This is a genomic window from Proteus sp. Marseille-Q3619 (assembly GCF_965283115.1).
In genome coordinates this window covers 2,594,985-2,652,655 of sequence record NZ_CBDIMP010000001.1, presented here as the reverse complement: position 1 = coordinate 2,652,655, position 57,671 = coordinate 2,594,985, and the positions used below count along the sequence as shown (strand labels likewise).

At 39.7% G+C, this 57,671-nt stretch carries 49 protein-coding genes, 1 tRNA gene and 3 rRNA genes; 12 read left to right on the top strand and 41 right to left on the bottom strand.

Features of this window, described 5'->3' with window-relative positions; genetic code table 11:
* Positions 1-262 precede the first annotated feature (262 nt).
* The gene (locus ACWPWK_RS12245; protein WP_109374285.1) at positions 263-922 is read left to right on the top strand and encodes a GntR family transcriptional regulator; all 660 of its coding nucleotides are present in this window, start codon (positions 263-265) and stop codon (positions 920-922) included.
* A 144-nt stretch (positions 923-1,066) separates the two neighbouring features.
* Here ACWPWK_RS12245 and rrf read toward each other — a convergent pair.
* The 8 genes from rrf to pepQ all read right to left on the bottom strand — a co-directional run bounded on the left by rrf (position 1,067) and on the right by pepQ (position 10,674).
* Positions 1,067-1,182: ribosomal RNA gene (gene rrf, locus ACWPWK_RS12240) — 5S ribosomal RNA — on the bottom strand.
* A gap of 117 nt (positions 1,183-1,299) precedes the next feature.
* Positions 1,300-4,204, bottom strand: a 23S ribosomal RNA gene (locus ACWPWK_RS12235).
* A 366-nt stretch (positions 4,205-4,570) separates the two neighbouring features.
* Positions 4,571-4,646 (bottom strand) — tRNA-Glu (locus ACWPWK_RS12230).
* An 84-nt stretch (positions 4,647-4,730) separates the two neighbouring features.
* Positions 4,731-6,273: ribosomal RNA gene (locus tag ACWPWK_RS12225) — 16S ribosomal RNA — on the bottom strand.
* Together the 16S, 23S and 5S rRNA genes with 1 tRNA gene alongside form the textbook arrangement of a ribosomal RNA operon.
* A gap of 418 nt (positions 6,274-6,691) precedes the next feature.
* Positions 6,692-7,222 carry a menaquinone-dependent protoporphyrinogen IX dehydrogenase gene (gene hemG / locus ACWPWK_RS12220; RefSeq protein WP_109372592.1) on the bottom strand — a complete coding sequence of 177 codons (531 nt, stop codon included), beginning with the start codon at positions 7,220-7,222 and terminating at the stop codon, positions 6,692-6,694.
* 20 nt (positions 7,223-7,242) lie between these two features.
* The gene (trkH, locus tag ACWPWK_RS12215) at positions 7,243-8,694 is read right to left on the bottom strand and encodes a Trk system potassium transporter TrkH (protein WP_036914641.1); all 1,452 of its coding nucleotides are present in this window, start codon (positions 8,692-8,694) and stop codon (positions 7,243-7,245) included.
* A gap of 25 nt (positions 8,695-8,719) precedes the next feature.
* Complete coding sequence (locus ACWPWK_RS12210) at positions 8,720-9,340, bottom strand: IMPACT family protein (RefSeq protein WP_100158033.1); 621 nt, start codon at positions 9,338-9,340, stop codon at positions 8,720-8,722.
* A complete protein-coding gene (gene pepQ, locus ACWPWK_RS12205) occupies positions 9,340-10,674 on the bottom strand; it encodes a Xaa-Pro dipeptidase (protein WP_109372593.1) in 1,335 nt (444 codons plus the stop codon). The genes ACWPWK_RS12210 and pepQ overlap by 1 nt, the downstream gene beginning before the upstream one ends.
* Positions 10,675-10,941: 267 nt before the next feature.
* Here pepQ and fadB point away from each other — a divergent pair, with 267 nt between their 5' ends.
* Complete coding sequence (gene fadB, locus ACWPWK_RS12200; protein WP_109372594.1) at positions 10,942-13,122, top strand: fatty acid oxidation complex subunit alpha FadB; 2,181 nt, start codon at positions 10,942-10,944, stop codon at positions 13,120-13,122.
* 11 nt (positions 13,123-13,133) lie between these two features.
* The gene (gene fadA, locus ACWPWK_RS12195; RefSeq protein WP_109372595.1) at positions 13,134-14,297 is read left to right on the top strand and encodes an acetyl-CoA C-acyltransferase FadA; all 1,164 of its coding nucleotides are present in this window, start codon (positions 13,134-13,136) and stop codon (positions 14,295-14,297) included.
* 149 nt (positions 14,298-14,446) lie between these two features.
* Here fadA and fre read toward each other — a convergent pair whose 3' ends face one another.
* From fre to pepE, 3 genes are all read right to left on the bottom strand, one after another.
* Entirely contained in the window at positions 14,447-15,148 is a 702-nt protein-coding gene (gene fre, locus ACWPWK_RS12190) for an NAD(P)H-flavin reductase (RefSeq protein ID WP_109372596.1), read from the bottom strand.
* A 15-nt stretch (positions 15,149-15,163) separates the two neighbouring features.
* On the bottom strand, positions 15,164-16,633 hold the full coding sequence (gene ubiD / locus ACWPWK_RS12185) for a 4-hydroxy-3-polyprenylbenzoate decarboxylase (RefSeq protein ID WP_036914642.1): 1,470 nt from the start codon (positions 16,631-16,633) through the stop codon (positions 15,164-15,166).
* A 120-nt stretch (positions 16,634-16,753) separates the two neighbouring features.
* Positions 16,754-17,479: a dipeptidase PepE gene (gene pepE / locus ACWPWK_RS12180; protein ID WP_100158028.1), complete on the bottom strand. Its 726-nt coding sequence runs from the start codon at positions 17,477-17,479 to the stop codon at positions 16,754-16,756.
* A gap of 290 nt (positions 17,480-17,769) precedes the next feature.
* Between pepE and rfaH the strand changes: the two genes are divergently transcribed.
* A complete protein-coding gene (gene rfaH / locus ACWPWK_RS12175) occupies positions 17,770-18,270 on the top strand; it encodes a transcription/translation regulatory transformer protein RfaH (RefSeq protein ID WP_109372597.1) in 501 nt (166 codons plus the stop codon).
* Between the two features lie 62 nt (positions 18,271-18,332).
* Here rfaH and tatC read toward each other — a convergent pair whose 3' ends face one another.
* From tatC to udp, 10 genes are all read right to left on the bottom strand, one after another.
* Positions 18,333-19,118, bottom strand: a complete 786-nt coding sequence (gene tatC / locus ACWPWK_RS12170) for a Sec-independent protein translocase subunit TatC (RefSeq protein WP_109372598.1) — start codon at positions 19,116-19,118, stop codon at positions 18,333-18,335.
* 3 nt (positions 19,119-19,121) lie between these two features.
* Entirely contained in the window at positions 19,122-19,637 is a 516-nt protein-coding gene (gene tatB / locus ACWPWK_RS12165) for a Sec-independent protein translocase protein TatB (RefSeq protein WP_109372599.1), read from the bottom strand.
* A 3-nt stretch (positions 19,638-19,640) separates the two neighbouring features.
* Positions 19,641-19,910: a twin-arginine translocase TatA/TatE family subunit gene (gene tatA / locus ACWPWK_RS12160; RefSeq protein WP_109372600.1), complete on the bottom strand. Its 270-nt coding sequence runs from the start codon at positions 19,908-19,910 to the stop codon at positions 19,641-19,643.
* Between the two features lie 125 nt (positions 19,911-20,035).
* Positions 20,036-21,673 (bottom strand): ubiquinone biosynthesis regulatory protein kinase UbiB, encoded by a 1,638-nt coding sequence (ubiB, locus tag ACWPWK_RS12155; protein ID WP_109372601.1) that lies wholly within the window; start codon positions 21,671-21,673, stop codon positions 20,036-20,038.
* Positions 21,673-22,314: a ubiquinone biosynthesis accessory factor UbiJ gene (locus ACWPWK_RS12150; protein ID WP_109372602.1), complete on the bottom strand. Its 642-nt coding sequence runs from the start codon at positions 22,312-22,314 to the stop codon at positions 21,673-21,675. Before ACWPWK_RS12150 ends, ubiB begins: the two co-directional genes overlap by 1 nt.
* Position 22,315: 1 nt before the next feature.
* Entirely contained in the window at positions 22,316-23,071 is a 756-nt protein-coding gene (gene ubiE / locus ACWPWK_RS12145; protein ID WP_075672293.1) for a bifunctional demethylmenaquinone methyltransferase/2-methoxy-6-polyprenyl-1,4-benzoquinol methylase UbiE, read from the bottom strand.
* A gap of 83 nt (positions 23,072-23,154) precedes the next feature.
* Positions 23,155-24,495, bottom strand: coding sequence for a DNA recombination protein RmuC (gene rmuC / locus ACWPWK_RS12140; protein WP_109372603.1), 1,341 nt, complete (start codon positions 24,493-24,495; stop codon positions 23,155-23,157).
* Positions 24,496-24,597: 102 nt separating this feature from the next.
* Positions 24,598-25,128: a DedA family protein gene (locus tag ACWPWK_RS12135; protein ID WP_109372604.1), complete on the bottom strand. Its 531-nt coding sequence runs from the start codon at positions 25,126-25,128 to the stop codon at positions 24,598-24,600.
* Between the two features lie 71 nt (positions 25,129-25,199).
* The gene (locus ACWPWK_RS12130; RefSeq protein WP_109372605.1) at positions 25,200-25,982 is read right to left on the bottom strand and encodes a tyrosine-protein phosphatase; all 783 of its coding nucleotides are present in this window, start codon (positions 25,980-25,982) and stop codon (positions 25,200-25,202) included.
* 152 nt (positions 25,983-26,134) lie between these two features.
* A complete protein-coding gene (gene udp / locus ACWPWK_RS12125; protein ID WP_023583501.1) occupies positions 26,135-26,893 on the bottom strand; it encodes a uridine phosphorylase in 759 nt (252 codons plus the stop codon).
* A 475-nt stretch (positions 26,894-27,368) separates the two neighbouring features.
* Here udp and ACWPWK_RS12120 point away from each other — a divergent pair, with 475 nt between their 5' ends.
* A complete protein-coding gene (locus ACWPWK_RS12120) occupies positions 27,369-27,761 on the top strand; it encodes a YidB family protein (RefSeq protein ID WP_109372606.1) in 393 nt (130 codons plus the stop codon).
* A gap of 78 nt (positions 27,762-27,839) precedes the next feature.
* Here ACWPWK_RS12120 and ACWPWK_RS12115 read toward each other — a convergent pair whose 3' ends face one another.
* Together ACWPWK_RS12115 and metE are read right to left on the bottom strand one after the other, a co-directional pair.
* Positions 27,840-28,667, bottom strand: coding sequence for a hypothetical protein (locus ACWPWK_RS12115; RefSeq protein WP_109372607.1), 828 nt, complete (start codon positions 28,665-28,667; stop codon positions 27,840-27,842).
* 168 nt (positions 28,668-28,835) lie between these two features.
* Positions 28,836-31,109 carry a 5-methyltetrahydropteroyltriglutamate--homocysteine S-methyltransferase gene (gene metE / locus ACWPWK_RS12110; RefSeq protein ID WP_109372608.1) on the bottom strand — a complete coding sequence of 758 codons (2,274 nt, stop codon included), beginning with the start codon at positions 31,107-31,109 and terminating at the stop codon, positions 28,836-28,838.
* Between the two features lie 106 nt (positions 31,110-31,215).
* Between metE and metR the strand changes: the two genes are divergently transcribed.
* Positions 31,216-32,169, top strand: a complete 954-nt coding sequence (gene metR, locus ACWPWK_RS12105) for an HTH-type transcriptional regulator MetR (protein WP_109372609.1) — start codon at positions 31,216-31,218, stop codon at positions 32,167-32,169.
* Here the strand turns inward: metR and ACWPWK_RS12100 are convergent.
* The 6 genes from ACWPWK_RS12100 to ACWPWK_RS12075 all read right to left on the bottom strand — a co-directional run bounded on the left by ACWPWK_RS12100 (position 32,084) and on the right by ACWPWK_RS12075 (position 39,874).
* On the bottom strand, positions 32,084-32,956 hold the full coding sequence (locus ACWPWK_RS12100) for a carboxylate/amino acid/amine transporter (protein WP_109372610.1): 873 nt from the start codon (positions 32,954-32,956) through the stop codon (positions 32,084-32,086). The genes metR and ACWPWK_RS12100 overlap by 86 nt on opposite strands.
* Before the next feature lie 2 nt (positions 32,957-32,958).
* Positions 32,959-34,608: a Na+/H+ antiporter gene (locus tag ACWPWK_RS12095; RefSeq protein ID WP_109372611.1), complete on the bottom strand. Its 1,650-nt coding sequence runs from the start codon at positions 34,606-34,608 to the stop codon at positions 32,959-32,961.
* Positions 34,609-35,008: 400 nt separating this feature from the next.
* Positions 35,009-35,512, bottom strand: a complete 504-nt coding sequence (locus tag ACWPWK_RS12090) for a GNAT family N-acetyltransferase (RefSeq protein ID WP_109372612.1) — start codon at positions 35,510-35,512, stop codon at positions 35,009-35,011.
* A 127-nt stretch (positions 35,513-35,639) separates the two neighbouring features.
* Positions 35,640-36,986 carry an NCS2 family permease gene (locus ACWPWK_RS12085; protein WP_099075192.1) on the bottom strand — a complete coding sequence of 449 codons (1,347 nt, stop codon included), beginning with the start codon at positions 36,984-36,986 and terminating at the stop codon, positions 35,640-35,642.
* Positions 36,987-37,739: 753 nt separating this feature from the next.
* Positions 37,740-38,927 (bottom strand): MFS transporter, encoded by a 1,188-nt coding sequence (locus ACWPWK_RS12080; RefSeq protein ID WP_109372613.1) that lies wholly within the window; start codon positions 38,925-38,927, stop codon positions 37,740-37,742.
* Positions 38,928-39,127: 200 nt separating this feature from the next.
* On the bottom strand, positions 39,128-39,874 hold the full coding sequence (locus ACWPWK_RS12075) for a sulfite exporter TauE/SafE family protein (protein ID WP_109372614.1): 747 nt from the start codon (positions 39,872-39,874) through the stop codon (positions 39,128-39,130).
* Between the two features lie 184 nt (positions 39,875-40,058).
* On the opposite strand from ACWPWK_RS12075, the gene ACWPWK_RS12070 reads away from it, so the two are divergent.
* A complete protein-coding gene (locus tag ACWPWK_RS12070) occupies positions 40,059-40,637 on the top strand; it encodes a helix-turn-helix domain-containing protein (protein ID WP_069368071.1) in 579 nt (192 codons plus the stop codon).
* 94 nt (positions 40,638-40,731) lie between these two features.
* On the opposite strand, the gene ilvN is transcribed toward ACWPWK_RS12070, so the two are convergent.
* Positions 40,732-41,016: an acetolactate synthase small subunit gene (ilvN, locus tag ACWPWK_RS12065; protein ID WP_109372615.1), complete on the bottom strand. Its 285-nt coding sequence runs from the start codon at positions 41,014-41,016 to the stop codon at positions 40,732-40,734.
* A gap of 3 nt (positions 41,017-41,019) precedes the next feature.
* Positions 41,020-42,714, bottom strand: a complete 1,695-nt coding sequence (gene ilvB, locus ACWPWK_RS12060) for an acetolactate synthase large subunit (RefSeq protein WP_109372616.1) — start codon at positions 42,712-42,714, stop codon at positions 41,020-41,022.
* A 90-nt stretch (positions 42,715-42,804) separates the two neighbouring features.
* On the opposite strand from ilvB, the gene ACWPWK_RS12055 reads away from it, so the two are divergent.
* Positions 42,805-42,972, top strand: coding sequence for a hypothetical protein (locus tag ACWPWK_RS12055; RefSeq protein WP_432277941.1), 168 nt, complete (start codon positions 42,805-42,807; stop codon positions 42,970-42,972).
* A 190-nt stretch (positions 42,973-43,162) separates the two neighbouring features.
* Here ACWPWK_RS12055 and ACWPWK_RS12050 read toward each other — a convergent pair whose 3' ends face one another.
* The 9 genes from ACWPWK_RS12050 to rbsK all read right to left on the bottom strand — a co-directional run bounded on the left by ACWPWK_RS12050 (position 43,163) and on the right by rbsK (position 52,414).
* The gene (locus ACWPWK_RS12050) at positions 43,163-44,674 is read right to left on the bottom strand and encodes a YfcC family protein (RefSeq protein WP_109372618.1); all 1,512 of its coding nucleotides are present in this window, start codon (positions 44,672-44,674) and stop codon (positions 43,163-43,165) included.
* Positions 44,675-44,778: 104 nt separating this feature from the next.
* A complete protein-coding gene (gene arcC, locus ACWPWK_RS12045) occupies positions 44,779-45,726 on the bottom strand; it encodes a carbamate kinase (RefSeq protein WP_109372619.1) in 948 nt (315 codons plus the stop codon).
* Between the two features lie 15 nt (positions 45,727-45,741).
* On the bottom strand, positions 45,742-46,734 hold the full coding sequence (argF, locus tag ACWPWK_RS12040) for an ornithine carbamoyltransferase (RefSeq protein ID WP_109372620.1): 993 nt from the start codon (positions 46,732-46,734) through the stop codon (positions 45,742-45,744).
* A gap of 136 nt (positions 46,735-46,870) precedes the next feature.
* Positions 46,871-46,972, bottom strand: a complete 102-nt coding sequence (gene speFL, locus ACWPWK_RS12035; protein WP_109372621.1) for a leader peptide SpeFL — start codon at positions 46,970-46,972, stop codon at positions 46,871-46,873.
* Positions 46,973-47,274: 302 nt separating this feature from the next.
* Positions 47,275-48,063 carry a sulfite exporter TauE/SafE family protein gene (locus ACWPWK_RS12030; RefSeq protein WP_109372622.1) on the bottom strand — a complete coding sequence of 263 codons (789 nt, stop codon included), beginning with the start codon at positions 48,061-48,063 and terminating at the stop codon, positions 47,275-47,277.
* Complete coding sequence (locus tag ACWPWK_RS12025) at positions 48,063-48,914, bottom strand: MurR/RpiR family transcriptional regulator (protein WP_109372623.1); 852 nt, start codon at positions 48,912-48,914, stop codon at positions 48,063-48,065. The genes ACWPWK_RS12030 and ACWPWK_RS12025 overlap by 1 nt, the downstream gene beginning before the upstream one ends.
* Positions 48,915-48,938: 24 nt before the next feature.
* The gene (locus tag ACWPWK_RS12020) at positions 48,939-50,303 is read right to left on the bottom strand and encodes a PTS transporter subunit EIIC (RefSeq protein WP_109372624.1); all 1,365 of its coding nucleotides are present in this window, start codon (positions 50,301-50,303) and stop codon (positions 48,939-48,941) included.
* 42 nt (positions 50,304-50,345) lie between these two features.
* Positions 50,346-51,257 (bottom strand): N-acetylmuramic acid 6-phosphate etherase, encoded by a 912-nt coding sequence (murQ, locus tag ACWPWK_RS12015; RefSeq protein ID WP_109372625.1) that lies wholly within the window; start codon positions 51,255-51,257, stop codon positions 50,346-50,348.
* Between the two features lie 236 nt (positions 51,258-51,493).
* Positions 51,494-52,414, bottom strand: a complete 921-nt coding sequence (gene rbsK, locus ACWPWK_RS12010) for a ribokinase (RefSeq protein WP_109372626.1) — start codon at positions 52,412-52,414, stop codon at positions 51,494-51,496.
* Positions 52,415-52,593: 179 nt separating this feature from the next.
* Between rbsK and deoC the strand changes: the two genes are divergently transcribed.
* From deoC to prfH, 4 genes are all read left to right on the top strand, one after another.
* Entirely contained in the window at positions 52,594-53,262 is a 669-nt protein-coding gene (gene deoC / locus ACWPWK_RS12005) for a deoxyribose-phosphate aldolase (RefSeq protein WP_109372627.1), read from the top strand.
* Positions 53,263-53,317: 55 nt separating this feature from the next.
* On the top strand, positions 53,318-54,094 hold the full coding sequence (locus tag ACWPWK_RS12000; protein WP_109372628.1) for a DeoR family transcriptional regulator: 777 nt from the start codon (positions 53,318-53,320) through the stop codon (positions 54,092-54,094).
* Between the two features lie 315 nt (positions 54,095-54,409).
* Positions 54,410-55,546, top strand: coding sequence for an RNA ligase RtcB family protein (locus ACWPWK_RS11995; RefSeq protein WP_109372629.1), 1,137 nt, complete (start codon positions 54,410-54,412; stop codon positions 55,544-55,546).
* Positions 55,546-56,157 carry a peptide chain release factor H gene (gene prfH / locus ACWPWK_RS11990; protein WP_109372630.1) on the top strand — a complete coding sequence of 204 codons (612 nt, stop codon included), beginning with the start codon at positions 55,546-55,548 and terminating at the stop codon, positions 56,155-56,157. Before ACWPWK_RS11995 ends, prfH begins: the two co-directional genes overlap by 1 nt.
* 221 nt (positions 56,158-56,378) lie before the next feature.
* On the opposite strand, the gene ACWPWK_RS11985 is transcribed toward prfH, so the two are convergent.
* Complete coding sequence (locus tag ACWPWK_RS11985) at positions 56,379-57,653, bottom strand: MFS transporter (protein WP_109372631.1); 1,275 nt, start codon at positions 57,651-57,653, stop codon at positions 56,379-56,381.
* Between the last annotated feature and the right edge of the window lie 18 nt (positions 57,654-57,671).

Here is a 57,671-nt window from a genome sequence, read left to right as displayed (position 1 = left end):
TCATGACTCGTTAATTAGTCATGAATATGCACTTAAATGAGGCATAAAAAGATCAAATGCACAAAAATAGTGCGCTAATATAGAAGGAAAAATATGTTTAATCACTAAAATATCGTAAGGAAAAATTAATTTTTTTGATGGAAATAAATAGAAAGTTATATTCGATACAGTGAGAAGTACGACAGAGTGGCATAATAGAGGTTATATATTACAAAACACACTGATAGAATAGACGCTTCTATTAAGCTAATAGCAGAAGATAATGCAGAAAAAAACATCTCCACAAATTCTTTCTCAAAAAGTCGCAAATATTATTCGACAAAAAATCACTATTGGAGAATTACCTCCTGGCGAAAGATTGTCAGAAACTGCATTAAGTGAAACGCTAGAAATATCACGTAATACTTTAAGAGAGGTTTTCCGCGTTCTTACCCAAGAAGGGCTTTTGACTTATAAACCTAATCGTGGTGTTTTTGTTTCTGTACCAGATATGGCAAGCATCATGGATATTTATCGTGTAAGACGATTAATTGAATGTGATGCTCTACGACATTCTTATCCCATGCATCCCGCTATTGTTAGAATGCAAGATAATGTTAATCAAGCAAAAATTTTTCAAGAACAACAAGATTGGAGCGGTGTAGGAACTTGCAATATGCACTTTCATACCGCGATTGTTGAGCTTTCAGATAGCCCTAGATTGTTTAAACAATACCAACTTATTCTAGCTGAATTGCGTTTAGCATTTGGCTTACTCAATGATCCCCAATTACTACACGCACCTTATATTGAAAAAAATGAACAGATTTTAATGCTGTTGATGGATGGAAAAGCACAAGAAGCCGCAACAGCAATGGAAGACTATTTAGAAATTTCAGAAAGAACAGTACTCGCTGCATTTTCTCGTCATAACTTTTGTTAAAAGATCATAAAAAATGCCCTAATTTAGGGCATTTTTATATTCAGAATTTAGAATAATATTTAAAATTCACTCATTTTTGATCTTTTAAAAGCCCCAAACGCAAAAAAGCCAACCCATTGGGTTGGCTTTCTCGTCCTATTTAATGCCTGGCAGTTCCCTACTCTCACATGGGGAGACCCCACACTACCATCGGCGCTACAACGTTTCACTTCTGAGTTCGGCATGGATTCAGGTGGGTCCGCTGCGCTATGGCCGCCAAGCAAATTCGGTATCATTACCCGTTACTGTTGTTTCTTTCTCAGTAACCAGTAATCTCAATCTTAAACAAGCTTACTTCATCGATGTTCGTCTCTCAGACAAAACACCTTCGGTGTTGTCAGGTTAAGCCTCACGGTTCATTAGTACTGGTTAGCTCAACGTATCGCTACGCTTACACACCCAGCCTATCAACGTCTTAGTCTTAAACGTTCCTTTAGGTCACTCTAGGTGACAGGGAAGACTCATCTCGAGGCAAGTTTCCCGCTTAGATGCTTTCAGCGGTTATCTCTTCCGCACTTAGCTACCGGGCAATGCCATTGGCATGACAACCCGAACACCAGTGGTGCGTTCACTCCGGTCCCTCTCGTACTAGGAGCAACCCCTCTCAATCTTCCAACGCCCACGGCAGATAGGGGCCGAACTGTCTCACGACGTTCTAAACCCAGCTCGCGTACCACTTTAAATGGCGAACAGCCATACCCTTGGGACCTACTTCAGCCCCAGGATGTGATGAGCCGACATCGAGGTGCCAAACACCGCCGTCGATATGAACTCTTGGGCGGTATCAGCCTGTTATCCCCGGAGTACCTTTTATCCGTTGAGCGATGGCCCTTCCATTCAGAACCACCGGATCACTAAGACCTACTTTCGTACCTGCTCGAGCCGTCACTCTCACAGTCAAGCTGGCTTATGCCTTTGCACTAACCGCATGATGTCCGACCATGCTTAGCCAACCTTCGTGCTCCTCCGTTACTCTTTAGGAGGAGACCGCCCCAGTCAAACTACCCACCAGACACGGTCCCCGACCCAGATTATGGGCCTAGGTTAGAACATCAAACGTTAAAGGGTGGTATTTCAAGGTTGACTCCATGCAGACTGGCGTCCACACTTCTAAGTCTCCCACCTATCCTACACATCAAGGCTCAATGTTCAGTGTCAAGCTATAGTAAAGGTTCACGGGGTCTTTCCGTCTTGCCGCGGGTACACTGCATCTTCACAGCGAGTTCAATTTCACTGAGTCTCGGGTGGAGACAGCCTGGCCATCATTACGCCATTCGTGCAGGTCGGAACTTACCCGACAAGGAATTTCGCTACCTTAGGACCGTTATAGTTACGGCCGCCGTTTACTGGGGCTTCGATCAAGAGCTTCTCCCTAAGGATAACCCCATCAATTAACCTTCCAGCACCGGGCAGGCGTCACACCGTATACGTCCACTTTCGTGTTTGCACAGTGCTGTGTTTTTAATAAAAACAGTTGCAGCCAGCTGGTATCTTCGACTGGCTTCGGCTCCGTCCGCAAGGGACTTCACTTACCGCCAGCGTGCCTTCTCCCGAAGTTACGGCACCATTTTGCCTAGTTCCTTCACCCGAGTTCTCTCAAGCGCCTGAGTATTCTCTACCTGACCACCTGTGTCGGTTTGGGGTACGATTGTTGGTAACCTGAAGCTTAGAGGCTTTTCCTGGAAGCAGGGCATCAATTGCTTCACCACCTTAGTGGCTCGTCATCACACCTCAGCATTAAGTGACCGGATTTGCCTAATCACTCTGCCTACATGCTTGAACCGGGACGACCGTCGCCCGGACAACCTAGCCTTCTCCGTTCCCCCATCGCAGTTACCACCAGTACGGGAATATTAACCCGTTTCCCATCGACTACGCTTTTCAGCCTCGCCTTAGGGGTCGACTCACCCTGCCCCGATTAACGTTGGACAGGAACCCTTGGTCTTCCGGCGTGCGGGTTTTTCACCCGCATTATCGTTACTTATGTCAGCATTCGCACTTCTGATACCTCCAGCATACCTCACAGTACACCTTCGCAGGCTTACAGAACGCTCCCCTACCCAACAACACATAGTGTCGCTGCCGCAGCTTCGGTGCATGGTTTAGCCCCGTTACATCTTCCGCGCGGGCCGACTCGACCAGTGAGCTATTACGCTTTCTTTAAATGATGGCTGCTTCTAAGCCAACATCCTGGCTGTCTGAGCCTTCCCACTTCGTTTCCCACTTAACCATGACTTTGGGACCTTAGCTGGCGGTCTGGGTTGTTTCCCTCTTCACGACGGACGTTAGCACCCGCCGTGTGTCTCCCGTGATAACATTCTTCGGTATTCGCAGTTTGCATCGAGTTGGTAAGTCGGGATGACCCCCTAGTCGAAACAGTGCTCTACCCCCGAAGATGAGTTCACGAGGCGCTACCTAAATAGCTTTCGGGGAGAACCAGCTATCTCCCGGTTTGATTGGCCTTTCACCCCCATCACAAGTCATCCGCTAATTTTTCAACATTAGTCGGTTCGGTCCTCCAGTTAGTGTTACCCAACCTTCAACCTGCCCATGGATAGATCACCGGGTTTCGGGTCTATACCCTGCAACTCATTCGCCCAGTTAAGACTCGGTTTCCCTACGGCTCCCCTATTCGGTTAACCTTGCTACAGAATATAAGTCGCTGACCCATTATACAAAAGGTACGCAGTCACCTCACGAAGAGGCTCCTACTGCTTGTACGTACACGGTTTCAGGTTCTTTTTCACTCCCCTCGCCGGGGTTCTTTTCGCCTTTCCCTCACGGTACTGGTTCACTATCGGTCAATCAGGAGTATTTAGCCTTGGAGGATGGTCCCCCCATATTCAGACAGGATAACACGTGTCCCGCCCTACTCGTCGAGTTCACAATAACAGCATCTTCAGATACGGGGCTATCACCCTTTACTGCCGGACTTTCCAGACCGTTCTCCTGATGCTGCTATTGATTAAGACTCTGGGCTGTTCCCCGTTCGCTCGCCGCTACTAGGGGAATCTCGGTTGATTTCTTTTCCTCGGGGTACTGAGATGTTTCAGTTCTCCCGGTTCGCTTCATTAACCTATGTATTCAGTTAATGATAATATCCATTGGATATTGGGTTTCCCCATTCGGAAATCGTCGGGTATAACGGTTCATATCACCTTACCGACGCTTATCGCAGATTAGCACGTCCTTCATCGCCTCTGATTGCCTAGGCATCCACCGTGTACGCTTATTCGCTTAACCTCACAACCCGAAGGTGTCTTTTTGAAGACTATCTTGGTGGTGATGGCTGCGCAGATTACATTTCGTCGTTGGGCAGTGCTCGCCATGCTCACATACTTATGTATGTTGCGCTGGCTGCGCGCTGGCCGCCTCGAACTGTAAATTGCTCGCTCATCCCACTTTGATGTCAAAAACACATTCAAAGTTTGAGATTTTGAGAGACTCATCAATATACCTCGGTGATATATTGATTTGTTTTCAATTTTTCAGCTTGTTCCAGATTGTTAAAGAGCATAATAGGTAAAATAACTCATGCGAATTATCTTAACTATTCTCTGATTCTCATCAGACTATAGTGTGGTACGCCTTTCACTCATACCGCGCAATTGGCGTCCCCTAGGGGATTCGAACCCCTGTTACCGCCGTGAAAGGGCGGTGTCCTAGGCCTCTAGACGAAGGGGACTTCAGTCAGCTTCGCAGACGCGCTTTTGCTCGTTCTTCATCAGACAATCTGTGTGAGCACTACACATAACACGTATCTCTTAGGTAAGGAGGTGATCCAACCGCAGGTTCCCCTACGGTTACCTTGTTACGACTTCACCCCAGTCATGAATCACAAAGTGGTAAGCGCCCTCCCGAAGGTTAAGCTACCTACTTCTTTTGCAACCCACTCCCATGGTGTGACGGGCGGTGTGTACAAGGCCCGGGAACGTATTCACCGTAGCATTCTGATCTACGATTACTAGCGATTCCGACTTCATGGAGTCGAGTTGCAGACTCCAATCCGGACTACGACAGACTTTATGAGTTCCGCTTGCTCTCGCGAGGTCGCTTCTCTTTGTATCTGCCATTGTAGCACGTGTGTAGCCCTACTCGTAAGGGCCATGATGACTTGACGTCATCCCCACCTTCCTCCGGTTTATCACCGGCAGTCTCCTTTGAGTTCCCGCCATCACGCGCTGGCAACAAAGGATAAGGGTTGCGCTCGTTGCGGGACTTAACCCAACATTTCACAACACGAGCTGACGACAGCCATGCAGCACCTGTCTCAGCGTTCCCGAAGGCACTCCTCTATCTCTAAAGGATTCGCTGGATGTCAAGAGTAGGTAAGGTTCTTCGCGTTGCATCGAATTAAACCACATGCTCCACCGCTTGTGCGGGCCCCCGTCAATTCATTTGAGTTTTAACCTTGCGGCCGTACTCCCCAGGCGGTCGATTTAACGCGTTAGCTCCAGAAGCCACGGTTCAAGACCACAACCTCTAAATCGACATCGTTTACAGCGTGGACTACCAGGGTATCTAATCCTGTTTGCTCCCCACGCTTTCGCACCTGAGCGTCAGTCTTTGTCCAGGGGGCCGCCTTCGCCACCGGTATTCCTCCACATCTCTACGCATTTCACCGCTACACGTGGAATTCTACCCCCCTCTACAAGACTCTAGCCAACCAGTTTCAGATGCAATTCCCAAGTTAAGCTCGGGGCTTTCACATCTGACTTAATTGACCGCCTGCGTGCGCTTTACGCCCAGTAATTCCGATTAACGCTTGCACCCTCCGTATTACCGCGGCTGCTGGCACGGAGTTAGCCGGTGCTTCTTCTGCGGGTAACGTCAATTGATAAAGGTATTAACTTTATCACCTTCCTCCCCGCTGAAAGTACTTTACAACCCTAAGGCCTTCTTCATACACGCGGCATGGCTGCATCAGGCTTGCGCCCATTGTGCAATATTCCCCACTGCTGCCTCCCGTAGGAGTCTGGGCCGTGTCTCAGTCCCAGTGTGGCTGATCATCCTCTCAGACCAGCTAGAGATCGTCGCCTAGGTGAGCCATTACCTCACCTACTAGCTAATCCCATATGGGTTCATCCGATAGCGCAAGGTCCGAAGAGCCCCTGCTTTGGTCCGTAGACGTCATGCGGTATTAGCTACCGTTTCCAGTAGTTATCCCCCTCTATCGGGCAGATCCCCATACATTACTCACCCGTCCGCCGCTCGTCAGCAAGAAAGCAAGCTTTCTCCTGTTACCGCTCGACTTGCATGTGTTAGGCCTGCCGCCAGCGTTCAATCTGAGCCATGATCAAACTCTTCAATTAAAAGTGTTTGATGCTCAAAGAAATCGAAAACTTAGCTATTCATAAATGAATTTACTTTTGTTGTTCACTCTTCAAGACTTGATACATCTAATATTTTAGAAGATATCGTCTCTGCGAGTGCCCACACAGATTGTCTGATAATTTGTTAAAGAGCAGTGCAACATTCGCTGCCGTTTCCGGTCTTCTGCGCTGTTGCGAGGAGGCGTATATTACGTTATTCCTCTGAAGAGTCAAGAGTTTTTTCAAACTTTTTTCTTTTCTCTTCACCGTCCTGCGTGGCTTGTTGTTTGCTCATCGCCGGTCAGTGGATGCGCATTATAGGGAGATCTCGGATTAGCGCAAGTGTTTTTTAAAATAATTTACTGTTCGTTCAAAACTCCAACAAGACGTATAAAAACCCCACAGTAAAGATTAAATATCACTCAATTTTAGCAAAATGCGTCGCAAATTCGCTTACTTTATTCCAATCCGTATATTCAATTTCTTTTGTAGGATCCGTTTCACCTTTAGTCATCTTCATAATTAGCTGGATCATGACTCTATCAATCCATTTATAACGAGGATAAAAAAGTGCGCCAGCAAAGACACCCGTTAACGTTGGTTTCCATGGGGTCTTATCTAAAAACTTACGCATATAAGCATTCGTCTCGGGTGTATTCTTTTCTGCTTTTCTTGCCGTAAGATTAACGCCAAAGAATGCGGACGGCATACTATTCAATTGTGCAAGATGACGAGCGATAAATTTATCGAGCGCTTTATTAAAGTAACCATAACGAATCGAAGCGCCCACTAAGACTTTATTATAAGCAGATAAATTTAAACTCTGCTGAACAGAGGTTAAATCTCTCACATCACATTCATGGCCGTGTTGTCTTAATTCATTCGCAATTTGCGTCATTATTTTTTTAGTTTGACCATCAGTACTACAATACAACAATAGCGCGCTCATACATTACTCCTTGTATTAGGTTAATCACGCCAAAACGTTGGGGTAAATAAAACCAATAATGTGAAAACTTCTAGTCGCCCAAATAACATTGTCACGACCAATATCCATTTTGCAGCTGGATTCATTGTCGTGAAGTTATCGGCGACAATCCCTAATCCAGGACCAAGATTATTTAATGTAGTGGCAATAGCAGAAAATGCAGAAAATTCATCAACGCCTGTCGCTATCAACAACATTAAGCTAATAATAAAGACCAGCGCATAAGCGGAGAAAAATCCCCACACAGCTTCAATAATACGTTCGGGTAATGCTCGGTGACCAAGTTTGATGGTATAAACCGCATTTGGGTGAACAAGACGTTTTAATTCACGATTCCCTTGTAGGAATAAAAGCAAGATACGAATGACTTTCAATCCTCCCCCCGTTGATCCTGCACAGCCACCAATAAACGCCGAGCATAATAATAGAAGAGGCAAAAATGCAGGCCATTGTGCAAAGCTATCCGTGGCAAATCCCGCGGTTGTCGCCATAGAGACAACTTGGAAAAAAGCCTGGTTTATGGTTATCCATCCTGTGTCGTATACAGAATAAAGCCATAGAATACCGCTACAGATAATGACTAATCCCAATTGAATTGAGATAAACATACGAAATTCAGGATCACGCCAATAAATATTTAAACTTCTTCCCGTTAGTACGGCAAAGTGCAAACCAAAGTTACAACCAGAGATCAGAAGAAATACACCAATAATGATGTTAATGGTTGGGCTATTAAAATAACCAATACTGGCATCGTGAGTAGAAAACCCACCAATTGCAATAGTTGAAAAGCTATGAGAAATAGCATCAAACACATCCATGCCTGCAATCCATAATGCTAAGGCACAAATGATCGTTAATAAGACATAGATAAGCCAAAGTGCTTTCGCTGTTTCTGCAATTCGAGGCCGCATTTTGTTATCTTTCAATGGACCCGGCATTTCTGCGCGATATAACTGCATTCCCCCAACACCTAAAAGAGGGAGAATAGCGACAGCTAATACAATGATCCCCATTCCTCCTAACCATTGGAGCATTTGGCGATAAAACAAAATAGCTTTAGGTAATGAATCTAGCCCTACAAGCGTTGTGGCTCCTGTTGTAGTCAGTCCAGAGAAAGATTCAAAAAAGGCATCAGTAATAGAAAGATGAGGTTGTTCAGAAAAGATAAACGGCAATGCCCCTACACTACCCAGTACCGTCCAAAATAAGACAACAATAAGAAAGCCTTCTTTAGGCTTAAGCTCACTTTTTTTATGTCGATTGGGGATCCACAGCATTAACCCAATGATCAAGGCTACAATAAATGTTTGGCTAAATGCACGCCCTGCACCATCTCGATATATTAATGCGACAATACCGGGAATGATCATCGTGACAGAAAATAAGATAACAAGCAGTCCGACAATACGGGTTATTGAACGAAAATGCATTTAGCGATTTCCTTGGTAGCAAAGATTATTCATTTTTATCTAACGGGATTAATTGCATACTGCCACGACTTATATCGCGTAGTTTAACTTCAACTTCACCGCTATGCACGGCAGGCAATGAAAGTATAAAAGTGACTTTATCAGTATATTCACTTGAAAGTACTTGCCCCTGATATTGTTCAACAACTTGTTCAAGTAATGAAACCAGTGAATATTCACACGCTACACTAAAACGCAACTGTGGCACTTTCGTTTTTGTTGGCAAAAGCTTTAATGCTTGTTGAACACCACTGCCATAAGCTCTAACTAATCCACCAGTTCCTAATTTGATCCCACCGAAATACCGAACAACCACTGCGGTAACTTCTCCCATTCCACTCCCTAAAAGAGGTGCAAGAATAGGTTTTCCCGCAGTACCTGTTGGCTCACCATCATCAGAAAAACCTAATTGTTGTGAGTCATCGGGTCTTCCTGCAACAAAAGCCCAACAGTGGTGCCGGGCATCAGGAAATTGTTCTTTGATAGACTGGATATACGCTTTTGCTGCATCAATACCTTCAGTGTGAGCAATAAATGTAATAAAACGACTCTTCTTTATTTCTTCACTGAATTCTACGGTTTCAGCGGGGATCAAATACGCTTTCATCAGGCTAAGTGTAAATCTCTGGTCATATTTTCAATTTTGTTATCGTGGATAATAATATTATCTTCAATACGAATACCACCAAATGGTTTGAAATGCTCAATAAGCTTCCAATTGAAATGAGTACTGTATTTTCCTTCTTTCCAAGGCTCTAGCAGAGAGTCGATAAAGTAAAATCCAGGTTCAATTGTTAATACCATGCCTGGTTCAACAATACGTGTGCAACGTAAGAATGGATACATTGCAGGAGCCGCTAAGTGGGTTCCTTTATCATCTTGCATAAATCCAGCTGCATCATGAACTTGCAGACCTAAAGCATGCCCTAAGCCATGAGGTAAAAATGGTGTAGTTAATCCAGCACTCACCATCTCTTCTTCACTCACACCTTTAACAATACCGTATTTATTAAGTAGCCCAGCAATACGTCGATGCATTTGAACATGGTATTCAGTATAACGCACCCCCGCTTTCATCGTTGCAATCAGCGCTTGTTGCGCATCATTCATATCTTTAACTAATGAAGTAAATTCATGATTTTCTTTTGCGCTATAAGTACGAGTGATATCTGCTGCGTAGCCATTATACTCTGCACCTGCATCAATAAGGAAACTACGATATTCATCTGGTGATTCATGATCTAATTTGGTGTAGTGCAAAACAGCGGCGTGTTCATTTAATGCGACAATATTGCCGTAAGGAACATCGGTATCACGATGACCCGTAGCCATTAAATACGCCATATTAATATCAAACTCACTTAATCCAGCTTGGAAAGCTTCATGGGCGGCAATATGTCCGTTGACGGCCATTTTTTGTGCTTCACGCATACAAGCTAATTCATAACCTGTTTTATAGGCGCGGTAATAATGATAATAATTAAGAAGAGATTGATTGTTGATATTATCAATACTCACACCTAATGATTCTGCTCGCTGTATATTTGGACCAATATAAGCGGTATTTTTATTAATATAAGGTGCTAGCTCTTTCTGAATATCATCAACATTTTTAAGATGAATTAACTCAACTTCATGAGTCCAATAGCTACTTGGTAAAGCTTCAACACTGTGCCAATAGTCAACTGGGGAATAGAACCATAATTTAGGTTTATTAACACCATCCGCTAATAACCAACAATGTGGTACATCTGTTACAGGCACCCATGCTTTAAAATGAGCATTCACTTTAAAAGGGTAATCACTGTCATCAAGGAAAACACGGATAGGTTCACCAGAATGAATTAATACCGAATCAAGATGGTGTCTGGATAAAGCATCACGAGTACGATTTTGTAGAGTTTTGATATGTTCTTGGTACAGAGAGAGCAATTTTTCCATTATTAATTACCTTATCTTATTCATTGTTAATGATTCAGCTTAACACGCCAACTCTTTGAGTGGCTAACCCCATAACAAAAATAGATTATTATCGATTTATCTCCCCTCTTTTTATCAAACTGAGCAACAACATAGAATTCAATAAGTTGAATAATTTCACTGTGATCACCCTTGCAGTTTTTTAATCAAATATTTGCATTTATTTAACATAGTATTCACACTCTTATTATCTGGTCATACCAGTCTATACATTTAGGGAGAATACAAATGCTCTATCAAAGCGAAAATATTCAAGCCGATTGGGTGAAACAAGGTATTGTTGAACTCATTTTTAACGCCAAAGGTTCTATTAACAAATTAGATACCAAAACGGTTGCAATGCTAAGTGAAGCTTTAACCGTATTAGAAGCAACACCAGGCCTGAAAGGTGTTATCTTGCGTTCCGAAAAACCGGCTTTTATTGTCGGTGCTGATATTACCGAGTTTTTATCCCTTTTTGATGCCCCTGAAGAAGAATTAACTCAGTGGCTACACTTCTCTAATCAGATTTTTAGTCGACTTGAAGACCTACCTGTTCCTACCGTTTCTGCTATCAATGGCTATGCCCTTGGCGGCGGTTGCGAGTGCGTACTTGCTACTGATTTTCGTATTTCTTCTCCTGATTTACGTATCGGTTTACCAGAAACAAAGCTTGGGATCATGCCGGGCTTTGGCGGTTCAGTACGCCTTCCTCGTTTGATTGGTGTCGATAACGCATTAGAAATTATTACTGCTGGTAAAGATGTTGATGCCCAAACTGCACTTAAAAATGGATTAATCCAAGCAATTGTCCCTCTAGAAAATTTAAAAGAAAGTGCTATTTCGCTAATTGAGCAAGCAATTGAAGGCAAAATTGATTGGAAAGCTGCACGTCATCCAAAAACAACACCATTAAGACTGACAGAGCTTGAACATAAAATGTCTTTCAGTGTGGCTAAAGGTATGGTGATGAAAGTAGCAGGTCCTCACTATCCAGCACCGATCACCGCAGTAAAAACTATTGAAAAAGCGGCATTTCTAAATAGAGATGAAGCACTGGCTATCGAAACTGAAAATTTTGTCAAGCTCACACGTACCGATGTTGCAAAAGCCTTAGTCGGTATTTTCCTTAATGATCAGTATGTCAAAAATATCACGAAAAAACGTCATGCTGAATTACCTAAACAAGCGGCGGTCTTAGGCGCTGGGATAATGGGCGGTGGAATATCCTATCAATCTGCCTTAAAAGGTATTCCCGTTGTAATGAAAGATATTAACCAAAAATCCCTTGAGCTTGGTATGAATGAAGCGTTAAGCCTATTACAAAAACGCCAAGAAAAAGGTCGAATGAGTGCCGTAGATATGGCAAAAACGCTCGCCTCTATTCAACCTACATTGAATTATGCCTCTGTCAGTGATGCGGATGTTGTGGTTGAAGCCGTTGTTGAAAATCCCAAAGTAAAAGCAACTGTACTCGCAGAAACAGAAGCACTATTAACTGATCACGCGGTACTTGCGTCAAATACCTCTACGATCCCAATTTCCCTGCTCGCAAAATCCTTAAAGCGCCCTGAGAATTTCTGTGGGATGCACTTCTTTAACCCAGTTCATCGAATGCCACTAGTTGAAATCATAAAAGGTGAAAAAACCAGTGAAGAGACGATTAACCGTATTGTCAGTTACGCCAGTAAAATGGGTAAAACACCGATTATCGTTAATGATTGCCCTGGTTTCTTTGTAAACCGTGTCCTCTTCCCTTATTTTGCAGGGTTCTCTCTATTACTAAGAGATGGTGCTGATTTTCTTGCTGTAGATAAAGTGATGGAAAAAGTATTTGGCTGGCCTATGGGACCAGCGTACCTACTTGATGTTGTAGGCATTGACACGGCAAATCATGCTCAAGCCGTAATGGCTCAGGGTTTCCCTGACAGAATGGGTACGATTGAACGAGATGCTATTGCTCTTTTATATGAGCAACAGCGATATGGTCAGAAAAATAATCATGGTTTCTATAATTACACAGTTGATAAACGGGGTAAAAAGCAGAAATCTGTTGATGGTCAAATTCAAACGCTTATTCAGCAAAATGCTGGCAAAACACAAGAGTTTAGCCAAGATGTAATTATCGCTCGCATGATGATCCCGATGATCAATGAAGTTATCCGTTGTTTAGATGAAGGTATTATTGCTTCACCAGCAGAAGCTGATATTGCATTAGTTTATGGCTTAGGCTTCCCTCCTTTCCGAGGAGGTGTCTTCCGTTATCTTGATACCATCGGATTAGCGCAATTTGTTGCAGATGCACAGCAATACGCATCATTAGGATCTCTTTATCAAATTCCTGAAAGCTTAAAACAGAAAGCGCAACGCAACGAAACCTATTATCCAAAGCCCGCAAAAGTAGATGTTAACATCAGAGAACTCGCTTAAGGAGATATGAAATGGAAAAGGTTGTCATAATTGATGGTATTCGTACTCCAATGGGACGCTCAAAAGGTGGCGCATTTCGCCATGTCAGAGCGGAAAATCTCTCCGCACAATTGATGCAAGCACTACTAACACGCAATCCGAATATTAATTCTAATGATATTGGTGATGTGATTTGGGGCTGTGTACAACAAACTTTAGAACAAGGTTTTAATATTGCTCGTAATGCGGCGTTATTGGCTGAACTTCCACACAAGGTTCCGGCAGTTACAGTTAATCGGTTATGTGGTTCATCAATGCAAGCATTACATGATGGCGCACGCCAAATTATGCTGGGTGATAGTCAAGTAGCATTAATTGGCGGTGTTGAACATATGGGTCACGTACCGATGACTTATAATGCAGATTTTAATCCATCACTTAATCTTTCTGTCGCTAAAGCCTCATTTTCAATGGGATTAACAGCAGAGATGCTGGCTAAATCATTCCAAATTTCACGCGAAGAACAAGATAAATTCGCTTACCGTTCTCATCATTTAGCGGCTCTTGCAACGCAACAAGGCTATTTTGATAATGAGATAATTGCAATTAATGGTCATGATGTAACGGGTAATTTTATCAATGTAAAAAATGATGAAGTTATTCGTTATAACCCAAGCCTTGATGAATTAGCCCAGCTTAAACCTGTATTTGATCCTGCCACGGGCTCTGTTACAGCAGGCAATTCATCCGCAGTTTCTGATGGTGCATCCGCCATGTTTATCACCAGTGAACGTTATGCTAAAGAGCATAATTTAAAGCCTCGTGCCATTATTCGTTCTATGGCAGTGACAGGATGTGATCCTGCAATTATGGGTTATGGCCCTGTTCCTGCAACAGAAATCGCGTTGAAAAAAGCAGGATTAACATTAGATGATATTGATATTTTTGAGCTAAATGAAGCATTTGCCGCACAGTCATTAGCATGTATGAAGAAAATGAATCTGCTCGATAGCATAGATGACAAGATTAATTTAAATGGCGGAGCAATTGCCTTAGGGCATCCTTTAGGATGTTCAGGCTCTCGAATAACCACTTCATTATTAAATATTATGGAGCGTAAAGATGCACAATTTGGCTTAGCCACAATGTGTATTGGATTAGGGCAAGGTATTGCAACGATTATAGAACGTGTTTAATACGATATTCTGTATATCCACGTTCTGATCGTTAGGAACGTATTCTTTTCGATTGCATGGTTAGAAACCATTTTCCCGCCGTCAGGGGCGGGTTTTTTTATGGTTTTAAAAACAGAAATAATAACAAATAACGGGGTGCTATTGTTTTATCAGATAAATTCAAAGGCATCGCTAAATAAGCGGGTTTTATCTGCATTACGCTCATTACAAAAGCGATCTCTGGCTATTTTCGCCATTTCAAAACGCCCTGCGATGTAAATATCATATTCTGATAAATCACCAAAATCTTCGCTTATTGCCGTTAATACTGTACCTTTGCGGCCACGCCAAGTCTCATCAGGCTGCTCAACAACCGGAATAACGGATAACGATGAATGCAATTCTGATAATTCTTGTAATTCATTGAGATCATAGAGATGAACGCTTTCTCTTCCCCCCCAATAAATTGTAATAGGTCGTTGAGGATTTTCAGCTAACGCGGCTAATAAAATTGAATGGGTATAAGAGAATCCTGTACCGCCAGCAATCAATAGTAATGGACGTTGACTCTCTTTTTGAAACCACGCATTCCCATGAGGAATATCAATGGTAAGTTGCTGTTTTTCTAATATCACATCAAGCACTGCCATCGCATAAAGATTGAGTTCAGACGCACCAATATGAAGTTCAATAAAGTCTTTATTTTCAGGTATAGATGCAATAGAAAAAGGACGTTTATCACGCTCATCCATAACAGCTAAAAGATATTGTCCAGCCTGAAAATCAAATTCGCCATCAGGTAATAGTCTTACCCGATAAACCGTATCTGTCATTGGCTCAACAAGTGAGACTTTACAATTCAATATTGCCATGTTGTTCCTCTGTTCTTATTTAAGAATATCGAGCTGTTCCCAAATAGTATCGACTCGTTGCTTAACTTCATCAGACATCACAATAGGTCTACCCCATTCTCTATCTGTCTCACCCGGCCATTTGTTCGTCGCATCAAGACCCATTTTTGATCCCAATCCTGAAACAGGTGAAGCGAAGTCGAGATAATCAATAGGCGTATTTTCCATCATAATGGTATCTCTTGCAGGATCCATTCTGGTCGTAATTGCCCAAATCACATCTTTCCAATCTCTTGCATTGACATCATCATCGCAAACAATCACAAATTTGGTGTACATAAATTGCCGTAAGTAAGACCAAACTCCCATCATTACGCGTTTAGCATGACCCGCATACTGTTTCTTCATTGTCACAACGGCTAAACGGTAAGAACATCCTTCAGGAGGTAGATAAAAATCGACAATTTCAGGAAACTGTTTTTGTAATATCGGAACAAGCACTTCATTCAACGCAACACCTAATACTGCGGGTTCATCAGGTGGACGACCTGTATATGTTGAATGATAAATTGCATCTTTACGGCGCGTTAAATGCGTAATGGTAAACACAGGGAAAGAGTCAATCTCATTATAATATCCTGTGTGATCACCATATGGCCCTTCTGGGGCTAATTCGCCCGGTTCAATGTAACCTTCAAGGATAATTTCAGCACTTGCAGGTACTTCAAGATCATTTGAAAGACATTTTACAACTTCTGATTTATTGCCCCGTAATAAACCCGCGAATGCATATTCAGATAAGGTATCTGGTACAGGTGTTACTGCACCTAAAATAGTCGCAGGATCTGCCCCTAATGCTACGGAAACAGGGAATCGCTCACCGGGATGTTTTTGACACCACTCTTGAAAATCTAACGCACCACCACGATGCGATAACCAGCGCATAATCACTTTATTTTTACCCAGCACCTGCTGGCGATAAATACCGAGATTTTGGCGCTCTTTCAATGGGCCACGAGTCACCGTTAATCCCCAAGTAATCAAAGGTGCCGCATCTTCAGGCCAACAATGCATAACAGGAATTTTTGTGAGATCGACATCATCACCTGTTAAAACCACTTCCTGACAAGGCGCTTTACTCAAGCGTTTTGTTGGCATATTTAAAACTTGTTTAAACTTAGGTAACTTATCAAAGAGATCACGAAAACCTTTCGGAGGATCAGGCTCTTTTAGAAAAGCCAATAGCTTTCCAACTTCGTGTAAGGCTTTAACATCATCTTGCCCCATTCCCATTGCCACACGCTCTGGTGTACCAAATAAGTTACAAAGCACGGGCATATCATACCCTTTAGGATTTTCAAACAACAGTGCTGGCCCACCGGCACGTAAAGTTCTGTCCGCTATTTCGGTCATTTCAAGGTAGGGATCTATTTCATAGGTGATACGTTTTAATTCACCTTTTTCTTCTAATAATGAAAGGAAATCTCTTAAATCGCGGTATTTCATCATAATCTTACGAGCCAGTGAGTGAAAGAAAAGAGGGCTAATGCCCTCTTTGAGACGCTATAAGCTAAACGCATAACTCACTAAAATGCAATGCTTTTTATTTAATAGCGTCCACTATACTTATAAACAGCGGAATGGAACCCACTCTGAAAGTAATTTAGTATCAAACTGTTCAGGGAATGTTTTTCCATGTTGGAAGATTTTAAAGCCTTCATTTTTAGCGCTGTAATAACGTAATTCTTCACCCTGAATATATAAGTAACTCCCTTCACGGATAGCCACAACAATTTCTTCAGGGTTAATTGCACAAAACTCTGCAATACGCTCATCACGAGTTTCACCCATATGACCACTGATAGAAGCATCAATGTAATGTGGGTTAATTTGAACAGGGAATAGACCTAATGAAGGCATAATAACAGAGGAACGTACAGGCATATCATTAGTGGTACGAATTGTTGGTGTCGCGACATTACAACCTGCGCTCCAGCCAATATATGGAATATTACGCTCACGTACGGCGCGTTGGATTGGAACAACCAATCCTTTCTCATGCAGCATTTGGTTTAATAACCAAGTATTGCCACCACTGACTAAAATACATTCTGCATTGTTGATTGCATCAACTTCTGAATCAAAATGTTCAATACAAGTAACTTCAATACCTAACACTTCTGATAAATCACGAGCACGTTGATCATGATCGGAACGAATAACGGCATAAGCAATTAATACAGCAGAACGAATACCGCGTTTTTTAATCATGCTATCGATATTATCTTTTGCATAACTTAACCAACGTGGATCCCCGGCAATTTTTCCGTTACTTAATAAAAAAACTTCCATTACAGAACCTCTTTATAATTATGAACAAAATTCTAAGATAATTATCTTGAGAGCTTTTTCTTATTTTTACCATCACTTTTTTATTAACTTGTTACCTCTATCCGAGATCCAAGTGAAAGTAACAAAAACAAGCCTTTTTATTGCGAATAAACACAGCTTTTCTGTTCTTTTTTCAGTATAAAACCACGTTAATCTATTTTTTATTTAATCCCCCGATAGATGACTGTTACCTTAATGATAAATTTGCTATTATCACTTAAATTAAATTTAACTAACCTCTTGTCTCTATTATGAAAAACTGGCATTTGCTGTATTGCAAACGAGGACAAATTCCTCGCGCTATCGAACACTTAGAACGTCAGCAAGTGGGCTGTTTTACACCTATGGTAACCATAGAAAAAGTACTAAGAGGAAAGCGTACTACCGTAACAGAACCGCTTTTCCCTAATTATCTTTTTATAGAGTTCGATCCTGAAGTGATCCATACCACGACCATTAACTCAACACGTGGAGTAAACTCGTTTGTTCGCTTTGGGCAATATCCTGTCACTGTTCCTCAAGATGTGATTGATACACTGCAAATCCCTCAGCTTTCTTCTCTCACTTATAGTGAAGAAAATGTACCTCACAGTGGCGATAGCGTATTGATAACAGAGGGAATTTTTCAAGGGATCAAAGCCATATATCAAGAGCCTGATGGTGAAACCCGTTCAATTTTGCTTTTAAATATATTAAATAGCGAAGTGAAAAAATCAGTGGGAAATAAAGAGTTTAAAAAAGAGTTACTCTAGAAAAAGTTAACCCAGCAATTGCTGGGCTAATATCATATGATTTTAGAAAATCGTTTCTAAAATTATTTTTGCTGTTCTGCTTCAGCTTCTGCCTCTGCTTCCTCAGCTTCTTCTTCATCTGTTCTTCTTCCCTTACCTACATAAAAGCGCGATACCATGACACCGATTTCAAACAGTAAGTACATAGGTATTGCGAGTAAGGTTTGAGAGAAAACATCTGGTGGTGTCAAGATCATACCAACGACAAAGGCACCCACAAGAATATAAGGACGTTTTTTCTTTAATGCTTCAGGTGTTGTTACACCACTCCAGCACAGTAAAATAATCGCAATAGGCACTTCAAAAGCTGCACCAAATGCCATAAATAACGTCATTACGAAACTTAAATATTTACTGATATCTGGAATAAAGTTAACCCCTTCAGGGGTTGTATTAACAAAGAAGCCAAACGCGAGAGGGAACACAACAAAATAAGCAAACGCCATGCCGAGATAAAATAATACTGTACTTGAAACAAGTAGCGGCAGCATCAAGCGGCGTTCGTGTTTATACAATGCTGGTGCGATAAAAGCCCATACCTGATAAAGAATAACCGGCACAGAAGCAAAAACGGATACCATGATTGTCAATTTAATCGGGGTCAAAAAGGTAGAGGCAACATCCGTCGCACTCATATTTGACCCTTTTGGCAACTTATCGAGTAATGGAGCCGAGACTAATTGATAGATATCATTAGAAAAATAAACCAGCGCTAAAAAAACCACTAGAACTGAGACTAAGCTATACATCAAACGCTTACGAAGTTCTATTAAATGGCTGATCAGCGGTTGGGTATCATTTACTGCCATGTTTTAATGCTCACCATTGACCTGATCAGTTGTTTTTTTCTCTATTGTTACTGGTTGAGTAACAGGAACTTCTGTCTTTGTAACACTTTCTGCCACAGGTTTATGGCGATTAGCATCATCATTAACTTCATCAGCTTCAGCAAGTGCAGCTAAATCAGAAGGTGAAGGTTCCGTAGAGTCGGTTTTTACAGACTGCTCTTTCGTGGAGTCTGGCGTTGTAGGTGCATGATAAGTTTGTTTTAAAGACTGTGCAGCCTCTTTTAACTCATCCATAGACGCTTTCAGCTCTGGCGATAACGTTTGCAAATTCGCTTTCTCTTCAACTTTTTTCAAGCTCTCTTGGAGTTCTTGAAGTTTTAGTTCTTGAGTCAGTTCATTTTGCACATTCGCAGCCAAAGAGCGTAGCGCCCTTACCCAGCCAGCAATTGTTTTTACTGCTACGGGCAAACGTTCTGGCCCCAGAAAAACAAGACCAATCACCATGACCAATAGCAGCTGACTAAAACCAATGTCAAACACGGTTTACACCTGCTCTTTGTTTTTGCTCTCAGTTGTAGACTTCTCTTCTGTTGAAGTCTTCTGCGCTAAATTCTTAGTATCAAAATCTGCGTCGTTATTTGTTTTTTCAGCGTTGTTGGTGTCTTTATCTGCAGTTTCGTCGCCAATCGCTTTTTTAAAACCTTTTACTGATGCACCTAAATCTGAGCCTAATGTGCGCAGTTTATTTGTACCAAATAATAAGACAACGATGACAGCGATGATGAGTAATTGCCAAATGCTAATACCGCCCATTTTATGTTCCTCAACTATTTTCGGGGTTATACTTAATAACAGTGCCCATTATATACAACGAATTCAATTTTCGGGAATCTCGAATTCATCTTTTAACTTGCTCAAAGACAAACTTTGATGTGTTTTTATTGTGCATTACCAGATCTAAACCAACCCAAAATCCATGCAAGCAAACCTAAACTGATAAAAACACTGAATAATGTTTGAAAACCAGAAACAAAAAACAGGCTACCGCATAAAAACAGTGTTGTACCTATACCCAATAAAAATAGAGACTGTCTCTGTTTGACTCTTTGCGAACTTATTTGTTCCGTCAATTTGTCTAGCGTTAACTTCATATTTTTATGTTGCTTCAGACTATCATAAACCAGTTCAGGTATCTCTGGCATTTTTTCAATCCAATAAGGTGCCTTACTCTTGATACCGTTCATTAATGCCGTGATACCAATTTGACTGTGCAACCAATCTTCTAAAAAAGGTTTTGCCGTTTTCCATAAATCCAATTGTGGATATAACTGGCGTCCAAGCCCTTCAACATAAAGCAATGTTTTTTGAAGTAAAACTAACTGCGGTTGTACTTCCATATTGAAACGACGTGCTGTATTGAAAAGATTAAGTAACACATGTCCAAATGAGATCTCAGAAAGTGGTTTTTCAAAAATCGGTTCACACACAGTGCGGATCGCAAATTCAAAATCTTCCACATTGGTATCTGCCGGCACCCAGCCTGAATCAACATGTAATTCTGCAACTTTTCGATAATCACGGTTAAAGAAAGCTAAGAAGTTTTCAGCTAAATAGCGTTTATCTTCTTTATTTAATGAGCCAACGATACCGCAATCAATACCGATATAATATGGGTTCTCTGGGTGATCATAGCTAATGAACACATTACCAGGATGCATATCAGCATGGAAAAAACTGTCTCTAAACACCTGAGTGAAAAAGACTTTTACACCACGCTCTGCAAGAAGCTTCATATTTGTCTTTTGTGCATTCAACGCTTCAATATCAGAAACGGGAATACCATAAATACGCTCCATTACCATCACGTTTTCATGGCAATAATCTGAATACACTTCAGGAATATATAACATAGAGCTATTTTCAAAATTACGACGTAACTGAATAGCATTTGCAGCTTCACGCAGTAAATTTAGCTCATCAAGTAATGTTTTCTCGTATTCGCGGATCACCTCTTTTGGCCGTAAACGACGACCATCAGGTAAAAACGGTAATAGATTTGCCAAGCGATACATCAAACGGATATCCGCTTTGATCACTGGTTGAATATCGGGACGAATAACCTTTAGTACCACTTCTTTGCCGTTTTCTTTTAATTTTGCAGTGTGAACCTGCGCAATAGAAGCGGAAGCGAGTGGAGTTTCATCAAAATCATCAAACCATTGGTCGATAGGGCCACCAAATGAGTTTTCAATATATTGTCGTGCTTTCTTACCATCAAAAGGAGCAACTTTGTCTTGCAATAAAGCAAGCTGGTCAGCGATTTGAGGAGGGAAAAGATCACGTCGAGTTGATAACATTTGGCCTAATTTAATCCAAACAGGGCCTAATGTTTGCAATGCGAGTCGTAAGCGTTCACCTAATGGTTTTTCTGGATGTTTATTTTTGATCCAAAATAGTGCTCGGCATCCTAATCTTACAGGTAAAGTAATTCGGTGTTTAGGAATTAACTCATCAAGCCCATAAGATAAAAATACCTGAATAATATGATAGAGGCGCTTTAACTCACTAAGGAGCATTATTTTTTCTCCAATGTGCCTAACCGTTTTTCCAGTTCGGCGGTTTGCTGTGCAAGTTCTTCTATTTCATCATAAAAATGGACTGTTTCTAATGCACTAGGTGCGGTTTTCCACTCTTCAATTAACGCGTCACGTAAATAATCTTTTTGGTGACTTAAGAGTGAAGAAAATAACTGAACGCCCTTTCCTGCAACGACAGTCAGACCTTGAGCAGCAATATCACCAATATAAGGTGCTAAATATTGCGCGGGATCCCACTGCGCCATATCTAATAATGCAGACCAATTTTGAACAACCTGCATATCACCATCAATAGTAATATCACCACGGTTGATCAGTTCTGACATTTTCTGGCGATCACGAAGCTTAATCAGTGTTAATAGTTTTGTTTTTATCAAACAATCGGTTTCATCATCCCACTGACTTAATACATCAACTTGTTGTTCACTAAAGACTAAGTAGATGGAACGAGGAAATTCATTGATAGAAAGCGCCAACACTTTGCCCGCAAGGCGATTGCGGGCAGGTTTAAGCACATTTTCCTGATATAAAACGTGATTAAGCGCTGTCTCCATGGATGCGGTTAGCAGCGGATACAGTACTTGAGAAGCAATATCATGAGAAAAAGTGACTTTTTCCATCTCAGAATTTAAATCCTTTGTGTAATGCAACTATACCTCCGGTCATATTGGTATAGGTAACTTGATCAAATCCTGCTTCTTCCATCATACCTTTTAGTGTTTCTTGGTCTGGATGCATGCGAATGGACTCCGTTAAATAACGGTAACTTTCAGCATCATTCACAATCACTTGACCAATTTTAGGTAGAATATGGAAAGAGTAAGCGTCATAAATCTTACTTAAAGGATCAAGAACAGGTTTAGAGAATTCCAACACCAGCAGACGTCCACCTGGCTTTAATACACGGAACATTGAGCGTAAAGCTTTTGCTTTATCGGTCACATTACGTAAGCCAAAGGAGATTGTAATGCAATCAAAATGGTTATCAGGGAAAGGTAACTCTTCAGCATTTGCTTGCACATAGTTAACATTGCCGACAATACCGTGATCGCGTAGCTTTTCACGACCCATTTTCAACATTGAGTCATTAATATCAGCTAAAACAACTTCCCCATTTTCACCCACGAGACGAGAAAATTTAGCTGTTAAATCACCAGTACCACCCGCAAGGTCAAGAACACGTTGGTTACGTCTTACACCACTCGCTTCAATGGTATAGCGTTTCCAGATACGGTGAACACCAAAAGACATCAAGTCATTCATTAAATCATACTTAGACGCGACAGAGTGAAAAACCCTTGCAACCATGGTTTGTTTATCATCTTTGTCAACGGTTTGGAAACCAAAATCTGTTGTTTCCTTAGTTTGTTGAGTCATATTATTTGCCCGCTAATTAATCAAAATTTAGTAAATTCAGTACTGGCCGTTTTCAGAAATCTTTATCTCTTTATTTTATTAAATCAATCAGATGCTGATTTTTCAATGAGATCATTATCAATCGTTTTTTTTATCTCAACCCCTAAGGATTTAAAGCCTTCCGCTTGACTGATAAGATTTCCACGACCTTCAGAGAGTTTTTTCATCGCTAATAGATAGCCAGATTGCGCTTTTTGAATACTATTTCCTAGCCCCTGCATATCATCAACGAAAAGTCTTAATTTGTCATACATTTTAGCCGCTCTGTCTGCAATTTCTTGCGCATTTTGGCTTTGATATTCATAACGCCACAATGCGGCTATTGTACGCAAAGCAACAAGTAAAGTAGATGGCCCAACTAACATAATATTGTTTTTCAATGCTTCTTCTAGCAAGTCTGGAGAATGACCAATTGCAACAAGATAAGCGGGCTCAATAGGTATAAACATTAAAACATAGTCTAAAGACGTTATACCCGGTAGTTTATGATAATCTTTTACACTCAATCCTTTAATATGCGCTCTAATTGAGTTTACATGCGCACAAAGTGCCTGTTTACGTTGATTATCATCTTCACTATTAAAATACTTTTCATACGCCACCAGCGACATTTTAGCGTCGATAATAACATCTCGGCCATGAGGTAAATGTACAATGACATCAGGTTGATAACGCCCACCATTTTCATGACGAATACTCACCTGTGTTTCAAACTCATGACCTTCGCGTAACCCTGACGATTCTAATATACGTGCTAATACCGTTTCACCCCAGTTACCTTGAACTTTATTATCCCCTTTGAGGGCATTGGTTAGGTTAACGGCTTCTTGCGCCATTTTTACATTTAATTGTTGGAGCTGGCGAATTTCATGAACCAAAGTATGTCGCTCTCTGGCTTCTTGCCCAAAACCATCTTGAACTTGTCGTCGAAAGCTTTCGAGCTGCTCACGAAATGGTGACAGTAAATGGGTTAATCCTTGGCGATTTAACTCTTCGGCTTTACGCCCACTCTGTTCAAAAATACGATTAGCTAAGTTCTCAAACTGTGTTGCAAGTCGTTGCTCGCTATTAATTAATAATCGCTGTTTTTCTTCTGCGGATATTCGGCTTTCTTCCCAACGAGTTGTCACTTCTCTTAATTCAGCTTCTTGAGAAGTAATAATTTCTCTCTGAGCACGTAATTCTTGCTCTAGCTGTTCTATATTTTGTTGTAAAGAGGGGATAATCACCGCTTTTTCTTGAGCGATAGCAAGCTGTGTATGATTTTCACGTAGCATGGCTTCTTTATCGGATAAACGTTGTTGGATAGACCACCAAACCAGCGCGCCGCCAACAAGCACTCCACCTAATAAACCAATGATCCCGTATAACAACTGAATATCCACTAAAGTGACCTTTTTACTTTCCAGCGGGCTACGTTAAAACGCATAGGTAATATTGTCTAGCAACAATTTACATCATGACTTGATTTGCGATAAAGGACGCAGTTATCCCATCCATTTCGCAAGCCATTGCAAACCAAAAGCACCAGGCGCCAAAATACCAAATGCCCAAATCATCGCTGATATTAAATTAGCAATTTGAAAATAACGTTGTGGCATTGCGCAAATACCCGCAACTAATGGGACAATTGCACGAAAAGGTCCAAAAAATCGTCCAATAAACACCCCCCAAATTCCCCAACGATTAAAGAATTGATGACCTCTAACTAATGTTTGTGGTGAGCGTGAAATGGGCCACAAGTTTCTCACACCCTCTTTATAGTGAAATCCTACCCAGTACGATACCCAATCACCAAAGAAAGCACCTAATGCAGCAGCAAGCCAAATCGGCCAGAAAAACAGACCACTCTCACCAATTAAGGCACCTAATCCTAATAAAATAACCGTGGCAGGAATAAGCAAAGAGATAAATGCAAGTGACTCGCCAAAAGCAAGAAGAAACACGATCGGAATAGCCCAAATTTCGTGCTCTTTTACAAAAAGAGTGATGGTATGAATAATGTCTTGTACTGTCAAAATAGAAACCTTAAATTCGGTTAACCTAAGTAAAATAAAAAATTTTGATTAACCGAATATAAATCACTTTATTATTCGAGAAAATAATTTTGTAAGGAATCTCGGCTAGACGCATCTAGACCGATATCTTTCTCTAGCCAAGTATCCACATTACCGTAATGCTGATTAATACTCGCCAATGCTGTTTGCAGAAACTCTTCTTGTACTGAATAAACATAGGCAAATTTATCAACAATGTGATCACTCATTGTTTTGGCATGTTCTTCTAAAAGATAAGCACGATAAGGCGCTAATGTTTCATTGGTCAGCAAATAATCTTCCATCACCAAATCTAAAGATGCGCCAAGCGCAAATAACACTAAAGCGGAGCCAACACCTGTTCTGTCTTTACCCACAGCACAATGTTGCACAACTCCCCCTTTCTCTGGTTGCTTTAATAATGTTGCCAGTTGTTTATATGCAGGGTTATTAATAGGAAGTAATTCATACAACTGGAACATAAATGCCTTTGCATCAAACTGTTCGAGGATCTCAGGCGTTAGCTTTTCCAAATTAGCAGAAACTTCTTTCGATAATGGGTTCGCAGGTGCATGGTAATATTGCGCACCTTCCCAGACACGGTCTGGTTTATCAACGATTTCGCCACTATCACGATAATCAATAATTTGAAAAAGATTTTTATCAATAAGAAGGGATTGATCCGTATCCGTCAGCCTATCCAGTGATCCAGAGCGAAATAACATACCTGGTTTGATAATACCACCGTTGCTTAATTTTTTACCTCCTAGATCACGGAAGTTAATTCCACCGGTTAAAGGCAACACTGAAGGGTGTGTCTGCAAAATATCAGTCATATTTATTTTCTCATTGTTTTATTGTAAATAATTCTCAATTACATTATCAAAAATGTAGTTCTATTGACATAGTATATTAAGCTAATGAATTATTGCATAAAAAAAGCCCTTAACACTTACGTATTAAGGGCTTCTATCAGCGATTCGAAATATTATTTCATTAAAATACGAGCCGCTTCAATCACGATACCGAGTGCATTATTTTCAGTTTTCTTCAGTAATTCCGCATCTGGAATTTCTTGTTGAGTACGGTTTACGATAACACCCGCAACCATACCTGCACGTAAACCTTGGCTTGCACACATTGTCAATAATGTTGCAGATTCCATTTCATAGTTCATTACGCCCATTTCTTGCCACTCTTTCATAGAGCCTTTGAAACGGCGGACAACACGACCTGTATAGGTGTCATAACGTTCTTGTCCTGGATAGAATGTATCTGAAGATGCAGTAACACCTACGTGTACAGTTGAGCCATTGTCTTTAGCGGCTTTGTACAGTGCATTCATACATTCAAAATCAGAAACAGCTGGGAATTCCATTGGTGCGAAATGTAAGCTTGCGCCATCTAAACGAACCGCAGCCGTAGTTACAAGAATATCACCTACATTGATATGTTCTTGAATTGCACCTGTTGTACCGATACGCAAGAAAGTACGGATACCTAGCTGTGCTAATTCTTCAACAGCGATAGAAGTAGATGGGCCACCGATACCTGTTGAACAAACAATGACAGCTTTGCCATCAATTTCGCCACGCCATGACGTGTATTCACGTAAAGAAGCCAGATGAACTGGGTTATCCATTAATTTTGCAATTTTTTCAACACGCTTAGGATCACCTGGAACAATTGCTAAAGTGGCACCCTGTAGGTCATTTTTGGTTAAACCTAAGTGAAATACATCAGACATATCGGACTCCTCAATGGGACAAAACCAATGATCATTAAATTAAAAGTTACTGTATCAGTTTTCCAGACTTTTTTAGTGACCAATATCACTTACAAGGCACCAAACAAAGTAACAATTTCATAAAATTGTGATTATCATCACGAAAAATGGCATTTGAAATACATTATCAATATTCGCCTGCATCAATAATTAACTAAAATAAATATTCCTCTCATCAGTATAGATGCGATAAATACATTATCGAATATAAATACCCCAATATATACACTCTAAATAATTCAAGATGTAGCTAGGCGACGAGTGAATGAGTCGCTAGAAGCATACATCAGTATGTGACTAGCGCGAATAAACGAAGTCAACAACGCTACAACTTGAAGTATGACGAGTAGCTTGAAGTACAACGAGCATAGCGCGTACACTACCCGCCCTTAAAATAAACATCTAATGTGACAAACACATCGTCACTGGAGTGAACATGAGCTTATTTAACCAAATTTCGAGCCTACTAGGCGGCGAAAAAATCAATCAATACAAAACCGTCCTTGAGTGGGTTGGATCTCAAGGTGGCATTGAAGGCTTAGTAAAGCAATTTGATACCGCGGGTTTAAGTGAGCTTATTCAATCATGGATAAGTACCAATGCCAATTTACCAATCAGTGCAGAGCAAATCGTCGCTATTTTTTCATCTCCAGTGATTAATGATCTTGCGTCGAAAATTAATTTAAGTGCGACAGAAGCTTCTGAAATGGCCGCGCAATATTTACCTAAATTAATTGATAAAGTCACACCTGATGGCGTTGTACCTAAAGACTTAGATTTAGTCAGTGCGGGAATGGATATTTTAAAAGCGAAGATTTTCGGTGGATAAATAAACAAACTGTTTTAATGCGTTTTCCCTTACATCCCATAAGAGAAAACGCATCACGTTCTTAATAATCAAATTTGATTACAACAAACCTTCTTCAATCAACGCTTCATGAAAACGTTGTTTCTCTTCAGGTGTTGCCTGAATACGTTCTAAAGGTACATCCAAAGCATAAGGGATATTTTGTTGTGGTGAATAAACGGCTAATACGTAGGTATTTCCATTTTGCTCAATCACAATAGGCGGTGTTTTCTTATTCCCTGAATAAGCAATACGAATATCTTTACCCTCTAAATTAAGATGATAAGTTGCAATAAATTGCTTATTACTCACAACCATTTTTGCGGGAATGGCTATTAACTTTAAAGGTTGAGTGCCTACTGATAATAATGCTTTTTTTACTTTACTGATCAGTATTTGACGATAAATAAAAAAGATCACACTAAAACCAAACAAGCCGATAAAAATAATCGTACTAATTAAGCGAAGCCAAATATTATCTATCGCCACATCAACGGTCATTTTACTGAGATCATTTGCATCAGCGACGGGTTCAACTAACACATCTTTAGGGCCTAAATCTAAAAAAGTAAAATTACGCGAAACTTCATTGCCTTTATAACGTAAATCAACACTACAGTTAGTCAGAACAAAGAGTTGAGAGCGACAAGAGCCATTCACCGTAGCATCAACAGGTACTGCATTCTCACTGATTTTATAATCATAAAGAATATTGGGAATTTGATAAGCACTAAATACAGTCATTGCTAACATGAAAATAACTAAGAATAAGGTGCGAAATAATCCACCATCTCCTCTTAGTGGAACTAATTTCAAAGGTCGAGTTGGAAAAGCATCTAATACCTTATCCGAAAGTTTAATGCTAGTTTGCACAATAATTATATCCATAAAATTAAAGAGTTTTCGCAGTATAGCAACGATCAAGAATATCAATAATAAGATTTGCTCTGAGTTTTAATTTACAATTAATCATTGTCTTTTTTAAATAAAAAATTAGCCTGTATTTTTGATATTTATTATCAAAAATAACAGGCTAATCAGGTATTCATTATTTTATTACGCGTTCTGACGCAAATATTTAGCCGCTTCAACCATATTCGCTAATGCTGCGCGTGTTTCAGGCCAGCCTCGTGTTTTTAATCCACAATCTGGATTCACCCATAAACGCTCTGCTGGAATTCGTGATTGTGCTTTTCTTAATAATCCAACGATCCATTCCACATTTGGCACATTAGGTGAGTGAATGTCATAAACACCTGGTCCAATTTCATTTGGATAATCAAAGTGCTCAAAGGCTTCTAGTAATTCCATATCTGAACGTGATGTTTCGATTGTAATCACATCCGCATCCAGCGCGGCGATTGAATCCATGATGTCATTAAATTCGCAATAACACATATGGGTATGGATTTGTGTCTCATCATTAGCAATGGCGGCACTTAATTTAAAGGCATCGACTGCCCAATCAAGGTAAGCCTGCCACTCATTACGGCGCAGTGGTAATCCTTCACGTAATGCAGGCTCATCGATTTGAATAATACCAATACCTGCTTTTTGTAAATCATCCACTTCATCACGCAGTGCTAACGCTATCTGTTTTGCAATCGTTTCACGCGTCACATCTTCACGAGGGAAAGACCAACATAAAATTGTCACAGGGCCTGTTAACATGCCTTTGACTGGCTTTTCAGTTAACGACTGTGCGTAAGTTGCCCAATCCACGGTAATAGGGGCTGGGCGACTAATATCACCGATAATCACAGGTGGTTTTACACAACGGGAGCCATAGCTTTGTACCCAGCCATTTTGCGTAAACACATAACCATCAAAATGTTCACCAAAATACTCCACCATATCGTTACGTTCAGCCTCACCATGAACTAACACATCAAGGCCAAGATTTTCTTGTTCGGATATCGCTTGCTTAATATGTTCGCTGATATTTGTACGATAAGCTGCCGTATCGATACGCCCTTTCTTAAAATCTAAACGGACAGTACGAATTTCTGTTGTTTGTGGGAATGAGCCAATCGTGGTGGTTGGCCATAATGGCAAATTAAACCGAGTACGTTGTACTTCTGCGCGTTGGGTATAAGGTGAATTTCTTTCGCTATCTTGCGCTTCAATTGCCTGTAAACGAGCTTCAACTGTTGCATTATGTACACGGGTCGAGTGTTGACGTTGACGAATTGGCGCACTGTACTGTGTCAATTGTTCATCATATTCACCTTCTGGTGCATTCAATGCCTTAGCTAACAAAGCGACTTCTTCACATTTCTGAACAGCAAAAGCAAACCAGCTTTTTACTTCATCATCAAGTTTCGTCTCTGCATTTAAATCAATTGGACTATGCAGTAATGAACATGAAGTTCCAATCCACAAAGGGCGTTTCCCTTTTAGCGCAATCACTTGCTGATAACGTGCACTTAAATCTGCTTTCCACACATTTCGACCATTAATCACACCTAATGACAGTACCCAATCTTTGGGTAATGCTTGGTGTAAGTGCTGCAAATCATCTTGCCCTGCTGAAATATCAACATGAAGCCCATTAACAGGTAAGTTTTTAATAATATCAAGATGATGAGAAATACCATCAAAATAGGTTGTCAGCAGTAATTTAACTTGTCCCGTTAATGCTTGATAAGCTGTTTGATAGGCATTTTGCCATTCAATAGGTAAATCCAGTACCAATGCAGGCTCATCAATTTGCACCCACTCAATACCTTTCTCTTTTAATGCAGAAATCACTTGTTGATAGATAGGTAAAATATCGTTTAGAAGCGTTAATCTATCAAATTCAGGGCCTTTTACTTTACCTAGCCACAAGTAAGTCACAGGACCAAGTAAAACAGGTTTTATTTTATGATCTGACGCCAATGCTTCATCAACTTCATCTAATAGCTCTTTCCATGCAAAGGTAAATGATTGACCTTGCTGAAATTCAGGAACGATATAGTGGTAGTTAGTATTAAACCATTTCGTCATTTCAGATGCAGCCGCAGGTTTACCTGTTGGCGCTCTACCACGAGCGACTCTGAATAGAGTATCAAGATCGAGTGAGCCATCTTCATTACGGTGACGAGGCGGTACATTACCTAACAGTAGGCTTGTCCCTAACACTTGGTCATACCAAGCAAAATCACCAACAGGTAATAATTCAACACCCGCATCCGCTTGTTGTTGCCAATGGCGAGCACGAAGCTCTTTACCCACAGTAACTAATTCTTCCTGTGAAATCTTACCTGCCCAATAATTTTCTTGCGCCTTTTTTAGCTCTCTATCTAAGCCAATACGAGGGAAGCCGAGTGTGTGATTGCGAATTGTCATAATTAAAATCCTATTTTTAGCCGTCTAGATGTTTACACATCCATAATCTACAGGTAGTGTATAAATCACAAGCGCAAATTTTTCATCAATAACTTGAAGGTTTCTCATGATAGAAATAAAACATTTAAAAACGATATTAGCCTTGAAGCACACAGGCTCTCTTGCTAACGCAGCAAATCAATTGCATCAAACGCAATCGGCTCTTTCACATCAATTTAGTGAATTAGAACATCGCCTTGGTTATCGAATTTTTGTGCGTAAAAGCCAGCCACTGCGCTTTACTTCACAAGGAGAAGTACTCGTTAAATTAGCAGAAGAAGTATTGCCTATCGTTCGTAGAGCTATTGAAGCGTGTAATGAGCCGGGTAGTGTGAATTTAAATATAGCGATTGAATGCCATAGTTGTATTCAATGGTTAACCCCTGCATTACAGCAATATCGCCAAACATGGCCTGAAGTGACTGTTGATTTTCATTCGGGTGTGACTTTTGATCCACAACCTGCGTTATTACAACGTGAATTAGATGTAGTACTGACATCAGATATCTTAGATGACTCTCGTTTACACTACACGCCATTGTTTGACTATGAAATCAAATTAGTTTTATCGCCAGATCATCCTCTTGCTAATCGCTTGCATATTCAGCCACAAGACTTGATTGCAGAAACCTTATTTATTTATCCCGTTCAACGGGAGCGTTTTGATGTATGGCGTCATTTTTTACAACCCGCGGGTATTACGCCACATTTCAAACATGTCGATAATACATTACTGCTAATTCAAATGGTTGCGGCTGGCATGGGAATTGCGGCATTACCACACTGGGCGGTTGAGAATTTCGAAAAACAGGGATTAGTGGTGACAAAAACATTAGGTGAAGGATTATGGAGCCGGTTATATGCTGCCAACCGTAGTGGAGAGCAACATCAACCGGCGATCCGTGAGTTTATTCGCTTATCAGGCCAGCACGCTGTTAACAATCTTCCTTTTGTAAAACAGGTCGGCATATCCAGCGTTGATGGATCCAAAGTGATGCAACAATCAGGCTCGCGCCTATGATGAAACTTGGCCAATTCGGATGTTGTTGCCAAATAGAAAAATTCACTAATAACCCTGCTGGAACCATCATGTTATTCATAATCGCTAAGGTTCCAGCATCAACTTGTGTGGCACCGTAGTTCCACATAAAATACCCGATCCCAGAAGCGCCAATTCCTAACCAGAGTAAAACACCCCACTGTAGTGATGTTGTTGGCATTTTCTGCCAATCGGCAAAACACAGAGCGCCAATCAGTGAAACGACAACCGCACCAAGGTAAAACCAAGAAAATGCATGATGTTGTGGAATAGGATGCACCTCCATTAATCGTTTATAACCCACCTGACCAATTGCAAAGAAAATATTAGCCAGTTGTACTAATAACAGACCATACCAAAAATCATCACTTAAATGGTCATAGCGAATAATCGCCGCACCTAATACCGCTAATAATGAGCTAAATGCATAACCCCAACGTAATTTCTGACGTTCTAATAAATCATAAATTAACGTGACATAAAGGGGTGTTAATACCGTAAATAGTAAGAATTCTGCAACAGTCAAATAGTTATAAGCATGGAAGACGAACAGATACATAATACCGAGTTGGCAAGCCCCCACCAGCATATAAAGCAGGATCACCTTAAAGCGGATCCCCTTCCAACGTAAGAAAGGTAAGAAGACTAAAGCCGCTAAAGAAACGCGGATCAGAACAGAGAGCCAGCTATCAACCTGACCGGCGAGATACTCACCGATCAGACTAAAAGAAGCAGCCCATAATAGTGTTGTAATAACCAATAACCACATAATTAACTGTCTTTCTCTACTAACAGTGCTTCCATTAAATCCAATTCATGTAGCAATAATTGGAGTGTTTCATTACTGATTTTTCGCGTTGCTCTTAGATGATAAAGCTCACCACGTTCAGCACGTAATGCCGTTAAACGAAAACGCCTTTCGAGATCTTCTTCTAACGCGTTATGAACCATTTCATCTTGTTCCGCAGTACGGCGTCTTAAATAACCCGTTACACGAGAAGCAACTTCATTAATTTCTTCTGCATCCAACTGCTCTTCAGTACTTGCAGCTAAGCGCTCTTCCATTTTATTAAGACTAACAATTGCCACTTCTGCCATCACTTTACGTGCGTAGCGAACTTCGTTTTTATCTGCTTCTTTGTCAGTTGCCTTCACGCCTTTTAATAGGAAAGGAAGTGAAATAATGCCCACTAAAATCGACAGTAAAATAACACCAGCAGCAATAAAGATAATTTGATAACGTCCAGGGAAAGTGCTGCCATCGGTTAAAAAGAGTGGAATAGAAAGCGCACCCGCCAATGTAATTGCACCACGAACACCTGCAAATGACGATAACCACAACTCACGCGTTGTGTAATTAGCGAAATCAAGTGGATGCTTTTTCATAAAGATCCGACTAATTTTCTTCATTAGCCATAACCACGTAAATCGCAGGATCAGCAGTGCAAAGTAGATAACAAAAACTGCTGCAAACAACATCCAGACTTCAACTTCTGGGTCAAGATCGGCTTGAATAACAGAGCTTGTCCAGATAATGGGAAGCTGTAAGCCGAGCATGATAAAGACAAGGCCGTTAAAGACAAATTCAAGCATTGACCACACGCTATCAGCACGTAAACGCATCGCAAGAGGTGCATTTCTGATAACGCCTGATTTACTGATAGTCATACCGGCAGCAACAGCCGCTAAAATACCTGAAAAACCAATATGTTCCGCAATAAGATAAGAGGCAAAAGGCAGCAGCAACATAAAGACGATTTGTGTAGCAGGATCGTCTCCGCTCCAACGACTCATTAATCGCAGAGATTTACTGTAAACTAAGGTGACACCGATACCTGCCAGTAATCCGCCAACGGCGACTTTAAAGAATTCAAGGGTTGCACCACCAACAGTAAACACCATCGTTCCCATTGCCACAGCAACCGCAAATTTCAAGGCAACCAGACCTGAAGCATCATTCATTAATGCCTCACCCTCTAAGATGCCCATAATTCGTTTTGGTATTCGCCCTTTACCAACAATGGAAGAGAGTGCGACCGCATCCGTTGGCGAAAGTACTGCCGCCAATGCAAATGCCGAAATCAGGGGAATACTTGGCATCATCCAATAAATCAGATAACCGATACCAACAACGGTCACCATGACTAAAACAAGCACAAGAATAAAAATCTCACGCCCATTCTGGATAAATTCTCGTGTCGGTGTTTTCCAACCATCAACAAAAAGTAAAGGCGGTATCAATAGAACGAGGAATAATTCAGGATCAAAAGTGACATGTAAACCAAACTGAGGCCATGCCAATAAAGCCCCTATCACAATCTGTATTAATGGTAACGGAACACGAAAGGGAATTAATTTTGTGATAACTCCCGAAACTGAAACCACCAGTATTAAAATCAAAATAGTAAAGAAAATTTCCATGTTACCCTTACATGCCTATTTTTATCCTGAAAACCTGACCTCTTTCCCTTATAAAAGGAAAACCTACCGAACGATAAAGAAACATATTATGTAAAATTCGCGCATCATACATTTCTTTATCTATGCATCTCTGCTTATTTTAAACAGATCCCACTCAGACTCTGTGAGAATATTTAAAAATTAAGACTAATCGTATCTAACACCGCACATTGTACGCTATTTATTGCTCTCTATTTATTAACGGCATTAATTATAGAAAGCATACGTTTTTATTCCTCTTTTTCAGTCTAAACAATGTAATAGACCGTATAAAAACGTAAAACGTTAAGTAATTAGATAAAAAATAATAGATAAATGACAATAGCGATTAAATTTGAGAGCTAACTCGTAATGCTAATGATTATTCAATTGTTCTTAACATCGACATCATGACAACATCACAATATTTACCTTCTCTAAAAGCAGCTTTACGGCGTATACCTTCAACTTCAAAACCCAATTTCTTATACAGATGTAAGCCTCTTTCGTTGTCTGAATACACTTCTAATTCTAATCGTGTGGCTGCTAACCAATTGAAAGCATAATCAATTGCTGTATTGATAAGTAATTTACCAACGCCTTTTCCGGAATATTCAGCACCAACGCCAAGACCAAAACTCACAATGTGGCGACGACGAGGATGATTATCGATTATCAGTGCTAAATGTCCCGCGACTTGGCCATCAATAGTTGCAACAAAATTAGGGATATTTTGTTCTGAAAATTCAAGTAATCTTTTTTTCCACATCGTGACTGAAGGATAAGGAAATTGGCAAGTGCAAATATATAAATCAGGATGTGTATATAGTTGTTGAATTGCTGATGCGTCGTCAGGTTCACTATGGCGTATTTTTATTTCTTGCATATCTTCTACCAACTATTTAATTACTAGATTTAATTTCGACAATAGCGAATAAAAGTAGAGAAATAAATAGCAAAAAGGCGGAATAAAAATATATTCCGCCTTTTGTCTTTAAAACCGATTATTTAAATTAAATTGCCCACTCACCCGCATAAAATGCCACTAGAGCAATAGTAATTAATACTGTGCCAATATTGAGTTTACGCCATTCACCTGCAAATATACGACCAATCACCAAACATCCGAAACCTAACATAATACCTGTGACGATATTACAAGTTAAAACAATAAATACAGCACACACCATGCCTGACATTGCATCAACAAAATCACTGAAATCTAACTTAGTGACATTACCTAGCATCAATAAACCCACATACATTAACGCAGGTGCCGTTGCATAAGCAGGAACTAAATAAGAAAGAGGCGATAAGAAAAGGATCAGTAAAAATAAAATACCGACTACTGTTGCGGTTAATCCTGTTTTACCACCAGCCGCTGTTCCTGCGGCTGATTCAACATAAACCGCAGCTGGTGCAGCACCAATAACACCCGCAAAAATACTACTGACAGAGTCAGAAGTCAGCGCTTTTCCGCCATTAATAATCTGCCCGCGTTTATCTAATAAGTTTGCTTGACCTGCAACAGCGCGAATAGTCCCAGTAGCATCAAAAATGGCAGTCATCACTAACGCAAGAACACTTGGTAATACCAATGGCTGTAAGGCACCTTTAATATCCATTGCAAACAATAAAGAAAGTCCATCTTCACCTAATTGAGGCATTTTAAAGATACCTTGATATTTTACATTAGGATCAAAAATAAGGCCGATAATCGAAATAGCCACAATCACTAATAGCACGCCACCCGGTACTTTACGTTTTTCTAATCCGAAAATAGCGGCCAATCCAGCAAGTGACATCAGAACAGAAAATGATGTAAATTTACCCATTGCGACAGGCAAACCATCAAATGGGTTTTTAACCACTAATCCAACACTGTTTGCTGCGATTAAAAGCAGAAAAAGCCCAATCCCTATTCCTGCACCATGTGCGATACCAATTGGAATATTTTTTAAGATCCAAGTGCGAATGCCAGTTAATGAGAAAACGGTGAATAAACACCCCATTAAAAACACGGCACCTAATGCAACGGGCACAGAGATGTTTTGTCCCAAGACCAAGCTAAAAGCGGTAAATGCTGTTAATGAAATAGCACAACCAATTGCCATAGGAAGATTTGCCCACAATCCCATTAGAAGGGAGCCTAATCCCGCGACTAAACAGGTTGCAATAAAAACCGCTGTATGTGGAAAACCGGCTTGTCCTAACATACTAGGAACAACAATAACGGAATACACCATAGCCAGAAATGTCGTCAAACCAGCGATCATTTCTTTGCGAACAGTTGTGCCGCGTGCTGTAAGTTTAAAATAGCTATCCAGTTTACCTGTGCTTGCTGATTGATTAGCAGACATTACTTTCCTCTGACATAAAAACGGTTCACTCTCCAAAAAAACGAAAACGATTACGTATCAATTAGAATAACCTCTTGTCGATGAAAAATCTTAAGAGGGAGTCAAAAGCAAACGTTTGGTTTTTCGTGTGGATTGAGTGAGAGAATTTGACGCAAACGATTATCTGGTGCTTTTAGGGTAAGAATCAAGCGAAAAAATACATTTTTAATAAAAATGTCATAAAAAGATAATTTAAAGTTAGAAAAAAGAAAAAGAGGAAAGCAGCTACCGACTTTCCTCATCATTCTACTTTTGTACAATCATCCAATATCATGTTTATCTCACAGTAGAAAAAATAACTTAATGGATTGTTTTTATTGAATTTATATTAAACGACATGATAACTAGGTATATTTATCTATTATTAGTAACTTTAATAAGTTACTTAAATAAATAATACCTCCCGTTCCCAATGTGTGGCGATTAACGATTTGCAGTATTCATTATTTTTGTCTGAAGATAGTGTCACCTTCTACTTCTAACGTTAGATGAGTAGGCGCAGTTTTAGCAAACAATTTTCTGTTTTGTATAAGTATTTCTAGATTATTCTTAATAAATTTTAAAATGGTTACAATTACGAAAGATAATCATAATAATTTATAAAAAACGATAAGATAAATTTTTAATATTTAATATTTAGAAATCGAGAAAAGAAAGGCTTCCTCTATCGCATTCCTTTGACCCTAAACGGAATACGATAGAGAAGAAATAATATTAAGATGAGCTACTATTGAGTGCTTCAACACCAAGGTTCCAACGTTCCATCGTTGAAACTAAGAATAAACCTGTCATAGCAACCAATAAGAATGGTAGTGAAGATGAAGAAATTTCTGACATCGCGCCAGCCAGCAAAGGTCCTGATAAATTACCTATTCCCCATAACATCGCAGCCGACGCATTAGCAACCATCAGATCATTGCCTGAGAAATATTGCCCTATTTGTACCAACGCAATGGTGTATATCGCACCAGCTGTTGCACCCAGTACCAGTAATAAAGGCCAAATCAGCAACGTGTGAGACATAGTGATAGGTAATAATAAGCTTGCAAGTAAAGTCACTACACCACAAATTCGATATAACTGTGTTCTGTTCATATGATCAGCAAGCCAGCCAAATGGCATTTGCATAATGGCATCACCCGCTAAAATAGCGCTTATCATCATTGCGGCAATAGCTTCAGTGTGTCCCATACTTAGGCCATAAATAGGAAACATAGAAAGTACGGTGCCATCAAAAAAAGCAAAGAAAACAATACCACCACAGATTGCGGGTGCTACTTTAACAAAGCGGATAATAGAAAAATTAGGCTCTTGCGTATCTTTCGGTAATTTATCGCCTGTTTTCTGATCCATCATTAAAAACAGGACAATAGAGATAATATGAATAAAGACACTAATTAAAATAGGTGTCTTATCTGCGACGCCATAAAGCGCAATAATTGAAGGCCCTAATAACTGGCTAATAGTAAATACCGTAGTATATACCGCTAAAATCCGCCCACGTTTATTATCTGGTGAAAGCTCATTAATCCACGTTTCACCTAAACAAATCATCACACCACTGGCAATCCCAGTGATTAATCGTAGAGGAAATAAAACCTCTAAAGGCAAGCTCCCCATTAAAGGTAATAAGCTTATCGCAGAAACAATGGTTGCTAATAGCATGGCAAAGCGTTTGCCTATCCATTGCACAATACGCCGAGCAAAAGGCGAAATAATTAACATCCCAATAGCGGGTGCAGCGGAAATAAGTCCAATGATAGATTCACTAATTCCCGCTAAATTAAGGCGCAGTGCAACCATCGGAATAGTTAATCCGATAACAATCCCGATAACGCCAATACTTACCGTGATAGTTGTTATCGCAAAAACTTCAGATTGGCGATAATTTTGATGTGACATGTTATTTTGTTTCTGCGAATAACAGAAACCTCTGTAATAAAAGGAAGGTTATTAAATAAAATATTGTTTTATTATAGGGGATAAGAAATAGATAAACATGCTTAAAAAGTAATGTTAATCAGAGAAAGATCTCCGTTTGACTCACAAAGATCTTTGCCTTTCACAATATTCTCACTTCACCGTCATTTATCCTACAACGCTTAAGAAAAATAACGATAAATAAGCACAGTACCTGATGCCAATACAATGGTATAAATCACACTCATAAATCGTGCTTTCGACATACGTAATGTTAAATTTCGTCCTAACCAAACTCCCGTAAACATAGCAGGCAAGAAAATAACGGCTAACTTAAGAATATCCAATTGCCAATAAATACCTGCAAATAAGAAAATCACCACTCGCGTTAGTGTGCTAAAGCCAATCAATGTCGTTTGTGTAATGCGAAACTTGTTTTTATCTGCAATTCTGCCTGATAAATAGATTGCATATAAAAAGCCACCACTGCCAAACAATGCGCTAAATACACCACCAATTAACCCAAAAGGATAAACCAAGCGTTGAGAAAATTGGCTTTCTTGTTTTTTCCAAAACAAGGCATAAATGGCATAACAAGCGGCAAAGATACCTAAAAGAAGAGAAAGCAAATCAGGTCGTGTGGTTAATAAAATCGTCGCACCGACCAGACTACCAATAATAATCAGCGGAATAAGATAGCGTATCTCTTTAAAATCAGCCTGTTTGCCATCTCTTAAAACATTCACTATGGCGGCACTTAAATCGATTAATGCCAATAAAGGCACTATCATTGAAAGAGGTAAATAAAGTGCTAATACAGGACCCGCAATTAACGCAGAGCCAAACCCAGCCATACCGAAAATAACATATGCAAAGAATAAGGTAAGTAGGCAAATAAAAAGATCAGACCAACTGAGCAAGTCCATCATAGTAAACCTTGAACAATTATCATTTAATGAAGGATATTAGCGTAATTATTAAAAATCGAACAGTGATCGTAAGACTATTCACAAAATACAGCAGAAACAGGATCTGATTTTTCCGAATACGGTTAATTAGTGTTATTATCTAATCGGAATAACACTTTTAAACTAACGATATTTTGAATTGGCAATGAACCCACAACCTCCTAAAAAAACGAATGAATACCTTGGTAATAAAGTCAAACAATTAAGACAGTCTCGAAACTTGTCACTTAATGAGTTATCAAGAAAATCGGGAATATCCAAGGCTGCATTGTCAAAATTAGAATCGGGTGATTCTAATCCTAGAATCGATACCTTAGAGGCTATCGCAATAGCGCTTGGCTTTCCGTTAGGGGATTTATTTAGTTTCACACGAGAAGAATATCCTCGTTTAGAACGACATAAGCCTATCGTGGGTGATTATGCCCAAGAGTTTAAATTTCGTATTGGCATCGGTAATATTACTGAAATTTGGCATATCGAAATGAAGCATGGCGCGATCATCAATAGCCCAGCTCACGCAGATGGCACTCAAGAACACATCATGGTCTATTCTGGTAAATTAATGATGCGTTTTGATAATGATGAAACGGTCTTACTCGAAACCGGTGATTTTTATGCCTTTCATGGTAATGCTCCTCACTCTTATATTTGTGTTGAAGGACATTTGCGTGCATCCGTCATTATGTCTAGCCCAAATCAACAGCATTATCATCATCGCCCTTAGCTTTTTTATTTGCGATAAAAATATGGCTTTATTCCTATTAATTAAAAAATAAAGTAATTAAGAATAAAGCCACTGATAAAATAAAAATGACGAATTAACTTAGATAGCTTTCCATTTGTTCAAAAACACGTAAATCGTCACTGAATCTCACTTCTTTTACGTCTTCAAGCTTTTCTACCTGACTCACCATCTGCATTAGGCGATCATCTTTTTGCACTAATAGCCAAATACGGCTTTTATCGCTATTTTTCATCGGTAAACACAAAATACCATCGACGTTAAATGCACGGCGAGCAAATAGCCCACAAATATGGGTCATAACACCGGGATGGTTGCGAACAATCAATTCCAGTGCGATAGGTTGTGATTGTTGTGACATAAATTAAGCTCCTATCATCTCAATATTTGCCGCTCCTGGCGGTACCATTGGAAATACTTTTTCATGAATATCAATCATGACATGAATTAAACACGGACCTGGTTTTTCAATTGCTGCTTTTAATGCACTCGCAGGATCCGCTTCTTGATTTAAGTCACAGGTATCTAAACCAAAGCCTTGTGCAATACGAATAAAATCTGTTTGATAAGGGTAAGCCGCCGCATAAATACGCTCTTCAAAAAACAGCGTTTGTTGTTGGTGAACCAACCCCAATGCCTGATTATTTATCAAAATAATTTTGATATCTAATTGGTGTTCAGCCGCCGTAGCAAACTCTTGAATATTCATCATAATGCTACCATCCCCCGAGAAGCAGAGGATTTTCTTACTTGGCTCCGCTAATGCGGCACCAATCGCTGCTGGTAAACCAAATCCCATCGTGCCTAAACCGCCAGATGTTAACCATTGTCGAGGTCGATTTAACGGATAGGCTTGCGCTACCCACATCTGATGTTGCCCAACGTCTGTTGTAATAATGGCATCATCATCAACACAATTTGCGGCCGCTAATACAATGCCATAACCACTCAGAATATTTTCAGAGTTTTTCATCTCCAATGGATATTCTTGTTTCAGTGTCGTAACACGCTCTATCCATTCATCACGCTTATTTGTATTAATCAATGGTAATAACAGTGATAACACTGATTTCGCATCAGCGTGGATCGCAATATCTGGGCGCTTGATTTTACTAATTTCAGCACGATCGATATCAACATGAATAATTTTGGCATTAGGGCAAAACTTCTCTGCTTTACCAATAGCACGATCGTCAAAGCGCGCACCTAATACAATCAACAGATCCGCTTCTTCTAAAATAAAATTAGTACTACGCGTCGCATGCATACCCAACATCCCCAAATACAGAGGGTGTGAAGGTGGCATTAATCCTAATCCCATTAAGGTCATCGTTGTTGGCAGATTATTTTTCTCTGCTAATTCAATCGCTTCTTTGCATGCTTCTGAGCTAATTATTCCACCGCCTAAATATAAAACCGGATTTTTAGCTTGGTTGATCATTTGCGCCGCTTGTATCACTAAATCAGTATTAAATGCGGGAACGGGATCTTTTTGTGGAATAGGTGGTAACGCTTCTAATGTAATTGTGGCTTGCTGAATATCTTTTGGTACATCAACCCAAACTGGGCCCGGTCTCCCTGACATAGCTAAACGAAACGCATCACAAATAATTTCGGGTAAATCAGCAATATCGCGCACTAAATAATTATGTTTAGTAATGGGAATAGACATGCCATAAGTATCAACTTCTTGGAAGGCATCTGTCCCAATCATGGCGGAAGATACCTGACCTGTAATACATACCAAAGGAATAGAATCCAATTTAGCATCTGCAATTGCAGTGACTAAATTCGTCGCACCCGGCCCACTTGAGGCAATACAAACAGCAGGTTTACCATTTGCTCTTGCAATACCTTGAGCGATAAAACCTGCGCCCTGTTCATGGCGAGTTAAGATATGGCGAATAGATTTGCTTTGGCTTAATGCGTCATACAAAGGCAACGCCGCACCACCGGGGATCCCTGCAATTGTCGTAATGCCTTGCCGTTCCAGTAAATAAACGATTAATTGTGCGCCAGTAAAGGTTCTACTTGTGGCGTTATCTTGTTGAGCACCCATTTTTCTCTGTCCTTTGTTCTAAGCCGGACTTTATGGGCGGTAGAAAAGAAAAACCCCGCCCGGTTAGTGCGCCGGCGGGGTTGCGAAACTGTGTTGATTCGGACCCGTTACGGCGCTTTGCCGACGACCACCACCACACGCACGACAACCACAGCCGCAATGCGCGCTGTTAGTCGTAGGCTTTGTAGTAGAGTAGTGATGATCATGGGTTACCTATCAATTAATTTAATGATGTGTTTACGTGTTATCTGTATTTAAAAAAACATAACTTCTACAAATTAACAACCTTTTTTTTCGGTTTATTTTTTATCACCGCCAAAAACGAGAGCTAGATCACTTCTAGTGAAAATCAAAAAATAACCCTGAGTGCAGCATAAAAATCTAGATTAATTTCACATTACAGAATAACCAAAAATTCGTTTCACAACGTAAACACATCGACTCAATTTTATAAAAAAGCAACTTGAACCAATAATAGTGTTGCCGAGAGTACAAACATAAATATCACCATCGGCATAATAAATTTAAGCCATTTATTATAGGAGATATCTAACATTTGCAATGTCGCTAACACCAACCCAGTAGGTGCTAAGAACAGCATAATATATTGTCCCCAGTTATATGCCGATACCACCATATAACGAGGAACACCAACTGCATCCGCTAATGGCGCCATGATTGGCATCGCTAAAACCGCAAGCCCTGAAGAAGACGGAACAATAAAACCTAAACAGATAAAGACAACGAGCTGTGCCAATAAGAATAAACTTGGTGGCATTCCTGCAACCATATGAGACATAAATTCAAGAATGGTATCCGCAATTTTACCTTGTTCCATCACAAGGTTAACACCACGCGCTAAACCAATAATTAATGAAACACCGACTAATTCCGATGCTCCGTGAATAAATCCATCAATGGCTGTTTTCTCTTTTAATCCAGAGAGAAAAATTATGATGATTGCGATAGCAAGGAAAAGAGCTGCCATTTGTGGGAACCACCAGCCCATGTCCATAACACCCCAAACCATAATAGGAAAAGCAGCAACAAATAAGCAGAGGATCACTTTACGACGCCACGAAAATTCTAATATCTCATTAGGATCGTAATTACTTAAAAAGCGCTGTTTAAAACTTTCGGCATTTTCATAGTTGTAAGAGAAAGTCGGATCTTTTTTGATCTTCTTGCAGTACCAATATAAATAAATCAAAACCCCCATCGTACCAATCACCAAGCCAATAGTACGAAAGCCGATCCCTTCAATAAAACTGATCCCCGAAGCATTTGATGCGATAACAACTGAGAAAGGATTTACAGTTGAGAACCCAGCCCCCATTGAAGAGGCAAGGAAAATAGCACCAACACACACAATAGCGTCATAACCCAAGATTAAGAATATGGGTACTAATATGGGATAGAAGGCAACGGCTTCTTCTTCAATCCCACAGCTTGTCCCGCCGATGGATAATATAATCGTGACTCCAAACACGACTAAAAACTCTTTGCCTTTGGTTCGATTCGCTAATGCTGTTAAACCTGCATTGAATGCACCGGTTTTATTAACAACCCCAATAAGCCCCCCCAAGACAAGAATGAAAACAATAACATCAGCTCCCTCTATCGTCCCTTTCACCATACTTTCGGTAATATCCATAATTCCTTTGGGTTGCTGTGCTACGCGTTCATAGGTTCCAGGTATCGCTATCGGTTTTTTAATTGTCCCATCTGTAAATTTATTAATCTCAATAGAGACATTTAAATCATTTAATGTTGCCTGAGTTGCAGGTAACACTTCATGAGAACCATCTATTTTCGCAACCACTAATGATGGCTCCGCTGAGTTATAACTTAATCGCTGATATTCGCCAGCTGGAATTATCCACGTTAATCCAACCACAATTACTGTAATGGCAAATAAAATAGTAAATGCGGTCGGAAACGCAAACTTTTTAAGTTTCATAAGCGTCCTCGACTTAAATAAGAGGCTACTCTGCCAGTAGAAATAATATCTATCTGGCAGAGTCTATTATTAGAATTAAATTTAGAATAATGATAAGTATGATATTAATCAGAAATAATTCTTGTACCTGTTTTTCCTTCTAAAGCAGATAATGCATTCTCTAAAGAAGTAATAATAGCTTGTACACCTTTATCACTCTCTTTTAGAAAGTTGAGGCAAGCCTCAACTTTAGGTAGCATACTTCCTTTAGCAAATTGCCCTTGAGAAATATATTTCTGCGCTTGAGAAAGCGTTAATTTATCTAAATTAATTTGATCTGGTTTATTAAAATTAATAGCGACTTTATCAACAGCCGTTAATATTAATAAAATGTCTGCTTTTAATTCTACGGCTAATTTTGAGCTGGAGTTATCTTTGTCAATAACAGCATCAATACCTTCTAATAAATTCCCTTTTCGAATAACAGGAATACCACCGCCACCAACAGTAATCACCACAATATTACGTTCAACCAACTGTTTAATAATCGGTGATTCTACAATTTCTAACGGCTTAGGTGATGGGATCACTCGACGATATCCACGTCCAGCATCTTCCATAAAGTGAAAACCGTGCTCTTTTTGAATAACCTCAGCTTGCTGTTGAGTATAAAAAGCGCCAATCGGTTTTGTCGGTGATAAAAAAGCAGGATCGTTCTTATCAACAACCACTTGAGTCACAATGGTGGCACAACCATGATTTTTATTCAGATTTCTCGCACATAATTCGTCATTAATAGCCTGTTGTAGATGATAACCAATATAACCTTGGCTCATGGCACCACATTCAGCAAATGGCATATAAGGCGTGCCGATGTTCTGTTGCGATGCATAATCCATAGCTAAGTTAATCATCCCAACTTGTGGGCCATTACCATGACCAATAATGACTTGGTAACCCTTCTCAACCAGATCCACAATGGGCTTTGCGGTTTTTCGGACTATCTGCTTTTGCTCTAGTGGCGTACTGCCCAACGCATTTCCCCCTAAAGCAATAAATACCTTCTTAGGCATTGTTAACTCCTTGCTTTAGCTTAAAGTCGCGAACATAACGGCTTTAATGGTATGCATACGGTTTTCAGCCTGATCGAAAACTTTTGATTGGCGAGACTCAAAAACTTCGTCTGCCACTTCCATTTCACTCAGACCAAACTTCTGATAAATATCTTCACCAATGAGCGTTAAACGATCATGGAATGAAGGTAAACAGTGTAAGAAAATCGCATGAGGATTTGCCATTTTCATCATAGATTCATTGACTTGATAAGCTTTCAGTAAGCGAATGCGCTCATCCCAAACACTATCTGGCTCTCCCATTGAAACCCAAATATCGGTATAGAGAACATCAGCCTCTTTTGCCCCTTTCTCAATATCTTCTGTTAATGTGATAGAGCCTTCGTTTTCAGCCGCGATTGCACGACACTCCTTCACAAGTTGTTCTTCTGGCATTAAAGATGCTGGGCCACATGCTGTAAAATGTAAGCCTAATTTGGCACAGACCACCATTAAAGAGTTAGCAACGTTATTACGCGCATCACCAAAGAAAGTCAGCTTAAGCCCTTTTAAATGACCAAAATTTTCTTCAACTGTTAGCATATCCGCCAACATCTGAGTTGGATGGAATTTATCGGTAAGACCATTCCATACTGGCACACCTGATTTTGCCGCAAGTTCTTCAACTAATGACTGATCAAAACCACGATATTCAATACCATCATAGAAACGCCCTAATACACGCGCAGTATCTTCAATAGACTCTTTTTTACCCATTTGTGATGAGCCTGGATCAAGATAAGTCACTCCCATTCCTAAATCGTAACCAGCCACTTCAAAAGCACAACGTGTACGTGTTGAGGTTTTTTCAAATAATAAAACGATATTTTTACCTTCCAAAGAGCGGTGAGGAATGCCTGCCATTTTTAATGATTTAAAATGTTTAGAAAGATTTAATAAATATTGAATTTCAGCTGATGAAAAATCGAGTAATTTTAAAAAACTTCTACCTTTAATATTAATAGACATAATAATCCTATCTCCTAATTATTTTGATAATAATAGAGTTAAAAAATGATTCATTATTTATGAAAAATAGATGCTTCCCCAATAACACACATTATTAGGAAATATGCTTTATATTTTCAGCATGTAAAAAGAGGGCTTACCCGTTAAAAACGGAGAAATGGAAACACTGACGTTGTTTATACATCATAATGTGGGCAATACGTCTAATATGAGGTGTTTTCCTATTATTATTTTCCATAATACTAGTACCTTCACTTATAGGTATTAAATGAGGGTTACAGTGAAACATATAGGAATTAACTTTAATGTGATTATCATCTCAATTATCTATTTATGATAAAAACAATATATCAGTAAAAATAAATCATCAAGAATACATTCCATTAACACACAAATAAAAAATTGATAATCGCTTCTATATTAAGAATGACCTCAATTAAATTAATAAGATAATCAAGAAATAACCAATAAAAATTTATTTTTATTTAGCTATTTTTTTAATATCACTTTTATAATTAACATTAATGATACATTTGAATACTAAAATAATTTAGCTAGCATCATCACCGCACTACAAATAATTAAAATCAGCGTTGCATACTGAAATATCCTGTCAGGCATTCTGATCAACAGCCACTTAGACAGCGGAATAGAGATTAGCGAGCCTAAAAATAACAAAAGTGCCAAATGAATATCCGTATGCCCATCTTGCATATAGGCTAGTGCTGAAGATCCCGATAACAATGTTGTGGTAAATATAGAAGTGCCAATAGCTTGCTTAATAGAAAGGTTCGCGTAACGTAGCAATAACGGTAATACAACCACACCACCGCCCACCCCCGTTGCCCCTAAAACAACACCTGCTGCGATCGCAGGAAGTAATAGTGCTTTTATATTTAAAGGAGCTAACGCTGTATTTTCAACCACAACGGGAGGTAATGAGAAAAACATTCTCTGTACAAAGAGAAATAGAGAAAAAACAATAGCACTAACAACAAGCGCATTAATTCCCCATTCAACTTGTTGCTGATACTGCGCTAACGAACCTAAATAATTAACCAAAACACTGGCTAAAAAGGTACTTGGTAGCATTATTCCTAAGACAATCATCGCTCTTTTAAAAGGAATATTTCCAAGGCGAAAATGCATATAAGACGAAGTCACTTTCATCAACATGGATAATAAATTCGCTGTTGCAACTGCCATTAACGCATTCATACCAAAGAAATAGGTCAATACAGGTAAAACAATAACACCGCCGCCCACACCCGTCGTACTTATAATTAAACCAATAGCCGCACCCACCGCTAATGTGGTGATAAGTAACATTATTGATTTCCTTGCATAACAGCTTCTCGCCCTTTTAATAATGCTTTTTCTGCTGACTCACTCGCTAATGTCATATATTTAAAAAACAGCACATCAAAAGCTACCATTTGTAAAACTTGTGGCGTAATCACGCCTAATTGAGAGTGTTGTTCATCATAAAAATAAGGCAATGTATAATCAGATAATCGAGTTGCTTCATCTTGCCCGAAACGCGTTAATGCCACAGTTAAACAACCTTCATTTTTTGCTGATTTCAGCATCCGATTAATATCTGTCGTATTTCCTCTAGCGGTAACAGCAATGGCAATATCATCAGCAGATAAATTAGCGGAATAAGCCAATTGAGCATGAAGATCAGGACTAAATAATGTGTTTTTATTTACACGTATTAATTTATGAAAAATATCGCTCGCCACAACGGCAGATGCGCCAATACCAAACAATACAATGCGTTTTGCTGATACCATTTTTTCAGCTAATACATCTATAGTATTAGGATCTAACAACGCTAATGAATCTAAAATAGCGCTAGTAAACAGATGCCCTGTTTTGGAAATAATTAATTCTGTCGGGTCTGTTTTCGCAAGATTGCCATAGAGAATATCGCCACTGCTTTTTTGTTGCTTTTCTTCTGAAAGGTAATCAATTTTAAATTCAGGATAACCACGATACCCCATTTGACGAGAGAAACGGATAACAGAAGCACTACTTACACCTGCTTTAAGTGCCAGATCAGCCGCATTCATACTGGCAATATTCTCACTATTCTCTAATAAATAATGAGCAATACGTTGTTCTGTGCCTTTGCCTTGCATTAGCAAACTTTCAAGCTTTTTGGTCAGTGTCGACATTCTGTTATCCTTTTTATTTCTGACTTATTTCTCTGGATCGGTAAATCCCATTAGCATACTGGCGATAAAACCGACAATCCATGCACCTAATACTGCGATCAGGAACTTAATAATTTGCCCATCGCCCACTAACGGAATTAATGATAACCCAGCTGTACCAAATGGAATAATGATCCCAACTTGGAAATATGCCATTAATGCACCACCAGCCGCACCGCCAATACATCCAGCAACAAATGGTTTTCCTAATGGAAGGGAAACACCAAATAATAAAGGCTCACCGACACCAAAAATACCAACAGGTAATGCACCCATTAATGTTTTCTTTAAACGTTGATTTTTAGTCCGTAGATAGACCCAAAAACAAGAGCCTACTTGCCCCATTCCGCCCATGGCTAAAATAGGGAACAGATAATTTAAACCAAAAGTATTTAAAATTTCGGTATGAATAGGAATTAACCCTTGATGTAATCCCGTTAAGAGTAAAAATAAGAAGCTTCCCCCTAGCGCAGCACCGGTTACAACTGCACCACCACCTTGATTTAAAAGTGATAATGATACGCCTTGTGCTAATAACTGATTAAGATAATGGCCAATAGGTTGGAAGATCATAATCGCCACAAGAGAAGAAACTAAAATAGTCACAAATGGCGTTAAGATAAGATCAAGACTCTCTTTAACGATACTACGAAACCATAATTCTAATTTTGAAGAGAACACGACCACCATTAATACTGCAAAGATCCCACCACTGTTTGGCTGTAATTTCTCACCAAATAAGGTGATATCAGCAAGCCCAGGCATGGCTAATAACCCAGCCATTACGGCACCAATCGACGTTGACGCGCCCAATTCTTTAGCTGTATTTATCCCAATCATAATAGAGAGATATGCAAATACTGTACTACCAATTAATTTGAATAATTTAAATAGCTCAGGGAATTGCTCAACTAAGCCTGGTGCGACTAAACGGATAATATTAATTAACCCCATAATCAAACCGCAGCCAATTAAAGCAGGAATTGTCGGGACAAAAATAGCCGCTAATGTATTTAGCATACGACGAATGGAGAAGCCTTTTTTCACTGGTGTTGACGCAGGCTCATCTTCACTACTTGCTGAACTGTTTTGCATACGCTTATTCATGATGGAATAAACTTTTGCCGCGGTTCCCATTCCTACAATCACTTGGTGCTGTTCGCCATTAAATACAACACCTTTAACGCCTTCGACTTGTTTTAAAGCGTCTGCATCAAATAGCGAGCTATCTTTTAAAATCAGTCGAATACGAGTCATACAATGTGTTAGGGTTGCCACATTTTGAAACCCACCAGCATGTTTTTCTATTTCTATTGCTAACGTGTCGAGATGTTCTATTTTATTAGCCATATGCGTGCCTGCTAAAGTTCAGAGTGTTTACTCATATTGTTATTAGTTAAATAGGGCGAGTTGCTGTTGTAACGAACGATAAGGATATTGCTGCGTAATTTGATCCACTTTCTCCACACTCAGGTGAAGTTCATACATTAAAATGGCTTTCCTAGGATGATAATTAACCATTTGTAACAGGGTTCTGGCTGTTTCATGTGAAATTCCACACACCTCGCTGACAATACCTTCAGCACGACGTTGCAATTTCTCATTACTCGCAACCACATCCACCATCAGGTTTTTATGCACTTTTCCAAGTTTAGTCATCACGCTAGTACTTAACATACCCAAAATCATTTTTTGAGCTGTGCCACTTTTCATTCTTGTAGAGCCTGTTAACACCTCTGCGCCCACATCTGGTGCAATAGATAAATCAGCAATTTCACTCATCATACTTTTGCCACGCGTAGTAATAGATACTGTCAATGCTTTTAGCTTCTTGCCATATTGCAAAGCTGCGACAGTGAAGGGAGTGCGACCACTTGCGGCAATGCCAATAACGACATCTTTATCACTGACATGACGACGTTGAAGCTCTTCAATTGCCGCCTCTTGGCTATCTTCAATATTTTCAACCGCTTTTAGCATTGCATCATGACCGCCAGCAATAATCGCCTGTACTAATGCAGGAGATACACCAAAAGTAGGTGGACATTCCGCACTGTCTAGTACCGCTAATCGGCCACTTGTTCCTGCACCAACATAAAAAATACGTCCACCTTTTTGCAGACGTTCAGTAATTCTTTCTACTGCTTTAGCAATAGCGGGTAATTCTTTTTTAACTGCATTGGCAACAGTCATATCTGCACTATTGATAAGCGTAACCAACTCTAAAGCGCTTAATTCAGAAAACTGTGTTGTTTCTTGATTGCTTTCATTTTTAAGACATTCGCTTAATGCATCTTCTTTCATCATAACAACCTTAATGAAACCAAATTTCAATTAAAATTACATCTTATGAAATTATATTTCAATGATAATTGTCACCACTCTGTGAAATCAGTCACATTAAGTTAAACCTTTTTTCTTTTTAAGAAATCCAACAGTGACTATAAAAACATAATAATCTATTGATTTTAAAGAAATTCCACTTGCTTTTTAAATGAGATAGCAAGTGGAATACAAAGATGTGATAGTGCAGAAGTGTACTACTTGGCTTGCGCTAGAAACTGCCCAAACTCTTCAAGGCTTGGATAAGAAGATTGTGTGCCTTTTCCTGCAACACTTAAACCAGAAAACATCACGGCTTTATTTAACGCTTCTTCAATATTATTGGTGTGAACATAATAATGGGAGAAACAACCAATAAAGGCATCCCCCGCCCCACTAGTATCAATTGCATCAACTTTAATGGCCGGAATATATTTTTCAATTTCACCATTCATCCATAATGCGCCTTTTTCACCTAATGTAACGATAACATTCTTAAAGCCTTTTTGTAGTAAAGAACAAGCGGCTTCACGGATTTCATCCATTGTAGTGATTGGCATACCAGTCAAAATTTCAAGTTCTGTTTCATTCGGAACAAAAAAGTCACAACGAGCTGCAATATCAAGATCTAATGCTTTTGAAGCAGGCGCTGGGTTAAATAACACAGGAATATGATGTTTGTTACCGAACTCAATGGCGTGATACACCGTTTCAAGCGGGATTTCTAATTGCAATACGATTATTTTGCATTTTTTCAGGCTATCTGTGGCTCTATCAATATCCTCTGGCGATAAATGCTGATTAGCACCTTTAACAATTAAAATGCTATTTGATGATTGAGAAGTCACAAAAATGGGCGCAACACCACTTGTTGTACCAGGCACTTTTTCAACATAGCGCGTGTTAATACCATAAGACTCTAAATTCATGATGGTGTTATCCGCGAAAATATCATCGCCAACCTTTGTTAACATCATCACTTTTGAATTTAATTTAGCAGCAGCAACAGCTTGATTTGCCCCTTTACCACCACAGCCAATCTTAAATGCTGGCGCCTCAAGGGTTTCTCCCTCTTTTGGCATCCTGTCTATATAGGTGATCAAATCCACCATATTTGAACCAATCACTGCGATATCCATAGCGCCTCTTACTCTTATATGAAATTTTTAAATGTGAAAATAGTGACATTTTGATAGCTGTATAACAGTATCATGTTATTTAAATATCATTTGTGATTGTTATCCCGTTAAAACGGCACTAATATGTTGCCAAAATCACATGGGTGATGAATAACAATCTTCTTATTAAGGAATATACTATGCGTCCATTAGCTAATTATATCGATCATACCCTTCTTGCTGCAGATACAACTGAAGCACAAATCAAAAAATTGTGTGCTGAAGCAGTTGAACACGGTTTCTTCTCTGTTTGTATTAACACTTCTTACATCCCTTTAGCAAGAACTTGCCTTGATGGAAGTGATGTAAAAGTATGTTGTGTTATCGACTTCCCATTTGGGGCTGGTTTAACAGCAACAAAAGCCTTTGAAGCCGCTGAAGCTATTCGTCAAGGCGCACAAGAAGTAGATATGGTTATCAATATCGGAATGTTAAAAAGCGGTCGTTTAGACTTTGTAAAACAAGATATTGAAGCAGTAAAAGCCGCTTGTGGTAATACAACTCTGAAAGTTATTTTAGAAACTTGCTTATTAACTGACGACGAAGTACGTTTAGTTTGTGAAATGTGTCGTGAGATCCGCGTTGATTTTGTGAAAACATCAACAGGATACAGTACAATGGGCGCAACAGAACATCATGTTGCTTTAATGCGCAAAACAGTGGGTGATGAAGTTGGTGTGAAAGCATCAGGTGGTGTTCGCGATCGCCAAACAGCATTAAACATGATCAAAGCAGGTGCAACACGTATCGGCGCTAGCGCAAGTGTCGCTATCGCAACAGATTCAGATGCACCTGAATCAAACTACTAATTATTTAGCGTATATTTTCTTGGAGTACGCTATTCGATAACACAAGGATCCTTCGGTGATAGAGACCAAACAGCACGAACGTTTGCGCCGCCTCAGTGAATGTATAAAACGCTCAGGTCGCATACATCTTAAAGACGCCGCAAGGATCCTTGAAGTTTCTGAAATGACAATTAGGCGCGACCTTAGTTCTGACGCCGAAAACCCTTTTCCGATGTCATTATTAGGTGGCTACGTTGTTGCATTAGCCCAGCCCCATTCAGGGTTAATCTCAACATCCTCTAATATTATTACGCCAGATCAAACTGAAGAACTTCATATTCCTAATCTTGCCGCTGGCATGGTATCTGACGGCGATGTTCTTTTTTTCGATAACGGGCAGTTTATTCCCACACTGATTGAGCTTATTCCTGATAATCTGCATTTCACGGGGATCTGTTATTCTCATCGAGTATTTTTGGCATTAAGCCAGAAAAAAAATGCCACCGTATTACTCTGCGGAGGTGAATATCGTCCTAAAAGTGACTCTTTCTACAATCCTACCCAACCTTCTTATCTTGATAGCATTAATCCCAAAAAAGCCTTTATTTCAGCCGAAGGTGTTCATCTCGATTTTGGCGTTACCTGTTATAACATCGACGATCTGTACATGAAGAAAAAAGCGATGGATAAATCTATTCGTAAGATCTTACTCACCAAATATCACTATTTTGATGAAACAGCGACAGCCAATATGGGCGATTTAGCTCAGTTTGATGTTGTTATCACAGATAGAAAATTAACGGATGATTACGAAGATTATTGCCGAAAAAGCTCAGTAAAAGTAATTTATTAATTAAAAATAGAGAACTAACTGAAATAGCAAATAAAAGGAAATTAGCCTTAAATTAAATAAAATCTATTAATTCTTTTTTTTAAAAAATAAAGAAAAACCACACCACTTTTTGATTGCCAATGCAAAAAAAAGTGGTTACTATGCCCGCGATTTATTATTTCACATCCATTTCAATTAACTGCAAGGAGGTATCCCATGACAACGACAAATATGAATACTCTTTGCGGACAATCTCAGAAGTAATCCTTTTTTCCTTCTTTTTGCTGTCCGCCAATCAATTTATTTTTTTATCCTTTACATTATATGGATTGGTATATGGACAAGTGTGTTCATTATTTATCTGATAGCGTCTGTTATATCGCATCGGATAATACTTGGATTGAAAGCAAAGCAATCCAACAATTAGAAACAACCGCTCAACTTCCTGATATGGCTTATGTCGCAGGTATGCCTGATTTACATCCGGGGCGTGGTTATCCCATTGGCGCTGCTTTTTTTTCTGTTAATCGCTTTTACCCTGCTTTAGTCGGAAATGATATTGGCTGTGGCATGACGCTCTTTCAAACAGAATTTAAAAACAGCAAACTCAACTTAGATAAAGCAGAGAAACAGTTGAGTGAAATGAGTGATATCGCGCCTTCAGAATGGCTAGAAGCTCATCTACCGACTGAAATGCAAAATCATCCTTTTGCTGGCTCTTTAGGCTCTATTGGTGGTGGTAATCACTTTGCTGAATTCCAACAAATTGACCAAGTGATTAATGAAACGCTTTTCGCTGCAAGTGGTATCAATAAAAAACAGTTATTGCTATTAGTTCACAGCGGATCAAGAGGTTTAGGACAATCTATCTTACGTGCTCATACAGAACAGTTTGGTCATAAAGGACTTGTTGCTAACACCGAAGAGGCAAATGAATATTTGCAAGCCCACAATAATGCACTTGATTACGCAAAGATTAATCGTCGCCTTATTGGTGAAAGAATGATGCGCCAAATTCGCACTCAAGGTACAGTTATTTCTGATGTAAATCATAACCTTGTAGAGCCTTGTGAATTACATGGTCAACAAGGTTGGTTACATCGTAAAGGTGCAACACCCGCACATCACGATATGGTGGTTATTCCGGGTTCACGCGGTGATTACAGCTATATTGTTAAGCCAATTGTGTCTGAATTAAGCCTTCATTCCTTACCCCATGGTGCAGGTAGAAAATGGATGCGTACAGAGTGCAAAGGCCGATTATCACACCGTTTTACACCTTTACAACTTTCACGAACTGAATTAGGTAGCCGTATTATTTGTGCCAATAAACAACTGATTTATGAAGAAGCACCGCAATCTTATAAATCGATTGAGACTGTGATTGAAAGTATGGTGAGTATCGGACTAATCGAAGTCATCGCACGTTTAAAACCCGTGATCACCTATAAAACAAGTGGGGAGATGGCGTAATGTTATTACAATTCACCTCCGCACAAGGCCCTGAAGAGTGCTGTTTAGCGGTTGAAAAAGCCTTAAATTACTTTTTGAAATCAACCACAAAACAACAAGTGAACGTCACAGTTCTTGAAAAAGAGCCTTCACGTCATGGCTTAAAATCGGCATTAGTGTCTCTTGAAGGTGCTGATGCACAGGCTATCGCGCAACAGTGGGCAGGCTCTGTGCAATGGCAATGTGCAAGTACGTTACGACCGCGGCATAAACGTAAAAACTGGTTTATTGGTGTTGCTTGTTTTGAACAACCTGATGAAATTAATGACAAAGAAATTGTCTTTGAAACCATGCGTTCAAATGGCCCTGGTGGTCAGCATGTTAATAAAACAGAATCTGCGGTCAGAGCAACACATATTGCCACAGGTATTAGTGTCAAAGTGCAATCAGAACGTAGCCAGCACGCGAATAAAAAGCTCGCTAAGCAACTTATTGCATGGCATTTAGAGGCTTATATGATGAAACAGCACGCTTCATTAAATAGTCAACGCCATATTGCCCATCACCGCGTTATTCGTGGCGATGCCACACTCTGTTTTAGTGGCAACGACTTTGTGCTTATAAGCAAATAATGTTATTAATCTAACAAAAGCAAAGCCACGATTTTTAATCGTGGCTTTTTTAAGACAAAAGTACCCTGCAATAAGATTTTTTAAATTAAAAAATCAATAAAGCGTATAGTGAGTTTTAATAAATAAATCTTACAGTTAATACATTTATTTTATTTAATTAATCTTATTTCTTTTAATAACATCACACTTATTTAGATATAAATATTATTAATACTAATTAATTAAATTGCTGCTGGTGTATTTCGCATTTTAACAGTGAACGTCACAACAGCAGAGGCAACTAATGCAATTATCATAAACATAAATGCGCTGTCGTAACTACCACCACTCGCTTTAATTAAGAAGCCCATAACAGGTGCGGAAACAACACCCGCCATTTGACCACCGAAGTTAACAATCCCTGAAGCACGACCCATGATTTTATTTGGGATAGTATCCATTAAAATACCCCAGAACATTGCCATGGCGAAGAACATAAATAATGCTGAAATACACTGATATACAACCGCCATATCAGCACTTTCAACAGTATATGTCATATATAAGAAGCCAGCTGCAATCACTGCGGTAACCATATATAACCATTTACGCTGTGATTTACATTTATCAGAAACATAACCACCTAATAATGTACCACCAGCACCAAATAAGAATGGAATAGCCGCCATTACCCCTGTTTTAGCCAAAGAGAATTCACGAACAGTAATTAAATAACTTGGTAACCATGTTGAGAATCCCCAAAAGGTAATATCAAACAAAAACCAAATTGCTGCCATTTGCCACAGTACTGGCATCTTTAAAACATCTTTAAAGGGTACAGCTTCAACAGGTTTATCCGTTAATGTGCCATCTGCTGCTAGCTCATCGAGATCTTGCTGGGTAATACTTGGGTGATCTTTTGGATTATCACGAGTGAAAAAATAAATACCAGCTGCAATTAATAGGCCAGGAATACCTAAAACAATAAACACCATATGCCAGCCAAAAGCACCGATAATACTCGCCGCAACAATTACAGCTAATGCTGGCCCCAAGGTATTTACTGTTGATTGAATTGCCGTTGCACGACCACGCTCTTTAGATGGGAAATAAGTTGAGATCATTTTCCAAGAAGCCGATGGAAAACAACCTTCACCAATACCAAATAAGAATCGCACCGCTAACATTAACGGCAATGTAAACACCATCCCCGTTAAACTGGTGAAAACTGACCACCATGCAATGCCGATTGCCATAATTTTACGTGCGCCAAAGCGGTCAGCTAAGAAACCACCCGGTATTTGGAATGCCGCATAACCGACAAAGAACGCACTGATTATTAAGCCTTGTTGTGTGGTATCAAGATTCAGATCACGTCCAATAAAGGGTAATGAAACACTCATTACCATTCTATCTAAGAACGAAAGTAACCATGCTAACCAAATTAAGGATAAAACGGTGTAACGAGCTTTCCATGTTTTCTTCTGTTGAAGGTTTGGAATAATATTTGAACTCATTTTCCTGTTCCTCAGGTA

Excerpts from the sequence above, each read along its gene's own strand:
- murQ (WP_109372625.1), bottom strand. The coding sequence starts at position 51,257 with ATGAAAGAAGATGCATTAAGCGAATGTCTTAAAAATGAAAGCAATCAA.
- trkH (WP_036914641.1), bottom strand. The coding sequence starts at position 8,694 with ATGCATTTTCGTTCAATAACCCGTATTGTCGGACTGCTTGTTATCTTA.
- rfaH (WP_109372597.1), top strand. The coding sequence starts at position 17,770 with ATGAAAAACTGGCATTTGCTGTATTGCAAACGAGGACAAATTCCTCGC.
- speFL (WP_109372621.1), bottom strand. The coding sequence starts at position 46,972 with ATGGAAAATAATAATAGGAAAACACCTCATATTAGACGTATTGCCCAC.
- pepE (WP_100158028.1), bottom strand. The coding sequence starts at position 17,479 with ATGGAAGTTTTTTTATTAAGTAACGGAAAAATTGCCGGGGATCCACGT.
- argF (WP_109372620.1), bottom strand. The coding sequence starts at position 46,734 with ATGTCTATTAATATTAAAGGTAGAAGTTTTTTAAAATTACTCGATTTT.
- hemG (WP_109372592.1), bottom strand. The coding sequence starts at position 7,222 with ATGAGCGCGCTATTGTTGTATTGTAGTACTGATGGTCAAACTAAAAAA.
- deoC (WP_109372627.1), top strand. The coding sequence starts at position 52,594 with ATGCGTCCATTAGCTAATTATATCGATCATACCCTTCTTGCTGCAGAT.
- ACWPWK_RS12070 (WP_069368071.1), top strand. The coding sequence starts at position 40,059 with ATGAACCCACAACCTCCTAAAAAAACGAATGAATACCTTGGTAATAAA.
- ACWPWK_RS12100 (WP_109372610.1), bottom strand. The coding sequence starts at position 32,956 with ATGTGGTTATTGGTTATTACAACACTATTATGGGCTGCTTCTTTTAGT.
- ACWPWK_RS12095 (WP_109372611.1), bottom strand. The coding sequence starts at position 34,608 with ATGGAAATTTTCTTTACTATTTTGATTTTAATACTGGTGGTTTCAGTT.
- tatC (WP_109372598.1), bottom strand. The coding sequence starts at position 19,118 with ATGGCAGTAAATGATACCCAACCGCTGATCAGCCATTTAATAGAACTT.
- ACWPWK_RS12075 (WP_109372614.1), bottom strand. The coding sequence starts at position 39,874 with ATGATGGACTTGCTCAGTTGGTCTGATCTTTTTATTTGCCTACTTACC.
- fadA (WP_109372595.1), top strand. The coding sequence starts at position 13,134 with ATGGAAAAGGTTGTCATAATTGATGGTATTCGTACTCCAATGGGACGC.
- fadB (WP_109372594.1), top strand. The coding sequence starts at position 10,942 with ATGCTCTATCAAAGCGAAAATATTCAAGCCGATTGGGTGAAACAAGGT.
- ilvN (WP_109372615.1), bottom strand. The coding sequence starts at position 41,016 with ATGTCACAACAATCACAACCTATCGCACTGGAATTGATTGTTCGCAAC.
- fre (WP_109372596.1), bottom strand. The coding sequence starts at position 15,148 with ATGGCAATATTGAATTGTAAAGTCTCACTTGTTGAGCCAATGACAGAT.
- udp (WP_023583501.1), bottom strand. The coding sequence starts at position 26,893 with ATGTCTGATGTATTTCACTTAGGTTTAACCAAAAATGACCTACAGGGT.
- ACWPWK_RS12030 (WP_109372622.1), bottom strand. The coding sequence starts at position 48,063 with ATGTTACTTATCACCACATTAGCGGTGGGTGCGGCTATTGGTTTAATT.
- metE (WP_109372608.1), bottom strand. The coding sequence starts at position 31,109 with ATGACAATTCGCAATCACACACTCGGCTTCCCTCGTATTGGCTTAGAT.
- ubiB (WP_109372601.1), bottom strand. The coding sequence starts at position 21,673 with ATGCTCCTTAGTGAGTTAAAGCGCCTCTATCATATTATTCAGGTATTT.
- ACWPWK_RS12025 (WP_109372623.1), bottom strand. The coding sequence starts at position 48,914 with ATGTCGACACTGACCAAAAAGCTTGAAAGTTTGCTAATGCAAGGCAAA.
- ACWPWK_RS12130 (WP_109372605.1), bottom strand. The coding sequence starts at position 25,982 with ATGACTGATATTTTGCAGACACACCCTTCAGTGTTGCCTTTAACCGGT.
- rbsK (WP_109372626.1), bottom strand. The coding sequence starts at position 52,414 with ATGGATATCGCAGTGATTGGTTCAAATATGGTGGATTTGATCACCTAT.
- ACWPWK_RS12120 (WP_109372606.1), top strand. The coding sequence starts at position 27,369 with ATGAGCTTATTTAACCAAATTTCGAGCCTACTAGGCGGCGAAAAAATC.
- prfH (WP_109372630.1), top strand. The coding sequence starts at position 55,546 with ATGTTATTACAATTCACCTCCGCACAAGGCCCTGAAGAGTGCTGTTTA.
- ACWPWK_RS12090 (WP_109372612.1), bottom strand. The coding sequence starts at position 35,512 with ATGCAAGAAATAAAAATACGCCATAGTGAACCTGACGACGCATCAGCA.
- ACWPWK_RS12085 (WP_099075192.1), bottom strand. The coding sequence starts at position 36,986 with ATGTCTGCTAATCAATCAGCAAGCACAGGTAAACTGGATAGCTATTTT.
- ACWPWK_RS12020 (WP_109372624.1), bottom strand. The coding sequence starts at position 50,303 with ATGGCTAATAAAATAGAACATCTCGACACGTTAGCAATAGAAATAGAA.
- pepQ (WP_109372593.1), bottom strand. The coding sequence starts at position 10,674 with ATGGAAAAATTGCTCTCTCTGTACCAAGAACATATCAAAACTCTACAA.
- ubiD (WP_036914642.1), bottom strand. The coding sequence starts at position 16,633 with ATGAAATACCGCGATTTAAGAGATTTCCTTTCATTATTAGAAGAAAAA.
- metR (WP_109372609.1), top strand. The coding sequence starts at position 31,216 with ATGATAGAAATAAAACATTTAAAAACGATATTAGCCTTGAAGCACACA.
- arcC (WP_109372619.1), bottom strand. The coding sequence starts at position 45,726 with ATGCCTAAGAAGGTATTTATTGCTTTAGGGGGAAATGCGTTGGGCAGT.
- ACWPWK_RS12210 (WP_100158033.1), bottom strand. The coding sequence starts at position 9,340 with ATGAAAGCGTATTTGATCCCCGCTGAAACCGTAGAATTCAGTGAAGAA.
- tatA (WP_109372600.1), bottom strand. The coding sequence starts at position 19,910 with ATGGGCGGTATTAGCATTTGGCAATTACTCATCATCGCTGTCATCGTT.
- ilvB (WP_109372616.1), bottom strand. The coding sequence starts at position 42,714 with ATGGGTGCTCAACAAGATAACGCCACAAGTAGAACCTTTACTGGCGCA.
- ACWPWK_RS12080 (WP_109372613.1), bottom strand. The coding sequence starts at position 38,927 with ATGTCACATCAAAATTATCGCCAATCTGAAGTTTTTGCGATAACAACT.
- ACWPWK_RS12115 (WP_109372607.1), bottom strand. The coding sequence starts at position 28,667 with ATGGATATAATTATTGTGCAAACTAGCATTAAACTTTCGGATAAGGTA.
- ACWPWK_RS12050 (WP_109372618.1), bottom strand. The coding sequence starts at position 44,674 with ATGAAACTTAAAAAGTTTGCGTTTCCGACCGCATTTACTATTTTATTT.
- ubiE (WP_075672293.1), bottom strand. The coding sequence starts at position 23,071 with ATGACTCAACAAACTAAGGAAACAACAGATTTTGGTTTCCAAACCGTT.
- ACWPWK_RS12150 (WP_109372602.1), bottom strand. The coding sequence starts at position 22,314 with ATGGAAAAAGTCACTTTTTCTCATGATATTGCTTCTCAAGTACTGTAT.
- ACWPWK_RS12245 (WP_109374285.1), top strand. The coding sequence starts at position 263 with ATGCAGAAAAAAACATCTCCACAAATTCTTTCTCAAAAAGTCGCAAAT.
- ACWPWK_RS11985 (WP_109372631.1), bottom strand. The coding sequence starts at position 57,653 with ATGAGTTCAAATATTATTCCAAACCTTCAACAGAAGAAAACATGGAAA.
- ACWPWK_RS11995 (WP_109372629.1), top strand. The coding sequence starts at position 54,410 with ATGGACAAGTGTGTTCATTATTTATCTGATAGCGTCTGTTATATCGCA.